Origin of the sequence: Providencia sp. PROV201, from assembly GCF_028479545.1 — a bacterium.
GTDB lineage: Bacteria > Pseudomonadota > Gammaproteobacteria > Enterobacterales > Enterobacteriaceae > Providencia > Providencia huaxiensis.
The window spans coordinates 1-57,671 of sequence record NZ_JAMPNW010000007.1 but is presented as its reverse complement, the minus strand read 5'-3'; the positions used below and the strand labels follow the sequence as shown (position 1 = coordinate 57,671).

The 57,671-nt window shown below is 40.1% G+C and carries 55 protein-coding genes, 1 pseudogene and 1 other annotated feature (1 of these 57 running past the window's edge); of the genes and pseudogenes, 27 read left to right on the top strand and 29 right to left on the bottom strand.

Annotated features, from left to right (window positions below):
- The 7 genes from PR809_RS07940 to oppF form a co-directional block, all read left to right on the top strand.
- On the top strand, positions 1-111 hold the final stretch of the coding sequence (locus tag PR809_RS07940; RefSeq protein ID WP_004254112.1) for a YchE family NAAT transporter. 534 nt of this gene lie to the left of the window's left edge; only the last 111 of its 645 coding nucleotides appear in the window; its start codon lies beyond the left edge, outside the window; its stop codon occupies positions 109-111.
- A gap of 530 nt (positions 112-641) precedes the next feature.
- Entirely contained in the window at positions 642-2,243 is a 1,602-nt protein-coding gene (locus PR809_RS07935; protein ID WP_272524504.1) for an ABC transporter substrate-binding protein, read from the top strand.
- Positions 2,244-2,336: 93 nt separating this feature from the next.
- Complete coding sequence (gene oppA, locus PR809_RS07930) at positions 2,337-3,977, top strand: oligopeptide ABC transporter substrate-binding protein OppA (protein WP_166264883.1); 1,641 nt, start codon at positions 2,337-2,339, stop codon at positions 3,975-3,977.
- Positions 3,978-4,048: 71 nt separating this feature from the next.
- The gene (gene oppB, locus PR809_RS07925; protein ID WP_102138645.1) at positions 4,049-4,969 is read left to right on the top strand and encodes an oligopeptide ABC transporter permease OppB; all 921 of its coding nucleotides are present in this window, start codon (positions 4,049-4,051) and stop codon (positions 4,967-4,969) included.
- Positions 4,970-4,983: 14 nt separating this feature from the next.
- Positions 4,984-5,892: an oligopeptide ABC transporter permease OppC gene (oppC, locus tag PR809_RS07920; protein WP_004911132.1), complete on the top strand. Its 909-nt coding sequence runs from the start codon at positions 4,984-4,986 to the stop codon at positions 5,890-5,892.
- Positions 5,893-5,902: 10 nt separating this feature from the next.
- Positions 5,903-6,892 (top strand): ABC transporter ATP-binding protein, encoded by a 990-nt coding sequence (locus PR809_RS07915; protein ID WP_102138644.1) that lies wholly within the window; start codon positions 5,903-5,905, stop codon positions 6,890-6,892.
- Positions 6,889-7,890: a murein tripeptide/oligopeptide ABC transporter ATP binding protein OppF gene (gene oppF, locus PR809_RS07910; RefSeq protein ID WP_102138643.1), complete on the top strand. Its 1,002-nt coding sequence runs from the start codon at positions 6,889-6,891 to the stop codon at positions 7,888-7,890. The genes PR809_RS07915 and oppF overlap by 4 nt, the downstream gene beginning before the upstream one ends.
- Positions 7,891-7,966: 76 nt before the next feature.
- Here the strand turns inward: oppF and PR809_RS07905 are convergent, their stop codons facing one another.
- Both PR809_RS07905 and cls read right to left on the bottom strand, forming a co-directional pair.
- Positions 7,967-8,299, bottom strand: coding sequence for an HI1450 family dsDNA-mimic protein (locus PR809_RS07905; protein WP_166264889.1), 333 nt, complete (start codon positions 8,297-8,299; stop codon positions 7,967-7,969).
- A 22-nt stretch (positions 8,300-8,321) separates the two neighbouring features.
- On the bottom strand, positions 8,322-9,782 hold the full coding sequence (gene cls, locus PR809_RS07900) for a cardiolipin synthase (RefSeq protein WP_166264892.1): 1,461 nt from the start codon (positions 9,780-9,782) through the stop codon (positions 8,322-8,324).
- 286 nt (positions 9,783-10,068) lie between these two features.
- On the opposite strand from cls, the gene PR809_RS07895 reads away from it, so the two are divergent.
- Both PR809_RS07895 and PR809_RS07890 read left to right on the top strand, forming a co-directional pair.
- Positions 10,069-10,242 (top strand): YciY family protein, encoded by a 174-nt coding sequence (locus tag PR809_RS07895; protein WP_004254127.1) that lies wholly within the window; start codon positions 10,069-10,071, stop codon positions 10,240-10,242.
- A 126-nt stretch (positions 10,243-10,368) separates the two neighbouring features.
- Positions 10,369-11,088 carry a TonB family protein gene (locus PR809_RS07890; protein ID WP_166264895.1) on the top strand — a complete coding sequence of 240 codons (720 nt, stop codon included), beginning with the start codon at positions 10,369-10,371 and terminating at the stop codon, positions 11,086-11,088.
- 82 nt (positions 11,089-11,170) lie between these two features.
- Here PR809_RS07890 and yciA read toward each other — a convergent pair whose 3' ends face one another.
- The gene (yciA, locus tag PR809_RS07885; RefSeq protein WP_102138639.1) at positions 11,171-11,605 is read right to left on the bottom strand and encodes an acyl-CoA thioester hydrolase YciA; all 435 of its coding nucleotides are present in this window, start codon (positions 11,603-11,605) and stop codon (positions 11,171-11,173) included.
- A gap of 289 nt (positions 11,606-11,894) precedes the next feature.
- Between yciA and PR809_RS07880 the strand changes: the two genes are divergently transcribed.
- The gene (locus PR809_RS07880; protein ID WP_004911118.1) at positions 11,895-12,092 is read left to right on the top strand and encodes a YqaE/Pmp3 family membrane protein; all 198 of its coding nucleotides are present in this window, start codon (positions 11,895-11,897) and stop codon (positions 12,090-12,092) included.
- A gap of 58 nt (positions 12,093-12,150) precedes the next feature.
- On the opposite strand, the gene PR809_RS07875 is transcribed toward PR809_RS07880, so the two are convergent.
- The gene (locus PR809_RS07875; protein WP_166264898.1) at positions 12,151-12,708 is read right to left on the bottom strand and encodes a septation protein A; all 558 of its coding nucleotides are present in this window, start codon (positions 12,706-12,708) and stop codon (positions 12,151-12,153) included.
- A gap of 225 nt (positions 12,709-12,933) precedes the next feature.
- On the opposite strand from PR809_RS07875, the gene PR809_RS07870 reads away from it, so the two are divergent.
- On the top strand, positions 12,934-14,736 hold the full coding sequence (locus PR809_RS07870; protein WP_195697162.1) for a SulP family inorganic anion transporter: 1,803 nt from the start codon (positions 12,934-12,936) through the stop codon (positions 14,734-14,736).
- A gap of 55 nt (positions 14,737-14,791) precedes the next feature.
- Here PR809_RS07870 and PR809_RS07865 read toward each other — a convergent pair whose 3' ends face one another.
- The gene (locus PR809_RS07865) at positions 14,792-15,544 is read right to left on the bottom strand and encodes a YciC family protein (protein WP_206277161.1); all 753 of its coding nucleotides are present in this window, start codon (positions 15,542-15,544) and stop codon (positions 14,792-14,794) included.
- A 404-nt stretch (positions 15,545-15,948) separates the two neighbouring features.
- On the opposite strand from PR809_RS07865, the gene ompW reads away from it, so the two are divergent.
- Entirely contained in the window at positions 15,949-16,587 is a 639-nt protein-coding gene (ompW, locus tag PR809_RS07860; protein WP_195697161.1) for an outer membrane protein OmpW, read from the top strand.
- A 344-nt stretch (positions 16,588-16,931) separates the two neighbouring features.
- Here the strand turns inward: ompW and PR809_RS07855 are convergent, their stop codons facing one another.
- The 6 genes and pseudogenes from PR809_RS07855 to PR809_RS07830 form a co-directional block, all read right to left on the bottom strand.
- Positions 16,932-18,743 (bottom strand): ShlB/FhaC/HecB family hemolysin secretion/activation protein, encoded by a 1,812-nt coding sequence (locus tag PR809_RS07855; protein ID WP_166264906.1) that lies wholly within the window; start codon positions 18,741-18,743, stop codon positions 16,932-16,934.
- Positions 18,744-19,173: 430 nt separating this feature from the next.
- Positions 19,174-19,980 carry a tryptophan synthase subunit alpha gene (gene trpA / locus PR809_RS07850; protein ID WP_181489773.1) on the bottom strand — a complete coding sequence of 269 codons (807 nt, stop codon included), beginning with the start codon at positions 19,978-19,980 and terminating at the stop codon, positions 19,174-19,176.
- The gene (trpB, locus tag PR809_RS07845; RefSeq protein ID WP_102138632.1) at positions 19,980-21,170 is read right to left on the bottom strand and encodes a tryptophan synthase subunit beta; all 1,191 of its coding nucleotides are present in this window, start codon (positions 21,168-21,170) and stop codon (positions 19,980-19,982) included. Before trpB ends, trpA begins: the two co-directional genes overlap by 1 nt.
- A 62-nt stretch (positions 21,171-21,232) precedes the next feature.
- Complete coding sequence (gene trpCF, locus PR809_RS07840; RefSeq protein ID WP_206276935.1) at positions 21,233-22,609, bottom strand: bifunctional indole-3-glycerol-phosphate synthase TrpC/phosphoribosylanthranilate isomerase TrpF; 1,377 nt, start codon at positions 22,607-22,609, stop codon at positions 21,233-21,235.
- Position 22,610: 1 nt separating this feature from the next.
- A pseudogene (gene trpD / locus PR809_RS07835) lies at positions 22,611-24,245 on the bottom strand (bifunctional anthranilate synthase glutamate amidotransferase component TrpG/anthranilate phosphoribosyltransferase TrpD).
- Positions 24,245-25,819, bottom strand: coding sequence for an anthranilate synthase component 1 (locus PR809_RS07830; RefSeq protein WP_206276932.1), 1,575 nt, complete (start codon positions 25,817-25,819; stop codon positions 24,245-24,247). Before PR809_RS07830 ends, trpD begins: the two are co-directional and overlap by 1 nt.
- Before the next feature lie 26 nt (positions 25,820-25,845).
- Positions 25,846-25,947: a sequence feature (Trp leader region), on the bottom strand.
- 163 nt (positions 25,948-26,110) lie between these two features.
- On the opposite strand from PR809_RS07830, the gene rnm reads away from it, so the two are divergent.
- The 4 genes from rnm (at position 26,111) to aphA (ending at position 29,984) form a co-directional block, all read left to right on the top strand.
- Entirely contained in the window at positions 26,111-26,983 is an 873-nt protein-coding gene (gene rnm / locus PR809_RS07825) for an RNase RNM (RefSeq protein ID WP_206276937.1), read from the top strand.
- A 149-nt stretch (positions 26,984-27,132) separates the two neighbouring features.
- Positions 27,133-27,753, top strand: a complete 621-nt coding sequence (locus tag PR809_RS07820; RefSeq protein ID WP_206276931.1) for an L-threonylcarbamoyladenylate synthase — start codon at positions 27,133-27,135, stop codon at positions 27,751-27,753.
- Positions 27,754-27,953: 200 nt separating this feature from the next.
- The gene (gene rluB / locus PR809_RS07815) at positions 27,954-28,871 is read left to right on the top strand and encodes a 23S rRNA pseudouridine(2605) synthase RluB (protein WP_168222841.1); all 918 of its coding nucleotides are present in this window, start codon (positions 27,954-27,956) and stop codon (positions 28,869-28,871) included.
- A 399-nt stretch (positions 28,872-29,270) separates the two neighbouring features.
- A complete protein-coding gene (gene aphA / locus PR809_RS07810; RefSeq protein ID WP_206276930.1) occupies positions 29,271-29,984 on the top strand; it encodes an acid phosphatase AphA in 714 nt (237 codons plus the stop codon).
- 60 nt (positions 29,985-30,044) lie between these two features.
- Here the strand turns inward: aphA and PR809_RS07805 are convergent, their stop codons facing one another.
- From PR809_RS07805 to PR809_RS07785, 5 genes are all read right to left on the bottom strand, one after another.
- The gene (locus PR809_RS07805) at positions 30,045-30,476 is read right to left on the bottom strand and encodes a hypothetical protein (protein ID WP_206276929.1); all 432 of its coding nucleotides are present in this window, start codon (positions 30,474-30,476) and stop codon (positions 30,045-30,047) included.
- Positions 30,466-30,759, bottom strand: a complete 294-nt coding sequence (locus PR809_RS07800) for a two-partner secretion domain-containing protein (RefSeq protein WP_272524503.1) — start codon at positions 30,757-30,759, stop codon at positions 30,466-30,468. Before PR809_RS07800 ends, PR809_RS07805 begins: the two co-directional genes overlap by 11 nt.
- A complete protein-coding gene (locus PR809_RS07795) occupies positions 30,756-30,929 on the bottom strand; it encodes a hypothetical protein (RefSeq protein WP_206276928.1) in 174 nt (57 codons plus the stop codon). The genes PR809_RS07800 and PR809_RS07795 overlap by 4 nt, the downstream gene beginning before the upstream one ends.
- A 545-nt stretch (positions 30,930-31,474) precedes the next feature.
- Entirely contained in the window at positions 31,475-32,065 is a 591-nt protein-coding gene (gene cobO / locus PR809_RS07790; RefSeq protein WP_102138625.1) for a cob(I)yrinic acid a,c-diamide adenosyltransferase, read from the bottom strand.
- 5 nt (positions 32,066-32,070) lie between these two features.
- A complete protein-coding gene (locus PR809_RS07785) occupies positions 32,071-32,835 on the bottom strand; it encodes a YciK family oxidoreductase (RefSeq protein WP_195697151.1) in 765 nt (254 codons plus the stop codon).
- Between the two features lie 179 nt (positions 32,836-33,014).
- Here PR809_RS07785 and sohB point away from each other — a divergent pair, with 179 nt between their 5' ends.
- Positions 33,015-34,061, top strand: a complete 1,047-nt coding sequence (gene sohB / locus PR809_RS07780) for a protease SohB (RefSeq protein ID WP_206276070.1) — start codon at positions 33,015-33,017, stop codon at positions 34,059-34,061.
- A 96-nt stretch (positions 34,062-34,157) separates the two neighbouring features.
- Here the strand turns inward: sohB and PR809_RS07775 are convergent, their stop codons facing one another.
- Positions 34,158-34,415, bottom strand: a complete 258-nt coding sequence (locus tag PR809_RS07775) for a DUF2498 family protein (protein ID WP_102138622.1) — start codon at positions 34,413-34,415, stop codon at positions 34,158-34,160.
- A 290-nt stretch (positions 34,416-34,705) separates the two neighbouring features.
- Here PR809_RS07775 and topA point away from each other — a divergent pair, with 290 nt between their 5' ends.
- Positions 34,706-37,312 carry a type I DNA topoisomerase gene (gene topA, locus PR809_RS07770; RefSeq protein ID WP_206276069.1) on the top strand — a complete coding sequence of 869 codons (2,607 nt, stop codon included), beginning with the start codon at positions 34,706-34,708 and terminating at the stop codon, positions 37,310-37,312.
- Between the two features lie 320 nt (positions 37,313-37,632).
- Complete coding sequence (gene sodC / locus PR809_RS07765; RefSeq protein WP_102138620.1) at positions 37,633-38,157, top strand: superoxide dismutase family protein; 525 nt, start codon at positions 37,633-37,635, stop codon at positions 38,155-38,157.
- A gap of 308 nt (positions 38,158-38,465) precedes the next feature.
- Here sodC and PR809_RS07760 read toward each other — a convergent pair whose 3' ends face one another.
- Positions 38,466-40,499 (bottom strand): M13 family metallopeptidase, encoded by a 2,034-nt coding sequence (locus tag PR809_RS07760; protein ID WP_206276068.1) that lies wholly within the window; start codon positions 40,497-40,499, stop codon positions 38,466-38,468.
- A gap of 315 nt (positions 40,500-40,814) precedes the next feature.
- Here PR809_RS07760 and cysB point away from each other — a divergent pair, with 315 nt between their 5' ends.
- The 3 genes from cysB (at position 40,815) to PR809_RS07745 (ending at position 45,480) form a co-directional block, all read left to right on the top strand.
- Positions 40,815-41,789: an HTH-type transcriptional regulator CysB gene (gene cysB / locus PR809_RS07755; RefSeq protein WP_102138618.1), complete on the top strand. Its 975-nt coding sequence runs from the start codon at positions 40,815-40,817 to the stop codon at positions 41,787-41,789.
- Between the two features lie 278 nt (positions 41,790-42,067).
- On the top strand, positions 42,068-44,740 hold the full coding sequence (gene acnA, locus PR809_RS07750) for an aconitate hydratase AcnA (RefSeq protein ID WP_206276067.1): 2,673 nt from the start codon (positions 42,068-42,070) through the stop codon (positions 44,738-44,740).
- Between the two features lie 296 nt (positions 44,741-45,036).
- Positions 45,037-45,480 (top strand): hypothetical protein, encoded by a 444-nt coding sequence (locus tag PR809_RS07745; RefSeq protein WP_166264942.1) that lies wholly within the window; start codon positions 45,037-45,039, stop codon positions 45,478-45,480.
- A gap of 110 nt (positions 45,481-45,590) precedes the next feature.
- On the opposite strand, the gene hemB is transcribed toward PR809_RS07745, so the two are convergent.
- Positions 45,591-46,568: a porphobilinogen synthase gene (gene hemB, locus PR809_RS07740; protein WP_102138615.1), complete on the bottom strand. Its 978-nt coding sequence runs from the start codon at positions 46,566-46,568 to the stop codon at positions 45,591-45,593.
- Positions 46,569-46,757: 189 nt separating this feature from the next.
- Positions 46,758-47,354, bottom strand: coding sequence for a GTP cyclohydrolase II (gene ribA / locus PR809_RS07735; RefSeq protein ID WP_102138729.1), 597 nt, complete (start codon positions 47,352-47,354; stop codon positions 46,758-46,760).
- Between the two features lie 213 nt (positions 47,355-47,567).
- On the opposite strand from ribA, the gene PR809_RS07730 reads away from it, so the two are divergent.
- The 5 genes from PR809_RS07730 to yciH all read left to right on the top strand — a co-directional run bounded on the left by PR809_RS07730 (position 47,568) and on the right by yciH (position 51,026).
- On the top strand, positions 47,568-48,290 hold the full coding sequence (locus tag PR809_RS07730) for a phosphatase PAP2 family protein (protein ID WP_206276066.1): 723 nt from the start codon (positions 47,568-47,570) through the stop codon (positions 48,288-48,290).
- Positions 48,291-48,435: 145 nt separating this feature from the next.
- On the top strand, positions 48,436-48,753 hold the full coding sequence (locus tag PR809_RS07725) for a LapA family protein (RefSeq protein WP_102138613.1): 318 nt from the start codon (positions 48,436-48,438) through the stop codon (positions 48,751-48,753).
- A 6-nt stretch (positions 48,754-48,759) separates the two neighbouring features.
- Positions 48,760-49,932 carry a lipopolysaccharide assembly protein LapB gene (gene lapB, locus PR809_RS07720; protein ID WP_102138612.1) on the top strand — a complete coding sequence of 391 codons (1,173 nt, stop codon included), beginning with the start codon at positions 48,760-48,762 and terminating at the stop codon, positions 49,930-49,932.
- A gap of 45 nt (positions 49,933-49,977) precedes the next feature.
- Positions 49,978-50,703: an orotidine-5'-phosphate decarboxylase gene (gene pyrF / locus PR809_RS07715; RefSeq protein ID WP_102138611.1), complete on the top strand. Its 726-nt coding sequence runs from the start codon at positions 49,978-49,980 to the stop codon at positions 50,701-50,703.
- Entirely contained in the window at positions 50,700-51,026 is a 327-nt protein-coding gene (gene yciH / locus PR809_RS07710; protein ID WP_102138610.1) for a stress response translation initiation inhibitor YciH, read from the top strand. The genes pyrF and yciH overlap by 4 nt, the downstream gene beginning before the upstream one ends.
- A gap of 67 nt (positions 51,027-51,093) precedes the next feature.
- Here the strand turns inward: yciH and nadS are convergent, their stop codons facing one another.
- From nadS to PR809_RS07665, 9 genes are all read right to left on the bottom strand, one after another.
- Positions 51,094-51,378: a NadS family protein gene (gene nadS, locus PR809_RS07705; protein WP_166264948.1), complete on the bottom strand. Its 285-nt coding sequence runs from the start codon at positions 51,376-51,378 to the stop codon at positions 51,094-51,096.
- A gap of 1 nt (position 51,379) precedes the next feature.
- Positions 51,380-51,712, bottom strand: a complete 333-nt coding sequence (locus tag PR809_RS07700) for a type II toxin-antitoxin system RelE/ParE family toxin (protein WP_166264951.1) — start codon at positions 51,710-51,712, stop codon at positions 51,380-51,382.
- Between the two features lie 151 nt (positions 51,713-51,863).
- Entirely contained in the window at positions 51,864-52,082 is a 219-nt protein-coding gene (osmB, locus tag PR809_RS07695) for an osmotically-inducible lipoprotein OsmB (protein ID WP_102138608.1), read from the bottom strand.
- A 202-nt stretch (positions 52,083-52,284) separates the two neighbouring features.
- A complete protein-coding gene (locus PR809_RS07690; RefSeq protein ID WP_102138607.1) occupies positions 52,285-54,228 on the bottom strand; it encodes an exoribonuclease II in 1,944 nt (647 codons plus the stop codon).
- A gap of 138 nt (positions 54,229-54,366) precedes the next feature.
- Complete coding sequence (gene nth / locus PR809_RS07685; RefSeq protein ID WP_102138606.1) at positions 54,367-55,008, bottom strand: endonuclease III; 642 nt, start codon at positions 55,006-55,008, stop codon at positions 54,367-54,369.
- A gap of 19 nt (positions 55,009-55,027) precedes the next feature.
- The gene (locus tag PR809_RS07680; protein WP_102138605.1) at positions 55,028-55,744 is read right to left on the bottom strand and encodes an electron transport complex subunit E; all 717 of its coding nucleotides are present in this window, start codon (positions 55,742-55,744) and stop codon (positions 55,028-55,030) included.
- Entirely contained in the window at positions 55,744-56,373 is a 630-nt protein-coding gene (gene rsxG, locus PR809_RS07675) for an electron transport complex subunit RsxG (RefSeq protein ID WP_102138604.1), read from the bottom strand. Before rsxG ends, PR809_RS07680 begins: the two co-directional genes overlap by 1 nt.
- Positions 56,374-56,383: 10 nt before the next feature.
- Positions 56,384-57,469, bottom strand: coding sequence for an electron transport complex subunit RsxD (gene rsxD / locus PR809_RS07670; RefSeq protein WP_206276065.1), 1,086 nt, complete (start codon positions 57,467-57,469; stop codon positions 56,384-56,386).
- Positions 57,470-57,480: 11 nt separating this feature from the next.
- Positions 57,481-57,671, bottom strand: a 191-nt coding sequence (locus tag PR809_RS07665) for a hypothetical protein (RefSeq protein WP_272524502.1), incomplete at its 5' end; no start/stop codon positions are given.

Here is a 57,671-nt window from a genome sequence, read left to right as displayed (position 1 = left end):
GGTCAAACAGGGATCAACGTGGTGACGCGTATCATGGGCCTATTACTGATGTCGCTGGGGATAGAGTTTATTGTGACCGGGGTTAAAGCCATATTCCCAGGCTTATTATAATCTAATTTCCTCTCTTTTTATGGCTGCAAACTAAACCTATTTGCAGCCATATCTATCGTTAGTTCCTATCGTATTACATACATCAATTTTGCTCTTCAGGTAGTTTTAATTGGCTTATTAAAATTTTAGTCATCAATAATCACGTATGAAAAAAATGTTCCCTGTAATTATATGTGGCATTTTTTGCTAAAACAGGGATAAAAAGTAAGGAATTGTGAGCTACGTAAATTTATTCACTATTCTAATTGGCGTTTGTTAATGATATGTTTGGATTCGAATTTGAGGTCTATCTTGTATTGTATGATTATACTTTTGTAATGCATTGTAATTTAAAGATAAACATAATGTTTGGCTGTTATTTTTAAAAGTTATCAAAAGTTTTTAACTAGCGAATGTTAATTAATTGTTTTGAATGTTGGAGTCATAAAGTGGATTGCCCATAAGGAAATAACAGTCTTAGGGCTTAAATATCAGCGTAAATAAGGTTGCTAATGAGGTTATAGCGCCATCAATGAATCGTGAGGGATAGGATGTTCAAATCAACACTTGGTTATGGTGTGCTCTCGTTATTATTTGTTGCGTTACAAGCAAATGGCACGGAAAAAGTAAAACAGGTAATCACAATTAATAATGGCTCAGAAGTAACATCTCTTGATCCCCATAAAGTGGAAGGGGTGCCAGAAAGCAATGTGATATTAAACTTATTAGAAGGCCTCGTGTATACCGATATAGACGGTAAGGCAGTTCCTGGCGTTGCTAAAAATTGGACCAATGAAAATTACACCTCTTGGGTTTTTACTTTGCGGGAAGATGCAAAGTGGAGTGATGGCTCACCTGTAACCGCTGAAGATTTTGTGTATAGTTGGCAACGTTTATCTGACCCTAATACAGGCTCTCCTTACTCAAGTTATCTACAAAATGCGTATATTTTAAATGCAGATGCGATTTTAGCAGGGAAAATGCCTGCAACAGCGCTGGGGGTGAAGGCACTTGATCCGCAACATCTACAGGTTACGCTAAGCCACCCGGTACCTTATTTTGTCGATATGCTTTCTCATACGTCTATGAAGCCTGTGAATAAGTCTGCAATTCAACGAAATGGTGATAAATGGACTCAACCCCTAAATTTTATTGGAAATGGGGCATACATATTGGATAAGTGGGTGGTAAATGAACGTATTGTTATCAAACGAAACCCATTTTACTGGGATAATCCCAATAGTCGTATTGAGCAAGCGACCTTTCTAGCGATTAGCTCCGAAGTGAGTGATATTAACCGTTACCGTAGTGGTGAAATTGATATTTCAAATTCTGCAATCCCACCTGTTTTATATAAAAAAATGCTGCAAGAAAGGCCCAATGAATTATATGTTCGGCCATATTTGTGTACGTTCTATTATGAAATAAATAATCAAAAAGCGCCGTTTAATGACCCAAGAGTACGTGAAGCAATAAAATTGGGTTTAGATAGAGAAATAATTACCAATAAAATTATCGCTCAAGGGCAAAAAGTCGCTTATGGTTTTACGCCAAGCTTTATCAATAATGGTGACTTTGCATTACCTGAATGGGCTAATTTATCGGCAGAACAACGTTATCAGCGCGCTAAAGATTTACTTTCACAAGCGGGTTATAACAAAGAAAACCCATTGAAATTTGACTTATTGTATAACACTTCAGATCAAAATAAACAGCAAGCTATTGTTGCAGCATCGATGTGGCAGAAAAATATTGGTGCGCAAGTGACGTTGCAAAACCAAGAATGGAAAACATCATTACAAAGTCGTCATGAAGGTCATTACGATGTTGCTAGGGCAACGTGGTGTGCAGATTACAATGAACCAACTGCATTTTTGAATATGATGTTGTCTCAAAATAGTAATAATACCGCTTTTTATAATAATTCGGACTTTGATGCCTTGCTTGAGCAAGCGCTGACAGCTCCAGATCCTTCATCTCGCCATGCAATTTATCAACAAGCGGAAACCTTGCTAGACAAGGATTCGGCTATTGTTCCTGTTTATTATCGCGTTAGTGCTCGAATGATAAAACCGAGTGTTCGCGGATTTAAAGGTAATGACCCCCTTGATTATACGGATATTAAACGGTTATATATAAGTGAACCTAATTAATAATATCTAAATAATTATAAAAAGTGTTCATCTACTGGGTGAACATATATCAACACACAATCATAATAATTATGTATGGGAGTAACCGATAAGATGAGTAAATTAATCAATAAATCGATTATTGCGCTTAGCGTAACGGCTGGGTTAGCAATGGGCTCTATAGCAACAAGTTTTGCAGCAACGGTTCCCGCAGGTGTTGAACTGGCTGAAAAACAGTTAATGGTTCGTAATAATGGCTCAGAACCTCAGTCATTAGATCCACATAAAATTGAAGGGGTGCCGGAATCTGCTTTAGCGAGAGACCTTTTTGAAGGGATCACAATTGTGGGGCCTGATGGTGAAATTTTACCTGGTTCAGCAACAAGCTGGGAAAATAAAGATTTTACAGAATGGACATTTAAAATTCGCGAAGGTGCTAAATGGTCTAATGGTGACCCTGTCACAGCCGAAGATTTTGTGTATAGCTGGCGACGATTGGCTGATCCTGATACTGCATCACCTTATGCGAGTTATTTACAATATGCCCATATCAATAATATTGACGATGTTATCTCTGGAAAGAAAAAACCTGAAGAACTTGGTATTAAAGCTCTCGATGACAAAACCCTAGTTATTACACTGAGTGAAGCTGTTCCTTATATCCCTAAATTATTAGCTCACTCATCTATGTCCCCAGTAAATAAAAAAACTATTGAACAACATGGTGCTAAGTGGACGCAGCCACAGAATTTTGTGGGTAATGGGGCATATAAATTGAAGGATTGGACAGTTAATGAGCGCATTGTATTAGAGCGAAGCCCAAGCTATTGGGATAATGCGAATACCATTATTGACCAAGTGACTTTTTTACCGATTTCCTCAGAAGTTACAGATGTTAACCGCTACCGTAGTGGTGAAATTGATATGACATACAGTAACTTACCTATCGAACAGTTCAAAAGTTTGCAGAAAAATATGCCGAACGAGTTACGGGTAAGTCCATATTTGTGTACTTATTATTATGAGATTAATAATGAAAAACCACCATTTAACGACCCTCGCGTACGTGAAGCGTTAAAGCTATCTATGGATAGAGACACAATTACGTATAAAGTTAAAGCTCAAGGGGATATTCCTGCGTATGGTTTCACTCCACCATTTACCAGCGGAATGAAAACAGAAAAACCAGATTGGTACGCGAATATGACCCAAGAGCAGCGTAATGAAAAAGCGAAACAGTTGCTAGAAGAAGCGGGATATAACAAAGGGAATCCTCTAAAATTCAATTTATTATATAACACCTCAGACTTACATAAGCGTATCGCGATTGCAGCGTCTTCTATGTGGAAGAAAAATATTGGTGCGGAAGTGAAATTAGAAAACCAAGAGTGGAAAACATTCTTAGATAGCCGACATCAAGGCAACTATGATGTTGCACGCGCGGGGTGGTGTGCGGACTATAACGAGCCTTCATCCTTCCTCAATATGTTACTTTCCTACAGCAGTAATAATACCGTTCACTATAAAAATACAGATTTTGATGCGGTGATGAAGAAAACATTGCAAGTCAAAACAGATGAAGAACGAGCAGAACTCTATCAACAAGCTGAAAAATTACTCGATAAAGACTCAGGGGTTGTTCCGCTTTACTACTATGTTAATACGCGTTTAGTGAAACCTTATGTGGGTGGCTATAGTGGCAAAGACCCATTAGATAATCTGCATACTAAAGATTTATATATTATTAAACACTAATATAGTTGCTCTGGCTCCATTTATTGGAGCCAGATATTCGCCTATTTAGGCAATAGAAGTAGGAAAGAGCGATGTTGAAATTTATTTTTCGTCGGTTGTTAGAAGCCATTCCGACTCTTTTGGTTCTGATTACCATTTCATTTTTTATGATGCGATTAGCTCCAGGGAGCCCATTCACTGGCGAGCGGAAATTGCCACCGGAAGTAATGGCAAATATTGAAGCGAAATATCATTTAAATGACCCTATGTATAAGCAGTATTTTAATTATTTAATTCAGCTTTCCAAGGGTGACTTTGGCCCATCATTTAAATACAAGGACTACAGTGTTAATGATTTAGTGGCTAAAGCATTCCCTGTCTCTGCAAAATTAGGGGCTACTGCATTTATTGTTGCTGTGTTATTTGGGGTATCCGCAGGGGTGATAGCCGCACTCAACCAAAATACCAAATGGGACTTTACAGTCATGGGGTTTGCCATGACGGGGGTTGTTATCCCAAGCTTTGTTGTAGCGCCGTTATTGGTGCTAATTTTTGCCATTCACTTGAAATGGTTCCCTGGTGGTGGCTGGGATGGCGGGAACCTAAAACATATGGTTCTGCCCATGGTTGCGCTTTCATTAGCGTATATCGCGAGTATTTCCCGTATTACACGTGGCTCGATGATTGAAATTATGCATTCAAACTTCATTCGTACTGCCCGTGCAAAAGGATTACCACTAAGAACTATCATTTTACGCCATGCCCTTAAACCTGCGTTGCTTCCTGTGCTTTCCTATATGGGGCCTGCTTTTGTAGGGATTATTACTGGGTCAATGGTCATTGAAACCATTTTTGGGTTACCGGGGATCGGTCAACTCTTTGTTAACGGTGCACTTAATCGTGATTATTCGCTGGTATTGAGCTTAACAATTTTAGTTGGGGTACTGACAATTGCATTTAATGCGATTGTCGATGTTTTGTATGCCGTTATTGACCCTAAAATTCGTTACTAAGTCGGAGAAACACGATGCTATCGAACCAAAAAAATAGTGAAGCTCTGGCGAACTTTTCAGAGCAGCTCGATATTGAAGGGCGCAGTTTATGGCAAGATGCTAGGCGCCGTTTTATGCACAACCGTGCAGCAATTTTTAGCTTATGTGTGTTGTTCTTAATTACTTTATTTGTCATTTTTGCGCCCATGTTGTCGCCTTTTTTGTACGACGATACCGATTGGGAAATGATGTCAATGCCACCTGATATGGCAACTGGACATTATTTTGGTACAGATGCTTCAGGCCGAGATCTATTAGTGCGTGTTGCGATCGGTGGGCGAATTTCCTTAATGGTGGGGGTTGCCGCTGCGTTAGTCGCAGTTGTGGTAGGCACACTGTACGGCTCATTAGCTGGTTACGTAGGTGGAAAAGTGGATTCCATCATGATGCGTATATTAGAAATTTTAAACTCCTTTCCATTTATGTTTTTTGTGATCTTGTTAGTCACCTTGTTTGGTACCAATATCTTATTGATTTTTGTGGCGATAGGAATGGTGTCATGGCTGGATATGGCGCGTATTGTTCGCGGGCAAACACTTGGATTAAAACGTAAAGAATTTATTGAAGCAGCGCTTGTTTGTGGTGTGAGTACACGGCAGATTATTCTACGACATATTGTTCCTAACGTTTTAGGTGTAGTAGTCGTTTACGCCTCATTATTAGTTCCAAGTATGATTTTGTTTGAATCATTCTTAAGCTTTTTAGGTTTAGGGACACAAGAACCGTTAAGTAGTTGGGGGGCGTTATTAAGTGATGGGGCGAACTCAATGGAAGTGACGCCTTGGTTACTACTGATCCCAGCTGGTTTCTTAGTCATCACGCTATTTTGTTTTAACTTTATCGGTGACGGGCTGCGTGATGCGCTCGACCCGAAAGATCGCTAGAGGGAATAATATGTTAAATAACCCAATGAAAAGCCCTCTGTTATCCGTGAAAGATCTCAGTGTGACATTCGCGACCCAAGATGGTGATGTTACCGCTGTAAATAAATTGAACTTTGAATTAAGTGCGGGGGAAACGCTTGGAATAGTAGGCGAATCAGGTTCAGGAAAATCACAAACCGCTTTCGCACTAATGGGCTTGCTTGCCAAAAATGGCAAAATTAATGGCTCTGCCATGTTTAATGACCGTGAGATTTTGAATCTAAGAGAAAAAGAATTAAACCGTATGCGGGCGGAAGAGATTTCCATGATTTTCCAAGACCCAATGACATCATTGAATCCTTATTTGAAAATTGGTACTCAATTGTCGGAAGTTCTCATGCTACATAAAGGTATGAGTAAAAGGGAGGCTTTCGAAGAATCCGTTCGGATGTTAGATGCCGTTAAAATGCCGGAAGCACGTAAGCGGATGAATATGTATCCACATGAATTTTCAGGAGGAATGAGACAACGAGTCATGATTGCAATGGCACTGTTATGCCAACCAAAGCTGTTAATTGCTGACGAACCCACAACCGCACTTGATGTGACAGTACAAGCGCAAATTATGACGTTGCTCAATGAGTTAAAACAAGAGTTTGATACTGCAATTATTTTGATCACCCACGACCTTGGGGTCGTCGCAGGGGTATGTGATAAAGTCCTAGTGATGTATGCAGGACGTACGATGGAGTACGGTACTGCGAAGGATATCTTTTATCATCCATCTCACCCATATTCACTTGGCTTATTAGCTGCAGTTCCACGCCTTGATGGTGATGACGAGAGTTTAGCAACCATTCCAGGCAATCCACCTAATTTATTACGTTTACCCAAAGGCTGCCCATTTTCACCTCGTTGCCAATATGCAGTTCAGCAATGTGTTGACCAAGAACCTGCATTAACCACATTTGGTCAAACGCGGTTACGTGCCTGCTTTAAGCCACTGGAGGAATTGGTATGAGTACCCATGAAAATAGGCCAGTTTTACTCGAAGTGAATGACCTTAAAGTCCACTTTGAGATCCGAGATAAAAAACAGTGGTTTTGGCAACCAAACAAAAGTCTTAAAGCGGTAGATGGCGTAACACTGCGTTTATATGAAGGCGAAACATTAGGGGTAGTCGGGGAATCCGGGTGTGGTAAATCCACTTTTGCTCGTGCACTCATTGGGTTAGTCAAAGCGACAGATGGCACAGTAAGTTGGCTTGGGCAGAACTTGTTAGGTAAAACCGACAAAGAATGGCGTAGCATTCGTAGTGATATCCAAATGATTTTCCAAGATCCTTTGGCTTCACTTAACCCGCGAATGACCATCGGCGATATTATTGCCGAGCCATTGAAAACCTATCATCCTAAAATGTCACCATCACAAATCACAGAAAAAGTGAAAAAAATGATGATGCGGGTTGGGTTATTACCAAACTTGATTAACCGCTACCCCCATGAGTTTTCGGGAGGGCAATGCCAGCGCATTGGTATCGCAAGAGCATTGATTTTAGAACCAAAACTTGTGATTTGCGATGAGCCAGTTTCTGCATTAGACGTGTCAATTCAAGCGCAAGTTGTTAATTTACTCCAAGAATTACAACGTGAAATGAAGCTATCACTGATATTTATCGCACATGATTTGGCGGTGGTTAAGCATATTTCTGACCGTGTCTTAGTGATGTATTTGGGGCATGCCGTGGAGCTTGGTACCTATGATGAGGTATACAATAATCCCTTACATCCTTATACGCGTGCATTGATGTCTGCGGTTCCAGTTCCTGATCCCGATAAAGAAAAAAATAAGGTGATAGAGCTTTTAGAAGGTGAATTGCCATCGCCAATTAACCCGCCTTCAGGTTGCGTATTTAGAACCCGTTGCCCATTAGCAGACGAAGAGTGTGCAAAAACAAGGCCATTATTAGAAGGGAGTTTCAAACATGCGGTGTCTTGTTTGAAAATTGATCCACTGTAATGGTTTTCTCATGATGGTCAAAAGGGGGCTCTTACTTTAATTAATCTAAAAGGGACAAAATGTCCCTTTTAATCGATTATTTCTTCCACAAAATATGGTGAAACGGTTTGGAAGGGTGGCGGCTAATCAATACGCGAGCAAAAATATCGTCTAATTCGGCATCCGGGCTTTGAGCTAAGCCGATAACGACTTCACTTAGTTGCTCTAATTCAATGTTATCATTAATAATATCTTGCCAGTTATGACTAAAAGGCACAATTTCTGCGGCGCCTAGCTCTTCAAACTGCAAAGCAAAAATTAATTGGTCAGCGGGCTCTAGATTCTCCATTGCCCCGTCAAGAAAAAGGTCATAAGCCATTTCAATGATGTCGTCTTCATCGATTAAAGATGTATTTTGTATTTTGGTCATGACCTTTCCTAATAAACTTAATTTATAACAATGGACTAAAGAAATAACAAATGCGCTCAACGACACGGTTCCAGAACGGGCGTTGTTCCCACTCTTCGATTTCTAAACGCGTTGAACGTGCAATATAATCATACTGAACTAGCGTGAGATCGCTACCAAAACTTTTATCATCAATGACCACGGTGATTTCAAAATTGAGCCATAAACTTCGCATGTCAAGATTGACTGAACCGACAAGGCTGAGCTCGCCATCCACTAATACGCTCTTGGTGTGCAATAAGCCATCTTCAAATTGGTAAATCTTAACGCCAGCAGCTAATAATTCACTGTAAAATGAACGACTTGCCCAGCGGACAAGGAATGAGTCATTCTGCCTTGGCATAATAATGCTGACATCTACACCCCGCATTGCTGCTGTACAAATTGCATGCAATAGGTCATCGCTAGGCACAAAATAAGGGGTAGTCATGATCAGTTGTTTGCGTGCAGAGAACATCGCGGTCATCAGCGACTGTTGAATCAACTCATCAGGGAAACCCGGGCCTGAGGCGATAATTTGTGTTGTATGCCCATTAGCCTGTTCAAAAGGCATAATATTACTATCAGGCGGTGGTGGAAGTACGCGTTGGCCAGTTTCCATTTCCCAGTCAAAAGCATACACAATGCCTAATGTGGTACTCACAGGGCCTTCCATACGCACTAAAATATCAACCCATTCGCCAACCCCTGAATCTTGCTTAAAATAACGGGGGTCAACCATATTCATACTACCAGTATATGAAATATAGTTATCGATAACGACTATTTTACGGTGTTGACGTAAATCCATACGACGCAAGAAGAAACGCATCAAATTAACTTTTAATGACTCTACAAATTCAATACCGGCAGCACGCATTTTTTCAGGGTAATCGCTACGGAAAAAATGCCAACTTCCCGCAGAGTCCACCATAATTCGGCACTTAACACCGCGTTTAGCGGCATTTAGTAAGGCTTCGGTAACTCCATCGACTAAACCACCAGGCTGCCAAATATAGAATACCATTTCAATTGAGTGCTGAGCATTATTGATATCATTGACAATTGCTTTTAATGAATCTTCACATGTGGTCAGAAGTTGAATTCTGTTACCTTTAACCCCCGCGATACCTTGGCGTTTTTCAATTAACTGAAATAATGGTTCAGCAACAGGGCTGTTATCAGTGGCAAAGATATGTTTTGAATTTCGCAGATTTTCTAACCATGTGGCTACAGATGGCCACATGTCATGAGCTTTATCGACTCGACGTTTACCAAGATGAAGCTCACCGAAGGCGACATATGCAATAATTCCGACCAATGGCAGGATATAAATAATCAGGAGCCATGTCATGGCTGAGGTGACAGGCCTTCTTTTGACTAAAATGCGAACTGTAATTGCTGCAATAATTAGCCAATATAGGAAGAACAGAAGCCAACTCATAAGTGTATAGACGGTTGCCATAACGGGTCAGATGCCTCACTGATAAGAAAAAGGTTCAAAAAAAGATAGTTTAGCTAAAAAACTGTTAGCAAAATATCAACTTAATAGAATTTAGCAAAATTCTGCAGTAAAAGCTTCGTGAAATAGCGTAATTTGTTAGGAAAAATAGTTTTATTAGTTGATCTTATCATCATGAAATTAAAAGTGGTGCACTGAAATGACATAAAAAGTTCCTCTTGGTTCTTTTTTTCAAAGGAATATAATATTTTTTTCTAATAATTTTTAGACGATAAAAGGACACAATTAAATGAGACGTAGTAGGCATGAAGTAGGGCGTTGGCGTATGTTAAGACAATCCCTACGTCGCCGTAGACGCTGGTTAGAAGGGCACTCAAGGCGGAACATGCGCATCTATGCAATGCGTAAAATTGACATTTACCATCGTCGACATTCCCTGCTTTTTACCCAATGGATTGAGTAAGGTTATTACAGCGTACACTCACATTTTTCACTTTGTATGACAAACCTTATTGAATATGATTGCTATTTGCATTTAAACTATCAGTCATATTCTTTTTGGTTGACAGGTGTAGGGTAGAAATTGCATATGCGTTGGATGCGTTGGACTTTAATTATCGTCGTTTCATTATCTATTCATGCGGGTCTTGCAATGGCATGGATTTTTAATCAACCTAACTTGGTCAGAGACCCTGAACCATTGACGATTGCTATGGTTGCTTTTGCCGCCCCTGAGCCTGCTTCTGAGCCCGTTGAGCAGGTTGAAACACCGGTAGAGCCCGAACCAGAGCCCGTTATAGAGCCCGAACCCGAACCGGTAGTTGAACCCGTCATTGCATTACCTAAGAAAAAGCCTGAGGTGAAGAAAAAGCCTAAGCCAAAACAGGAAGAAAAGAAAAAAATTAAAGAAGATGTTAAGCCAGTTGAGAAGCAATTGGCGATGAATAATCTTAAATCAGACGTCATTGCACCGAAAACGAATAATAGCCCAATAAAGACTGCAAACAATACAGGGGCAAGTAATAGTCAATCGACTAAGAAAGGTGGCCCTAGGGCTCTGCATAAACAAGCTCCTGCTTATTCAGAACGTGCGCGTCGTTTAGGTAAAGAAGGGTATGTGAAAGTTCGCTATGATATCAATGATGATGGCCGAGTGACAAATATTGAATTTGTTGAAGCTACACCTAAAGGGCTATTTGAGCGAGACGTAAAACGCGCAATGAACCGTTGGACTTTTGAAAAGCAACCCGCAAAAGGCTACGTGACTGAAATTTATTTCAAATTGGATGGCACTGTTAGTCAAGTCTAATGGATATTATTGGGCTGTACAAAAAAGCACCACAGCGATGATGGTGCTTTTTGTTTTTTACATAATGAGTGGAGTAGAAAACTTATGCTTCGTTAGTTTTTTGATCTGAACTTGCTAACTGAAAATGTTGTTTTTCTTTGGGTAATGAACGTGGGGTGCTATCGTCATTAACGGCAACATAGGTGAATACTGCATCAGTTGCACGATAACGTTGGCCAACAGGCTCCGTTGCGACTTTTTTTACCCAAACCTCAATATTAATGGTAATTGAGCTTTTCCCTGTTTTTAGACAGCGTGCATAACAACAAACAACATCGCCTACGGCAACGGGTTTTTGAAATTTAATGCCGTTTACCGCCACAGTGACCACACGCCCTAGCGCAATTTCTTTTGCTAAGATAGCGCCACCTATATCCATTTGTGACATCAACCAGCCGCCAAAAATATCACCATTTGCATTAGTATCTGCAGGCATGGCTAATGTACGTAAAACTAACTCACCGTTCGGCAATTGCATATCTGACTCGTATTAAAAGGGTTATTACTTTTGATTTTGCATTTATAACAAATTACATATGCAATAGTAAACTGGAACCACTCAGTTATTGATTGATAATAGCTATTTAATTGAATTGCTGCAAAAATAAGATAAATATGATACTCATTATTAATAAACGACGTCTAAATTTGGAAAGAAAATCAATTTTTGCAAAGAAACAGCAAGAAGTGTTTTTCATATTTAGTCAATTGATTGAATTGGCTATACTCAATAGTATGAAATTTATTTATTTACTTAGAGGTATGAAATGAGATTGTTATTGGCAATATTATTACCTTGGTTGCAATTTTTTACGATAGGGCGTCCTTTTGCTGGGATCATTTGCTTAATCTTACAAATTACGCTTATTGGTTGGTTACCTGCCGCTATTTGGTCGGTATATGCGCTATCACAGTACAATACAGATAAAAAGATTGAAAAAGCATTTGGTGACAAACGCTATTAACATATAAAGAAACCTGCTAATGGATATGCAATTAGCAGGTTTTTGACGCTATTTTAAATTATTCTTCGTGATTTTCTGCAGGCTCTTTAACCATATTTTTAAAAATATAGACCACACTCAATACTGTAAATATTAGTGTTCCTGCTGTCAGACCAAAGACTTTGAAATTGACCCAGATATCTTGAGCCATCCAAAAAGCAACGTAAATATTCAGCAATGCGCAGAAAATAAAGAAAATAGCCCATGCACTATTGAGTTTGGTCCAATAACTATCGGCTAATTTTATTTCTTGGTTACTGCCTAACATTCGCTGAATTAAAGGCTTCTCAGTAAACCATTGGCTGAAGAGTAGTGCGCCAGCGAATGCAGCATAGATAATAGTGACTTTCCACTTAATAAATGCATCACTATGGAAAATAAGCGTTAAGGCAGCAAAGCCCATCACGATTGCACAGGTAATTTTTGCAACTTTTTCAACCTTCTTATAGATAAGATAAGTTGCTAATAATGCTAAAGGGGTGGTCACCATTAATGCACCACTCGCATAGAAAATATCGTATCTTTTATAGACAATAAAGAAGATTACCAAAGGAATAAAATCAATAAGTTGTTTCATAACAGTGAATGCAGCGCCTCAACGTAAAGGTAATAGCCTAGTTTAACCGATTTTGGCATCAATTGTTAAAAGTTTGCACCTTTTTACCAATAAACATGCTTTGTTACCAATCATATTTGCACTATTTTACGATAATTTGACTTACTTCTAGATAAACTTTATTAGTTCGGATATATATAGTATAGAAAATAATTTAACTTACTAATTTATAGGTACTTTTCCCCCATGATAAAGGCAAGGCTATTTGTCTGGATGCCAGGTTTAAAAACACTGTTTAACTATCAACGTGCTGACTTAGGCCCTGATGTTAAAGCAGGGTTGTCTGTCGCTGCGGTTGCTTTACCTGTTGCTATTGCCTATGCCGAATTAATGGGGGTGAATGCAATTGTTGGATTGTATTCATGTATTTTACCCATGTTGTTCTATGCGTTATTTGGCACGTCGAAACAATTAATTATTGGGCCTGATGCTGCAACATGCGCGGTGATTGCAGCCGCTGTCGCTCCACTCGCAATGGGGGATGAAACTGTTCGTTGGCAGCTGATTATCGTCATGAGCTTTATGACCGGGGTTTGGTGTTTGATTGCAGCAAGATTTCGTTTGGGGACTTTCGCAGATTTTTTATCTAGACCAATATTGCAAGGCTTACTGAATGGGGTCGCCCTCACGATCATCGTTAGTCAAATTAGTAAAGTATTTGGTATTACGACCTTGCCTTCAGGGTTTATTGAGCGATTAATAGCTTTTCCATTAGCGTTAGTGGAAACACATATTCCGACATTATTAGTTGCTATTGTAACATTGGTAATTACCTTAGTGATTAAGCGAGTGCGCAGTAAGTGGCCATCTTTGTTAATTGCAATGGTTTTGGCAACAGCAGCGAGTATTTTATTTAATCTTGAGCAATATGGTATTAGCACCGTTGGGGATTTAGGTGAAGGGCTCCCGCATATACCACTGCCTGATTTTCCACCAAGTTTACTCCGAGACCTTGTTATTCCATCATTAAACTTAGCCGTGATTAGTTTTGTCAGTTTTATGATGACGGCTCGCAGTTTTGCGAGCAAAAATGGTTATACCGTCGATGCAGATCAAGAATTAAGAGCGTTAGGGATGGCAAATATTGCTTCTGCTTTTGGCCAGGGGTTCGCGGTTAGTGCTGCGAGTAGCCGCACTGCGGTTAATGACATGATGGGGGGGAAAACGCAATTAGTTTCCCTCGTTGCTGCGGTAACTATCTTAGCTGTTTTACTTTTCTCCATAAATTTATTGGAATATATCCCTATGCCTGCTTTAGGGATGGTTTTAATTATATCTACTTATTCCTTACTCAGTTTCCGTAGTATTTTTTCGATGCGTAAACGCAATAGAGAAGCTTTTTTCTTATGTGTTTTCACATTATGTGCAGTGCTGGTGGTTGGCTTGATCAGTGGTGTAGGCTTAGCGGTTCTATTGGGTTTATTGCAGTTTGTCCGGGTCATATTTAGGCCGACAGACCAACTATTAGGCGTAGATGAACACGGTATGTTGCATTCGATGACATCAGAAAATGATATTCAAGAAGTTGATGGAGTCCTTATTTATCGTTTCAATTCTCCACTCACCTATTTCAATGTGAATTACTTTAAAGAGCGGTTAAATAAACATTTAGATAATCAACGGAAGAGGCCGGCTTGGGTGATTGTGGATGCTGCCGTCAGCTTTACGCATAATGATGTGAGCGTATTTTCCACATTGAATGACATTGTGACATCTTTGAAGGCGAAAGGGGTAACTTTGGTATTAGCGGGTCGGAGAACCTCGCTTAATCGTTGGTTAGAACAAAATAAAATTAATCGTTCAGATGATGACCTATTAGTGGTACCTGATATTTATTTTGCAATTCGTTTAATTCAAAGTAAGCAACAGATCCAAATGAAATGTGTTGAAGAAAGAAAAGCACAAGAGAGCCAAAGGGATTCAGGTATATTAGAGCATGATTGTGAGAATCGAATTACACCAACGGATACTTACTCAGATAACTCTTAAAAATAATGTAAATAGAAAGGTATCTTTTGATACCTTTCTATTTTATTTAATTATATTAATTTTTAGTGATCAGCATATATAAACGATAAAAGTAAATTAAAGCGAATGCAGCTACAACATTATTGAGTAAAAAAGAGATACCATTAATAAGGATATGATTCATATTAAGGTTACCCAATAGCACACTGATAAGCATTTGAGCTGCCATCCAAATTAAAATCATCGGTAAGACAACACGCCAGTTTGCATAGGCCAATTTCCAGCTTTTTCCCATCGCACTGAAGGAGTTGGTACTTTCTGTTATTAAAATTGCTGGCGCTAAGGAAAACCCAATGGCGAGAACAATGCCGGGTAGAACCATAATTGTGATGCCTAATTGGATCAGCAGTGAGCACACAACCAACAGAAGAAACATAGAAGGTGCTTTGTTCAGTGATGATGTTATCGCTTGAAGACCTGTCATATCTTCGCCACGTGACATCCTCGAGATATAGGATAATGTGCCACAAATAAGGAGCAAGCTGCCAAGAGTAACGGAAAGAATCAAACCAAAAGAAACACGCAAAATACTGCTTTTATCTTCTTCAGATAGACTTAGGATCCAGTCTTGTAAGCCCGTATTACCAGACTCAATCATCTTACTCTGTGCTTGTGCAAGAACACCTATCATCTGTTCATTGGGGATCATCATCGCATAAATGACAAGGCTTACCACGGTGGCTAAGAGCACAATGGTGAGGAGGCCACTCAATTGATTTTTAAAGAAATTGATACTATCACTAATGAGTGAGTTGGCCGAAATGGACATGACACTGCTCCTATCTACTAACGTGATCAAAATTTTAATCTAATTGTAACTGAGTATCTCGCCTAGAGGTAGAGAAAGATAATAAAAATCGGGAGGTTAAGAAAAATATATTGTTCATGATGCTCGAATTTAATTAACTAAAAAAATGAGCTTATATAAATTGTATTTTTTATGCATGTTTAAATGTTGAAATAAATATTTATATTTAGAAATCAAATTTTTATTTTGTTAGTTACTTTATAAAAATTGATTTAAATCAAAAATAAAAAAACAATAAATGGAATAATAAATCCATATTTATTGGTTTACCTATAAATTAGTAAAAGATGTGATCTTGATTTGAACATCAATTTAAATAATACGGTATATTTTCCTAAAATAAAAACATAGGAATGGGATTGATAATGAAAAAACTCACTGCGCTTGTATTAGCTGCTGCAACTTTAGCTCCAGCAGTTTCTATTGCTCATGAAGCTGGCGACTTTATTTTCCGTACAGGTACTGCAACGGTACGTCCAAATGCGGGTTCTGAAAATGTATTAGGTTTAGGTTCATTTGATGTTAATAACAATACTCAATTAGGTTTAACATTTGGGTATATGATTACTGATAATATCGGTGTGGAATTATTAGCAGCAACTCCGTTTGAACACAAAGTTGGCGTAGGACCGTTAGGTACAATTGCAACTGTTAAACATTTACCACCAACTTTAATGGCGCAGTATTATTTTGGTAGTAAAGAAGATAAATTACGCCCTTATTTAGGTGCCGGTGTTAACTATACCTTCTTCTTTGATGAGAAATTTAACTCAACAGGGAAAGCTAACGGTTTATCAGATCTTGATTTATCAAGCTCTTGGGGCTTTGCAGCACAAGCAGGTATGGACTACATGCTGACTGATAACTGGATGCTGAATGCTTCAGTGTGGTGGATGAATATTGAAACTGATGTGAAGTTTAAGCATGAAACATTGGGTAATCAAAAAATTGATACTCGCCTAGACCCATTTGTATTTATGTTTGGTGCGGGTTACCGTTTCTAAGAATTTGATTGGACGCAATACAGGTACTACCTGAATTCTGAAGGATTAGAGAGAAGTAGGAAATCCGAGAATATTCGTATTCTCGGATTTTTCAATTACTATTAAAATCGAACATATATTTAACAAGTGATAATCATAATAATAACAAATCATGATGATGATATTTATAATATATTAATTAGTGTTATAGAGTGATAATAAAGTAAAGGTACTTATTGGTTTTCACTATTTAGGGCGATTAATAAAAATTAAATAAAATATTGAGACTAATTACCTTGAAATAAAAAAGCCGAATACAGGAGCATATTCAGCTTTAAGATATTATTCAAATTTGCAATATTAAATTACCAAAACCATTGCACGTTTAACCCAGCATTGACACTGCTAGTTTCATATTCATCCGGCTTATAAAGTGGTACACCTAGAAATAAGTCATAACTGAATATATTAGCATTACCTCTCATGCCTATAGCCGTACCTAATAATTGGTCATCAGAATAGAGGCCTAGTGGATAAACACCTCCAAATATTCGGCCATAGTCAAGTGCGTAGTAGGGATAAAAGGAGAAGCCAGGGATATAAAAGTTAAATTCATTTCGTAAATAAAACCCCTTATCTCCGATTAGTGAAAACTCTTCATCAAAACCACGTACAGTCCAACGGTTACCTAACGAGAATTGATCTTGGATGGTTAAACGGTCTCGTGAATATTGTACAAATAATTGTGGGTTATAACTCATCACAAAATCATTGAACGCAAAAGGGAGCATTCCTGAAACATCGAGAGTGAATAGTCGCCCCATGGTGCTGACATCACCGTATTTCATATCCCAGCTTTCGTCGGCTCCAAACCAAGGTACGTTACGTTGATAGTAAATTGAAGCGTCAACAGTTGAGTTATCAATATTCTGTCGGTGGCTAACGCCAAGCTTCAGACTGGTTAAGTCGCGTTGTTGTGAAAGTAAGGTGATATCTTCTAATTTATATTTTGATTTACGCTTAATTAGTTGAATAGATGCGGTATCTTTATAAGTTTGTCCACGTAAAAATACATTACTTGCTGTCGTATTATAATATTTACTATCACCATAGTACTTATAACTAGCAATAGTATCATTAATGGTTTGTTTATATTCACTTTTGCTAGCATAGAGAGAGAAAAGCCAATAGTTATAAGGAACTGAATAATAAATCGCAGCATTACTACTATTGCGTGCTTGGTTCTTTAAATTTTTACCCACTGATACATATATAGTATCATTTAAGCTTGTTAGGTTGTTTCCATAAAGGGTAACGCCAACTTGGTCTTTACCCGTTTGCCGGCTGCCTGAGTTATTATAGTAACCACCAGTGTTAAAGTGAGGTGACTTTTCCCTTTGGATTGAAATATCTGAAGTTGAGAATTCTTTACCTGGCGCTAGCTCGATATTGACTTTGGCTCCAGGTATACGCTCAAGGTTTTCTAAACCTTGTTCAATATCGCGAATGTTTAGGATATCGCCTTCTCTAGCAGGTATGATTGCTCCTAAAGTAATATAGGTATCACTGCCTTCCGTTAATTTCACGTTAGCGACCTTACCAGGGATTATTTGCAAAGTTAACGTACCATCGCTAATGTTTTGTTCAGGAATATTAACCCGAGTTGTTACATAGCCTGACTTAATTATTTTATCCTGTAGGCCTTTAGCGAGTGTTTCTACACCGTTAATACCAATACAAACACCAACGACTTGATTTGCATATGTCTCTAAAGGTCGCATTGATGGGAACTTTGGCTCGGAAAGCAAAATAACTCGTTTCATTTCAAAGCAGTCTTTCTCATCATCAAAAACTAAAATATTGTTTGCTTGTTCTCTGTTTTTACCTAAAACGTCTTTAGTTTCTAATTGTGTTTGTTGCTGACGAGATCTATCTTGTGTTGCTTGATTATTGATCTGTTGATCAATGATTTGTGCAGTATTACCTGATACGTATAATGGAAAAGATAATAAAGTTAGTTGCATCTGCATCAACAAAGTTATTACCAGTAATAACATTAATTTCTTTAGCTGTAATATTTCCACGAATAACTGCCGAACGAGCGATGATATCTGTTGGTGAGTCTGACTGTAGACGGTTGTTAATCGTGATTTGGCCATTTGAAACGTTGTAGCCAAGAATATCACCAGCTGCAACAATAGGAATGCCCGTTGTTAAGGTTGCTCTATCTGTATAAAATAAGAGTAAAGCACCTATATTGCTATATATATAGCTATTTATACGTTTGATTATAAAATAATAAATGATATCAATGGGTAATATTTACTCTGCTATGGTTTTGGTAAGGGTAATTATCAAAGTGGTAATGCGTAGCCACTACTTTGAATAAAGCTTGATTTGGTAAGTTTTTTTTATGATTGAGTGAGCTAGTAATTATAATGAAAAATAAATTACGGCTATTTAGAGTGTATAAATATATGTAAGGGAATTTAAGTTAAGAAGTGATTGTGTGAAAAATGAACTTGTCATTTTATCTCTTTATAAAAATGTTTTGAAGCAATCAAGCCATTAATTTTAAATATGGCTTGATTACTATTTATTCTTTATCTATTTTTGTGTTGCTGCTTTCATTTTTACAACAAACTCAGTTAATAAATTAAGCATGATGTCAGGGCGACTAAGATTATTTTCAATAATTTTAACTACCGCAGAACCTGATATTGCACCAGCTGCACCATTTTTAATCGCCTCTTTTACCTGTTCAGGCTCTGATATTCCAAAGCCTTGTAGGGCGGGAGCTGCGCTATATTGGTTTAATTCACTCAATAAATGGGCCAATGGCGTTTCAGCACGTTTTTCTGTGCCGGTCACACCTGCACGTGATACTAAATATGTATAACCTTGGCTATATTTTCCAATTTGTTGAAGTAGCTCATCACTAGCATTTGGTGGGCAAATAAAAATAGGCGCAATGTTGTGAGCTCGTGCAGCTTCACGAAATGGCTGTGATTCAGACATAGGAACATCTGCAACTAATACCGAGTCAACGCCTGCTTTTTCGCAGCGAATATAAAAATTTTCGATGCCATTGGTAAATACTAGATTTGCATATACTAATAACCCGATAGGAATAGTAGGGTGTTTTTCTCTAATGCGGCTGAGTAATTCGAAACAAATTGTCGGGGTGATTTCACTTTTAAATGCGCGTAAATTCGCATTTTGGATAGTTGGGCCATCTGCCAGTGGATCGGAAAAAGGAATACCAATCTCTAATGCATCAGCACCACCAGCAATCAAGGCATCGACAATTTTTAATGATAATTCAGCATCCGGGTCACCTAAAGTGACAAATGGAACAAATGCGCCTTGGTGGTTCTGAGCTAAACGTTCAAAAAGTTGGGTGTAGCGTTCCATTAGATTTCTCCTTTGCTGGCTAAAATATCATGTACTGTAAAAATATCTTTATCACCACGGCCAGACAAATTGACGATTAATAACTGTTCTTTATTCGGTTCTTTCTCCGCCATTTTTAATGCATAAGCGAGAGCATGAGATGATTCTAGCGCAGGAATAATCCCTTCCTTACGTGATAATAATTTAAACGCATTTAAGGCTTCATCATCGGTTATGGAAACATATTCTGCGCGACCAATACTGTTTAAATGGGCATGCTGAGGCCCAACGGAAGGAAAATCTAATCCTGCAGAGATGGAATACGACTCTTCAATTTGACCCTCACTGGTTTGCATCATCGGTGATTTCATACCAAAATAAATCCCTACACGACCATGTTTTAATGGAGCGCCATGTTGCCCTGATTCAATCCCTAATCCTGCAGGTTCAACACCAATTAATTTCACATTTTCTTCTGGAATAAAAGAGGCAAATAAGCCTATTGCGTTTGAACCGCCACCGATGCATGCAACTACCGCATCGGGTAAACGGCCTTCTTTTTCGAGAATCTGTTGTTTTGCTTCGTCACCAATCATGCGTTGGAATTCACGTACAATTGTTGGATATGGGTGAGGACCCGCCGCTGTCCCTAATAAATAGTGTGCTTTATCATAGCTGCCAGACCAGTCCCTCAATGCTTCATTACAGGCATCTTTCAAGGTTGCTGAGCCACTGTGAACAGGAATGACTTCAGCGCCCATCAATTTCATACGAAATACGTTGGGAGATTGGCGTTCAACATCTTTTGCGCCCATATAGATACGGCATTTCATGTTCAATAATGCACAAGCAAGCGCTGTTGCAACCCCATGTTGCCCAGCGCCAGTTTCTGCAATAATTTCGCTTTTCCCCATTCGCTTAGCCAGTAGTGCTTGGCCTAATACTTGGTTTGTCTTATGGGCGCCGCCATGTAATAAATCTTCACGTTTTAAATAGAGTTTTGTTTTTGTACCTGCCGTTAAATTTTGGCACAACGTGAGTGCAGTCGGGCGACCTGCATAGTTTTTTAGCAAGTCGTGAAACTCACGAATAAATTCAGCATCATTTTGTGCGTCGATAAACGCATCTTCTAATTGGTTTAATGCGGGAATAAGAATTTCTGGGACATATTGTCCACCAAACTCGCCAAAATACGGATCTAATTTGCTCATTATCGATTGTCCATTTTATCAGTTACATTAATTGGTGTTGGAGTTTTATCTTTCGTTGTGTATTAGTGAGCCGTTGATTCGGCTAACAACGCTGACAACACCAAATTTATTTTTTGTTCGCTTTTTATGCCAGGTTCAATTTCAACCCCTGAATTAAAGTCTAATCCGTTGCACAGTAACTTTGCCGCGTCTAGGCAATTATCAGGGGTAAGCCCGCCCGCTATCATTAATTTCTGTGTTGTGGACGAGGGGGCTGCTGACCAATCGAAGGTTTTGCCAGTTCCACCGGAGCCATTATCCAGCAGTAACACATCAATACCTTGTGTGTCGTAGTCATTTAAAGTCGTTCGTGACATATCGAGTGCTTTCCAAACTTCACAGTAGTTTGGTAGAAATGTTCTTAACGTATTGATATAAGAAGCATCTTCTTCACCATGTAATTGCACAGCAGATAAAGCAAGCTGTTTGGCGATATGGGCAACAAAATCGGCAGATTGATTGCGAAAAACACCGACATATTTTAACGGTGCGGCATGGATGATATTTTGCGCCTGTGACAACGTCACTTTGCGGGGGGAGGTTTCAGCAAAAATCAACCCGCCGTAGTGTGCTCCTGCTTCAAATGCGGCTTTTGCGTCTTGTTCGCGGGTTAAACCACAGACTTTATGTTCTCCTACTAACAAGCTTCGAATGGCTTTATCTAGGTCAGCTTGCTCCATTAATGCACTACCAATTAAAAAACCATTCGCAAATTGTCTTAGCGACTGAATATGTTGATGCTGATGAATACCTGACTCACTGATCACAATGGTACCCTCCGCTAAGCGGGGGGCGAGTTTACGAGTTCGATTTAAATCAATAGAAAGATCACGTAAATCGCGGTTATTGATGCCAACAACCTTAGCTTTTAACCGAATAGCTCTCTCTAATTCTTCCTCATTACTGACTTCCGTTAATATTCCCATACTAAGTTGATGAGCAACTTCAGCTAATGCTATATATTCATCATCATTTAAGACAGATAACATCAGTAAGATAGCATCCGCTTGGTAGTAACGTGCAAGGTAGATTTGGTATGGGTCAATGATAAAATCTTTGCATAACACAGGTTGCTTTACGGTATTACTGACAATCGTTAAGTAATCCATTTTCCCTTGAAAATATTTTTCATCAGTAAGAACAGAAATCGCAGATGCGTAGGGCGCATAAGTTTTAGCTATCATTGCAGGGTCGAAGTCAGCACGAATCAACCCTTTTGAAGGAGAGGCTTTTTTGCACTCTAAAATAAAAACAGGGCGTTTTGCGCTTAGTGCGTGATAGAAACTACGCTGACTAGGCTGAATATCAGCAATAAAGCTCTCTAACGGTTGTTTGCCTTTGCGTTCGATTAAATAGTCAACTTTATCATCAACAATTTTTTGTAAGACTGTCGCTTTCATTTTATTGTTTCCTTGCCGCGAGTGCTGTAACGCGATCAAATGCTTTACCGCTACGAATAATTGCGAGTGCGTGTTCGCTGTTCTGTTTTAAGTCTTCATGGCCATTAATACGCATCAACATGGCAACATTGGCCGCTACAGCCGCTTCGTGAGCGGCTTGCCCATGGCCTTGAAGTAAATGACTAAGCAATACGCGGTTTTCATCTGGTGTACCACCTTCTAAGTCACGTAATTGATACGGTTTTAACCCAAAATCATCTGCAGTTAATTGGTAATGTTGTACTTTACCATCTTTTAGTTCAGAGACTTGAGTGACTGCATGTAATGAAACCTCATCCATTCCTCCACTGTGTACCACAGCTGCACGGGTGAAACCAAGCATCTGTAATGTTTCAGACACCGGTTTTACCAATGACGCTTGGTAAACACCGATAAGCGCAATTGGCGGACGAGCAGGGTTAATTAATGGGCCCAATACATTGAATAACGTTCGGGTTTTCAACTGAGTGCGTACAGGTGCAGCATGGCGAAACCCACTGTGATATTGCGGTGCAAATAAAAAGCAAACTCCAAGATCATCTAATGCGTCACGAGCACTTTGTGCACTGAGATCTAGAGCGATACCAAAAGCCGCAAGTAAATCTGAAGATCCTGAACGGCTCGAAACACTACGATTACCGTGTTTGGCAACTTTAATACCACATTCAGCAGCAACGAATGCGCTCGCTGTTGAAATATTGATACTATTTGCACCATCTCCACCCGTGCCAACAATATCACTGAATGAGTAGTCAGGACGAGGAAAGGGTTGTGCATTTTCTAAACAAGCCAGAGCGGCTCCAGCAATTTCTTGTGGTTGTTCACCACGCATTTTCATGCTGATTAATACAGCAGCTAACTGAGGCTCTGTCAATTCACCTTGAATGATGGCATTAAACAAGAACTGGCTTTCTTGTTGAGTCAGCGGTTGCGCTTTAAATAATTTATCATAAATATTTTGCATAATTGGCTCTTTAGTATTCCGTTAGTGCGAATGAGAGGATTCGATTGCATTGGGAGTAGAAAGAGCCCATGCCACGGTATTTTCTAACAACTGTTTGCCTTGCGTTGTTAAAATGGATTCAGGATGAAACTGGAATCCACAAACTCTATCGCTATCATTACGTACAGCCATGACCATGCCATTTGACTGGGCACAAATGGTCAAGCTTTCAGGAATTTGGCTACCAACAAGAGAGTGGTAACGAGCCACTGATATTGGGTTTTCAAGATGATTAAACATGGCTAAACCATCATGTGTGGCTATTGATGACTTACCATGCAAAATTTCACCTGCGGCAGAGACGGTCCCACCATAGGCTTCTACGATAGCTTGGTGGCCTAAACAAATACCGATAACAGGAATTTTGCCTTTTACTCGCATTAAAACTTCTGGCATTGAACCTGCTTCGCTAGGTTTTCCTGGACCAGGCGATAAGACTAAAATTGGTGAAACCATTTGTTCTAATACAGATAAAATATGTTCTACATTGACGGTGTTGCGGTAAATAACCACGTTATGGCCACCTGCACGCAGTTGGTCTACTAGGTTATAAGTAAAGGAGTCAACGTTATCGAGCAGTAAAATATTCGCCATTAGAATAACTCCTTAACTTGGTGTGCTTGGGCAATTGCGCGGATCACAGCACGTGCTTTATTTCGGGTCTCATCGGCTTCGGCTTGAGGGGCGGAGTCTAGAACGACGCCTCCTCCCGCTTGTACAGTGGCAATGCCATTTTCTACGTACGCGGAGCGAATAACGATGCAGGTATCAAAATCACCATTTCCTTGAAAATATCCTACGGCTCCGCCGTATGATCCGCGGCGCTCTTGTTCATATTGCGCAATCAGCTGCATTGCTTTTACCTTTGGTGCCCCCGTTAAAGTTCCCATATTCATACAGGCTTGATATGCATGAAAAACATCTAAATCTTGGCGTAATGTTCCCACGACATGAGAAACTAAATGCATTACGAAAGAGTAGCGATCAACTTTAGTTAGGTTGGCAACATAGCGGCTACCCGCTTCACAGATACGTGCTAAATCGTTGCGCGCTAGGTCAACTAACATAATGTGTTCAGCAAGCTCTTTTTCATCTGAACGCATGGAAAGCTCAATTCGGCTATCTAAATCAAGGTCTAATTCACCTTGTGCGTTACGGCCTCGAGGGCGAGTTCCAGCGATTGGGTAAATTTCGACCTTGCGATTTTCTGTCGCATATTTGAGTGCGCTTTCAGGCGAAGCGCCAAAAAGTGTGAATGCGTCATCTTGCATGTAGAACATATAAGGGCTTGGGTTTTGTGCTTTGAGCTTTTGGTATGCAATCAACGGATGCGAGCACGGCATCGTAAATTTACGTGAAGGCACAACCTGAAAAATATCACCACGGTATATGGCTTCTTTTAATGAAGTAACAACATCCCCATATTCTTGGTCATTTTTGTTTATCGATACGGCAAAATCGGGCGCAGTTGCTAAAGGAAGCGCAGGTAAGAATGGCCGACACGAAGCAATAATTTGTGCGTGACGCTGCTTAACAGTTTCGACATCTTGCTCATTTTGGCTAAATAAGCTGCTTTTTAGCCGAGCAGCCTGATTTTGATGGTCAATCACTAAATAATGCTCAGCAACAAAAAAACAATAGTCAGGGCAGTGATTAACGGTATTAACGTTGGGTAAATCTTCAAAACTTGCGACTAAATCATAAGCAAATAACCCACCAACAAACAGATTTTCAGGCTTTGTCGAATAAGTTTGCGCGAGAGCGGGTAGCGCACGTAAAACGTCCAAACAAGATGCCGCCTTTAGACGGCTGTCTTCGTCTAAATCTTGTGCAGGCAGGCTGAACGTCACCGTTAAACTATTTTCTTGCAGGTTATGATGTGCGATTAAATCTGTTAATTGCGCTAATAGTTTGGGTAATAAAGCCTGGCCATTTGGCGTTAACGCTTCGATTTCAACTTTTTGACCAAAAGCACGAATACGTAGTGCGCTGTTGACAACAAGCAAGCTTTGTAAGTTAGCTTTATTATTAATTTCAGCGGATTCCAACAGCATTGTTGATGGAACTTGATGACACAGATGATTAAATAATAATGTTGGATCAGGCTGATAATTAATTGGGCTATCCAGATACGTAAAATGTGCTAATGTGGTGCTTTGTTCGTTCATTTTGTTGCCTTACATTAATTTTTGACATTAAAAAACCCGCCGAGGAAGGGCGGGTTTGGCACTGAAACATACAATAACTATGCGCGTGCGGCTTCCGCCCAATTTGGGAAGTCACGCCACCAACGATTTGATAAGTTAAATAAAGTCATTGTATGCCTCACTGGATAAACTGATTATTTTTGGTCTTGGTTGTCTTGCGTACTAGTTAACTAGATCGCATTGTTTGTGTCAAGGGCTTTGTTAATTTATTAGGAAAAATAGTTTTTCATGGAAATTGGAGAAGATATCAATATGTCGACAGCCTCGACGCCATTAGTGACTCGCTATGATTTGCATAGCCATACGACTGCCTCGGATGGTGAACTCACTCCTGCCGCGTTAATCGAACGTGCGATAGAAAAAGGGGTTAATATTTTAGCAATTACCGATCACGACACTTGTGAGGGGGTACTTGAGGCTCGCCGCTATCTTACTGAAAACGAAAGGCCAATTGAGCTAGTCAATGGTGTTGAAATTTCGACACTTTGGGAAAATATTGAAATACATATTGTGGGGTTAAATTTTTCTCCGTCACACCCTGCTATGGTTGAATTGTTAGAAGAGCAATCTGAGCGTCGTTTCGAACGCGGTATTGAGATGGGCAGGCGATTACAAAAAGCAGGCATTGATGATGCGTGGGAGAACGCACAGCGCATTTCTGGTGGTGGGCAGGTAACGCGGGCACATTTTGCACAATATATAGTGCAAATAGGTAAAGAAAAAACGATTAATAACGTGTTTAAGCGCTATTTATCAAAAGGGAAAACAGGATATGTCCCTGCGAAGTGGTGCTCAATTCAAGCCTCCATTGACGCAATCCATGCGGCAGGCGGTGTTGCGGTATTGGCTCATCCTGCTAAATATCAACTATCCAATAAATGGTTAAAACGGTTGGTTGCGCATTTTAAACAGTGTGAAGGGGATGCCATGGAAGTTTCTCATTGCCAGCAACCACCAAATGAAAAGCAATATTTAGCTGAATTAGCCAACAATGCTAATTTACATACATCTGTTGGTTCAGATTTTCATCGACCATGTTCTTGGATAGAACTTGGCCGAAACTTATGGCTACCTAATGATGATAATGCAGTTTGGACGCTTTGGAATGCAGTAAAAAGCAGCTAATCAATTGATGTATTAATAATGCGGTGTAAAATAATTATTATAAGTGATGATTTATTCTGAGTAGGTCATCTCATGGAATTAAGAGATAGTAGCATTTATAGGTATTTTTGCCGGGTGATGCTGTCGATACCCAAAAATTAGAGGTATGTATGAGCCAGTTTTTTTATATCCATCCGGACAACCCTCAGGCAAGACTTATTAGCCAGAGTGTTGAAATTTTAAATAAAGGTGGTGTGATTGTTTACCCTACCGACTCAGGGTACGCCATTGGATGTCGTTTAGAAGAAAAAGATGCTCTACAGCGCATCTGTCGTATCCGTCAGCTGGATGCTAACCATAATTTCACATTAATGTGTCGGGATCTCTCTGAGCTATCGAATTACGCGCATGTTGATAATACCGTTTTTCGTTTAATTAAAAATAATACGCCGGGTAATTACACCTTTATTTTACGGGCAACGAAAGAGGTTCCGCGGCGTTTAATGAATGAAAAACGTAAAACTATAGGCTTGCGTGTGCCGTCGAACCCGATTGCGCGAGATTTACTCGAAGCGGTTGGTGAACCGTTGATGTCAACGAGTTTGATTATGCCCGGTGATGATTTCACGCAATCAGACCCTGAAGAAATTCGCGATTTACTTGATAAACAAGTCGATTTAGTGATCCACGGTGGCTATATTGGGCAAAAACCCACAACGGTGATTGACTTTACTGATGATATACCGGTTGTAGCACGAGTCGGAACTGGCGATCCAACGCCTTTTGAGTAAATATCACTATTGTAAAGTCTAAGGTTCAGTACTGAATTAAATAAAATAGTATTGAAAGTGCGATATACAGATAAGTAATAGGGGTTCAGGACAAACCTGTGTATAATGCGCGGGTTTTCAAATTCATTGCTTTTTGGTGCGGCAAAAATAACGTGCCAAAAAGGTATTTGACGCCTGTGAAGGCGACAGCAGAGGGTTACATGAGCGTAAAACCGCAAAAAACTGAAAAATTACAGAAAATCCTTGCTCGTTCTGGGCATGGTTCTCGTCGAGAAATCGAAACATTCCTGCAAGCGGGTCGTATTAGTGTTGATGGCAAAATTGCTACACTAGGAGACCGTGTTGAAGTCACACCCGCAACAAAAATTCGTTTAGATGGCCGTTTATTAGCGATCAAAGAAGCTGAAAAGGAAATCTGCCGTGTAATGGCTTACTACAAGCCAGAGGGCGAATTATGCACACGTCATGATCCTGAAGGGCGCCCAACCGTTTTTAACCGTTTACCACGGTTAACGGGAGCACGCTGGATTGCTGTTGGCCGTTTAGATGTTAACACAAGCGGCTTATTGCTATTCACGACAGATGGTGAGTTAGCTAATCGTTTAATGCACCCTAGTCGTGAAGTTGAACGTGAATATGCAGTACGCGTATTTGGCGAAATTAATGATGCAAAAATTCGCCAGTTAATCAATGGTGTACAACTGGAAGATGGTCCAGCTTCTTTTAAAACGGTTTCTTATCGTGGCGGAGAAGGAATGAACCAGTGGTTTAACGTCACCTTGACTGAAGGGCGTAACCGCGAAGTCCGTCGCCTTTGGGAATCTGTTGGTGTCCAAGTCAGCCGTTTAATCCGTGTGCGTTATGGTGATATCGATTTACCAAAAGGCTTGCCTCGTGGAGGATGGACGGAGCTTGGTTTAGAGCAAACTAACTATCTTCGTGAGCTGGTGGAATTGCCAGTAGAAACGGAAAGTAAGGTTGCTGTTGAGCGTGACCAACGTCGTATTAAAGCGAACCAAATTCGCCGTGCGGTAAAACGCCATACACAAGTCGCATCACGTCCTGCATCAAAACGTCAATCATCAAGACCAACAGCGAAACGTCGTACTCGCATCTAGACTGATTGCATATCGAATATTAAACACGCTGGGGCCATCCCCTCAGCGTGTTTTTGTCTAATTTATTGTCTATTAAAATATATTAGCTTTTATATGAGAGAAATTACCTATCTTAGGGTAATGATTGAATTGAACATAACCTTATTAATAATAAGAAAATTAATGGTCTAGTTCACATTATTATGAAACCTATCAATAATAGATAATATTTATGAGACATTTGTCTCATTTTAATGTAACTAAAAGTCTTAGTATGACCTCTCTTGTGAGATATGACTCACAAACATTGGTTTATTAACTGATAATAAAGGCAAAATTACAGATAAACCTATTACTTACCCAGTTTATCCAGATAAATAAAGAATGGTTTAAGTGGATAAACCTGAATAAGGACGAAACATGAAAAAAATAACACTGACTTTGAGTGCGATTGCATTGGCATTAAGTTTTACCGCGACGTCTCAAGCAAAAATTCCAATGCCAGAAACCGTAAGCCCTGGCGTTACCGTTGTTGAACTTGCTCAACAACAGCCTGTCCATTGGGTTTCCATCGAGCAAATTAAACAAAGCCTAGAAGGAAAATCTCCGATGGCTGTTGGGTTTGATATCGATGATACGGTGTTATTTTCGAGCCCAGGTTTTTACCGTGGTAAATTAGAGTTCTCACCTAACGATTTCAGCTATCTCAAAAATCAGCAATTTTGGGAAAAAATGAATAATGAGTGGGACAAATTCAGTATGCCAAAACAAGTGGGTATTGATTTAGTCAAAATGCACTTAGAGCGCGGTGACACTGTTTATTTCATTACTGGTCGTACGAAAACCAAAACAGAAACAGTAACTAAATACGTTCAGGAAGGTTTAGCAATACCGGCAGATAAAATGCAACCTGTCATTTTTGCGGGTGATGAGCCAGGCCAAAATAATAAAGTAAGCTGGATGCGTGATCACAAACTTACCATATATTATGGTGATGCTGATGCCGATATCGCAGCAGCGCATGAGTTAGGTATTCGCGGTGTGCGTATTTTACGCGCAGCAAACTCATCTTACCAACCATTGCCAAAAGCAGGGCGCTTTGGTGAAGAGGTTGTGATTAATTCAGAATATTAGTTCTGTTATGAGTAGAATGAAGAGGAGGTCAAATGACCTCCCTTTTAAGCGTGAACTATTTTAGTTAGTTAATACAGAATCAATGATCACTCGATTACCTGAAATATTTCCTGTTGTTCCATTCGTGACGATAGGGCTGGTAACTTTAGTGGTATTAGTAGAACGTAAAGTTCCATATTGGTTATTAATGCGGTTTTTTGAATCAATAGTTAGGTTTTTACCGGCTATCACTTCTCCAGAGTAGTTTTCTAATGAACCTATATTAAGCTTTTGGTTATTAGGCGCTGTAATTTTCCCATAATTATTATTGAGTGCTGCTTTGAGATTAATATCAACATCAACATCATTGCGTACTGCAGAATTATTTTTTACATTTGCAACAATAGAACCATTGATATTATGTAACGTATCACCTTTAACTTTAATGATACCATTATTGGTTTGTAAGCCGCCATTTTGGTCTGTTAGCCCAAATTTGGTATTAAATGCCATTAATGGCCACCGAGCGTGCAATTAAATCTGTCGGAGAATTGGTATCTAATCTCCCATTGATGGCAATTTTACCTTGCTGCACATTATAGTTAGCAATAGAACCATCATTTGCTAGCTCTACTTTACCCGTTGTCAGTGTTGTACGGTTCGTATTGATAAAGCCACAGTTGTTACATGTAATACCCGATGCATTAGCAACGATAACTTGTGCTTTTCCACCTGCAACTTCAATCATGCCATTTAAGGTGGTTGCCGAATTCGAATTTATTTCGTTTAAAATCACTTTAGCTCGCCAGTTGGCCCATTACCTTGATTTAATATACCAGCACCATTAGTTGGTGTAATTGCCGCTTGGGCAACAGTAGAGGTTCCAACGATTATTGAAATGCATAAAAAGAGTGGGTTAAATTTCAATTTAGTGAAATTTAAATGAGAGCTTGAAGCGTTTTTCATATATATTCCTTAAAATAAAATAGAAAAATCTAAGATAACTAACAATCCATTATTGCAGATTAATTATGCTTAAATAGAAAACTAAATAAAATTAATAATGTTAACATGGGTAAATATATCGTTATTAATTGATAAATAACCAAAGCTGATTAAAAGCGGATGAATATCAGTTATTTTAAAATAATTTCTTTTTTATCATATGGTTGTGTTTGGGTGCTTTTGGTCTAATAAGGGAGTTTTACTGATGTGGTTATACGTATCCAGTTTAATGAAAATGATAAATAACAATGAATATCATTAATTATTTTTATGTTTTGTTTTTATTGCTATAAATTAATTGTGATATTTTATTTTCTAAATTTATTGAAAGTAATTTAAATCATCTGAAAAATTCATTCATTTAAAACTTACACCAAATTGGCGTTATAAATGAATAAGAATAAATAATTTTTTATAGATTGATTGATGGAGCAGTTAAATAACTTTAGATTAAAAGTGCAATAACTGTAAAAAACATCGTATTATTGCACTTTATTATCGGATTATTACCAATCAATCCCTTTTTGAGCTTTAATTCCAACATCAAACGCATGTTTCACAGGGCGCATTTCTGTTACTGTATCGGCTAACTCAATTAAGTCTCGGTGGCAACCTCTACCAGTGATCACGACAGATTGATTGGCAGGACGGCTTTGCAATGCCTGGATCACTTCTGCTAATGGGAGGTAATGATAACTCACCATGTAGGTTAGCTCATCTAAAATAACTAAATCGTACTGTGGATCGCTTAACAATTGCTTGGCGTACTGCCATGTTTCCATACAGGCAAGGGTGTCTGTCTCTTTGTTTTGAGTTTCCCATGTGAACCCGGTTGACATAACATAGAAGGGAACCCCTTGAGGCTCTAGTAATTCACGTTCACCATTATCCCAGCCGCCTTTAATAAACTGAACAACGGCCGCTTTTTTACCATGACCTACCGCACGGCAGACAGTACCAAAAGCAGCAGTTGTTTTGCCTTTCCCATTTCCAGTAAAGACAATCACGATACCCCGTTCAATTTGTGCAGCTTCGATTCGGGCATCCACTTTTTCTTTTAAACGTTGTTGGCGTTCTTCGTGTCGGCTTTGAGACATTGTTTTTACTCCGCAGCACCCGGTTTTCGCCCTGGTTGAGCATCATAGCTTCCCCCTGTTTTACGCAGGCTATCATCACCCATCAAATAGATATAAATAGGCATGATATCGGTAGGGGTTTTTAATTTAAGTGGATCTTCGTCAGGGAATGCACTTGCTCGCATTGCGGTTCGAGTACCGCCTGGATTAATACAGTTTACTCGAAGATTGCTCTGCTTATATTCTTCGGATAACACTTGCATCAAACCTTCAGTTGCAAATTTGGAGACAGCGTAGGCTCCCCAACCCGCGCGACCCTGTTTACCTACACTTGAACTGGTAAAAATCAATGAGGCATTAGGTGCTTTGAGCAATAGAGGGAGCAAAGCTTGGGTTAGCATAAATGTGGCATTAACATTTATTTGCATAACATCATGCCAGAGGTCGCTTGGTTGCTCAGTGATAGGGGCAACCACACCAAGTATTCCAGCATTGTGTAAAACGCCATCTAAATAAGGTGCAATGGAGGCAACTTGCGAGGCGAGTGAATGGCAGTCATCAATCGTTGCTGTTAATAAATCTAACGTAAAGCACGGCGAATTCTTTCCACCTAATGCCGCTATTTCATCACTAACGGCTTGTAATTTATTCTGCGTTCGACCAACAAGGATAAGGGATGCACCATAGCGAGCATAAGTGAGTGCCGCTTCACGGCCAATGCCATCACCGGCACCAGTCACAAGGATTGTTTTACCTTTCAATAGGTCTTGTCTAGGCTGATATTGGAGCATATTCTTTCCTACTATAGTGATTAGCATGTATGGTTATCATCGCACTGATTGCGATAATTGGCTAATCTAACATAGTTATTAACGAAGTTTGTCGTGCTAACTCTGTTTTTTTCTGGTTGTTTGCGCGTAATCGTGAGATTATTTTTTGTATTGAAGATAAACATCAAAAGGATCAGATTGTGGAGTATTTCTCATTATATGGGCTATTTTTAGCAAAAATCGTCACAATTTTGGTGGCGGTGGTTTTGCTAGCTGTTTTTGTGTTTGGCGTAGGCATGCGTCGACAAGAGGCAAAAGGTGCTTTGAAAATCACAGATTTAGGTGAGAGTTATCGTGAGCGTCAGCGCCAAATGCAACAGATAAAAATGAATGAATCAGAACATAAAGCGTGGCTAAAAGCATTTAAAAAACAGCAGAAAGCAAAATCAAAAAGTGAGAAAACAGGGGCTAAGTTAGGCCAAACAGGGGTTAAAAAGCCTTGTTTATATGTATTAGACTTCAAGGGTAGCATGGATGCCCGTGAAGTCGCTTCTTTACGTGAAGAGATCAGTGCTATTCTTGCAGTTGCTGATCAACAAGACGAGGTTTTACTAAGACTTGAAAGCCCTGGAGGGATGGTTCATGGTTATGGTTTAGCAGCCTCGCAATTATTAAGGATCAAAGAAAAAAATATCCCGCTGACTATTGCGGTTGATAAAGTTGCGGCGAGTGGCGGATACATGATGGCTTGCATTGCAGATAAAATCATTGCAGCGCCATTTGCCATTATTGGTTCGATCGGTGTTGTCGCTCAAATTCCGAATATCCATCGGTTACTAAAAAAACATGATGTTGATGTAGAACTTCATACTGCGGGTGAATACAAACGCACATTGACCATGTTAGGTGAGAATACGGAGCAAGGCCGTAAGAAGTTTGTCGAAGATTTAAATTCAACACATGAATTATTTAAACAATTTGTGCATCAAAATCGCCCATCTTTAGATATTTCCGCTGTTGCAACGGGGGAGTATTGGTATGGTTCACAGGCGCTTGATAAAGGGTTAGTGGATAATATCGGTGTTAGTGATGATTTTATTATTAATGCAATTGATACTAAGGAAATAGTTAGTATTCGTTATGTATTAAGTAAAAAAATGATGGATAAGTTTATGGGAAGCGCGGCAAAGAGCGTGGATAACTTATTATTGCGCTGGTGGCAACGCGGACAAAAACCACTCTTGTAATTTTGAATTTCGCCTAGCGAATAAGCGTTTTTAAATCTACTATTAATTTACCGGCTTGTTAGCCGGTAAATTTTATACAAAGAGCAAACGTGTTAACTAGTTATTATCACTCAATTGGTATTGTTCTGATAGTACATGAGCGAGGTGCTTGTACATATTAAAAGCAGCTGTACTCTTTAAAGTAGGAATATTGTTCTCATCCAAGAAGAACTCCCCTTTAAATACCAGAGTACCTCGATGTTGCTCAACGGTATCAACAAACATACCATGAATGTAATCATCATGTTTCTTTATGATATCATTAGCTTTTTCAAGTAACTCTTTCTTTGTGATGAATGGTAAACTGTCTTGCATAAGTTGGCTTCCTTGAAAAAATAATTGGTTGCTTCTAGCATTTTATCAGGTAGAGTGTGTGGTTTTCAATTATGGCTAAACATCTTTATATGGTTAAAATCAGTCGACTAGAAGACACTTTGTGCTTTTTAGAATAACGTGATTGAATTTATAAGTTTTGTTTCAACACAAATAATTGTTTAAAAATATATTGATATATTGTGATTGTGTCGCAATATAAAAAAGAGATCCTCATTTTGCGCATTTTAATGTAGAAATGCGCCATTATTGATATTTAGGTAAAGGTAAATATGGGTAAAGCTCTTGTTATAGTGGAGTCCCCGGCAAAGGCCAAAACGATTAATAAGTATCTTGGCAGTGGCTACGTTGTAAAAAGCAGCGTTGGCCACATTCGTGATCTGCCGAAAAGCGGCTCTGGTTCACAAACCGGCTCACAAAAGAGTACAGGCTCATCTACCGACAAAACAAAGAAAGTAAAAAAAGATCCGCGTGACGCATTAGTTAAGCGTATGGGGATTGACCCTTACCAGGGTTGGAAAGCGAATTATCAAATTCTACCTGGTAAAGAAAAAGTAGTTTCTGAACTTAAATCACTGGCGGAGGATGCTGATCACATCTACCTCGCAACGGACTTGGACCGCGAAGGGGAAGCCATTGCGTGGCATTTACGCGAAGTGATAGGTGGAGATGATACTCGTTTTAGTCGAGTTGTATTTAATGAAATTACGAAGAATGCGATCACTCAGGCATTTGATAGTCCTGGGGAATTAAACATAGATAGAGTTAACGCACAACAAGCGCGTCGTTTTATGGACCGAGTTGTGGGTTACATGGTTTCTCCACTGTTGTGGAAAAAAGTGGCTCGAGGCTTATCTGCTGGTCGTGTCCAATCCGTTGCAGTGAAACTCATTGTTGAACGTGAAAGGGAAATTAAAGCCTTCGTTCCTGAAGAATATTGGGAACTGCATGCCGATTTAGCGGATAAAGATGTCGCTAACTTGCGTATGGAAGTTACTTCACAAGGTGGTAAGGCATTTAAACCGGTCAATAAAGCGCAAACAGAAGCAGCGGTTAAGCTCCTTGAGAAAGCGCGTTTTTCGGTTGTTGACCGTGAAGATAGGCCGACGTCAAGCAAGCCGAGCGCACCGTATATCACGTCAACGCTACAACAAGCCGCCAGTACCCGTTTAGGTTTTGGCGTGAAAAAAACCATGATGATGGCTCAGCGCCTTTATGAAGCTGGGTACATCACCTATATGCGTACTGACTCAACAAACTTGAGCCAAGATGCACTCGACATGGTTCGTGGTTATATTAATGATAATTTTGGCGCGAAATACCTGCCAAAAGAGGCGAATGTTTATAGTAGTAAAGATAATTCGCAAGAGGCGCACGAAGCCATTCGTCCTTCGAGTGTCGATGTTTTACCTGAATCACTAAAAGACATGGAGAACGACGCGAAAAGGTTGTATCAATTGATTTGGAATCAATTTGTGGCGTGTCAAATGACACCTGCGAAATATGATTCAACAACCTTAACGGTCAAAGCAGGGGATTTTGAACTAAAAGCCAAAGGGCGTACTCTGCGCTTTGATGGTTGGACGAAAGTCATGCCTGCATTGCGTAAAAATGATGAAGATAAAACATTACCGCCAATACAAGTTGGTGTGGAATTGTCATTAACTGAGTTATTGCCTAGCCAGCACTTTACCAAGCCGCCAGCACGTTTTAGTGAAGCATCTTTGGTTAAAGAGCTAGAAAAACGCGGTATTGGTCGTCCTTCAACGTATGCAGCGATTATTTCGACGATCCAAGACAGAGGTTATGTCAAAGTTGAAAATCGTCGTTTCTATGCAGAGAAAATGGGTGAAATCGTAACCGATCGATTAGAGGAAAACTTTAACGACCTGATGAACTACGATTTTACTGCGCGTATGGAAGACCAACTTGACCACGTTGCTAATCATGATGCCGAATGGAAAGCGGTGTTAGATGAATTCTTCTCTGACTTCAGTAAGCAGCTAAACGTTGCTGAAAAAGAACCGGAAGAAGGTGGAATGCGCACCAATCCAATGGTGATCACTTCAATCATTTGCCCTGATTGTGAACGCCATATGGGTATTCGTACCGCGTCAACCGGGGTATTTTTAGGTTGTTCTGGTTACGCTTTACCACCAAAAGAACGTTGTAAAAAAACAATCAACCTTATCCCTGAAGATGAAGTCTTAAATGTGCTTGAAGGGGATGATGCGGAAACTAATGCGTTAAGAGCAAAACGTCGTTGTCCAAAATGTGGCACCGCGATGGACAGCTATTTGATTGATAATGGCCGTAAATTACATGTCTGTGGTAATAACCCGGCATGTGAAGGCTATGAAATCGAAGAAGGCGAATTCCGTATTAAGGGTTACGATGGCCCAGTCATTGAATGTGACAAGTGCGGTTCGGAAATGCACCTGAAAATGGGGCGTTTTGGTAAGTACATGGGGTGTATCAACGAAGAGTGTAAAAATACGCGTAAAATTTTACGAAGTGGTGAAGTCGCACCACCGAAAGAAGATCCGGTTCCATTCCCGGAACTTCCATGTGAAAAGTCCGATGCGTATTTTGTGTTACGTGATGGCGCAGCTGGGGTTTTCCTTGCGGCAAATACATTCCCTAAATCACGGGAAACACGTGCACCATTAGTTGCAGAATTACAACGCTTTAAAGACCGTTTACCTGAAAAACTTGCTTATTTGGCGGAAGCACCAGCTGAAGATGGCGAAGGTAACCCAACGGTCGTCCGTTTTAGCCGTAAAACGAAGCAACAATATGTTTCTTCAGAAAAAAATGGCAAAGCAACGGGTTGGAGTGCATTCTACGTTGACGGTAAGTGGGAAGTGAAAGAGAAATAATTGTTCTCTTTTGTTTTCAAGAAAAAAAAAGCCAATCATTTAATTTGATTGGCTTTTTTGTTAACTTGTCTATTTCATATCAATACCTGCCGGTGAGTAACTCACTGTTATACCATCATTTCTTTCATTTCTTATCGTTCATTGTGATATAGCCTCCAATTTTTAACTAAACTCAAATGTAGCACCAAAGTGATAACTAATTTGTGTTAACTTAAGATAAAGTCGTTGTGGTTATCAATTGACAGTAATAGTTCTTACCTTGTTAAGGTGTTTAGGTAAGTCGATGGAATGATAGATAAAAGTTATACACCGGAGGCAAAATGAAGTTAAAAATGTGTTTACTGGCTGCATTATTGACAGCGGGGACAGCATACGCTGCTCAATCTACTGTTGTATTAAAAGAAGCGACCCCAACAGGTGATGGTAAAGCAATAGGTGAGGTTGTTATCTCAGAAACGGAATATGGATTACTGTTCACGCCCAAATTAACGGGCCTGCAAGCTGGCATTCATGGGTTTCATATTCATGAAAACCCAAGCTGTGAACCCGGAGAAAAAGACGGTAAATCAGTTCCAGCATTAAAAGCAGGTGGTCATTTAGACACAGCTAAAACAGGTGTCCATAAAGGTCCTTATGATAATACAGGGCATTTAGGCGATTTACCTGGCCTAGTTGCCGATAGCCAAGGTAATGCTGATTATGCGGTATTAGCACCACGTTTAAAATCACTCAAAGATGTTCAAGATCGTGCATTGATGGTGCATGTGGGTGGTGATAACTATTCTGATAATCCAGAAGCGTTAGGCGGTGGTGGGGCTAGAATGGCCTGCGGCGTCATCAAATAATACGCGTCATATTTCAAGCTGTGGCGTTGTTAGCTGCGCTTGCTAACCCTAGTCACATACTTATGTATGCTCCTAGGGCTTAGCGCCGCTTGCTGCCTAGCCACAACTTGAACTATTTAGCGTATTGTATTGATTATAAAGTAATTTAAACGACAGTATTGCATTAATTAGAAAGTGATTTAAACAACAGAGTTGTTATTTAAGCTTCTGATTTTAGTTACATACTGATGTATGCTCCTAGGGCTTAGCGCCTAGCTATAAAAAGAAGGCTCAAGTTAAATCTCGAGCCTTCTTTTTTCATTGATAAATTACCAAATACGAATACGTTGCTCTGGCGCCAAATACAGTGTGTTATTTTTATCAACACCGAATGTTTGGTACCAGTCATCAATATTGCGTACTACACCATTAGCACGGAATTGGTTAGGACTATGAGGGTCAGTCATAATCTTATTACGTTCAGATTCTTTATTTGACAGTTCTTGCCATGTACGAGCCCAAGCGATGAAGAAACGTTGTAACCCAGTTGTTCCGTCAATAATTGGGGCCTCACCATTTGGATAGTTTTCTTTGGCGAATTGTTTATAAGCACTCAAGGCAATATTTAACCCACCGAGGTCACCGATATTTTCCCCTAATGTAAGCTCGCCATTTACATTTAAACCATCAACAGTAAATGCGTTATATTGATCAACAAGCTTAGCGGTCTTTTCTTTAAAGTGAGTTTTGGCGCTCTCACTCCACCAGTTACGTAATTGCCCAGTACCGTCATATAGACTACCTTGGTCGTCAAAACCATGGCCCATTTCGTGGCCGATTACGGCACCTATTGCACCATAGTTATAGGCAGGGTCAACATTAGGGTCAAAGAAAGGGGCCTGCAAAATAGCTGCAGGGAATACAATTTCGTTTTGAACTGGGTTGAAATAGGCATTGACTGTTTGTGGCGTCATTCCCCATTCCCATTGACGAACAGGTTGGCCAATTTTGCCAATCATATCATCATATGACCAAGCTAGAACTTGCTTATAATTCTCTAATAATGAATCGGGCTTGAGGTTAATCGAACTAAAGTCATTCCATTGATCGGGATAACCCACTTTAACCGTAAATTGTTCCAATTTTTTAAGGGCTTCTTGGCGAGTGGGCTCATCCATCCAGTCATTGACTTTTAAGCGTGAATTAAATGTTCCTCTCACATAACTGACCAAATCTTTAATTTTTTCTTTTGCTTGTGGGTCGAAATATTGTTCGACGTAAATTTGCCCTAAAGGCTCACCTTGGAGTGAGTTAACGGTTTGCAACGCACGTTCTTGGCGGGTGCGTTGCTTTTCAATACCATTAAGTTTCTTCGAGTAAAAATCAAACTGCGCATCTGCGATGGTTTGGTTTAAATAACGTGCATGTTCACTAATGTACTGAAAGGTTAAGTAATCTTTTAATGTTGAAACTGGGGTATCTGCAAAAATTTTTGCGGTTTGTTCCACTGCGCTGTCGGTTTCAACGATCACTTTCTCAAGTTGTTTATCAGTTAATTTTCGGCTAGTAATAAAGCTATCCCAATCAAAACCTTGTGTATGGTTTTTCATTTCAGTCAAGCTCATCGCGTGGTAGTTTTTGATCGTGTCACGGCGGGCCTCAGGGCTCCAATGTACAGTTGCAATTGCTTTTTCCAAATCAAAAATTTTCTGTGCTTTTTGTGTGACATCTTTTTCACCGGCTAGCTCTAGCATGGTAGCGATATAAGCGATATAACTTTTTCGAATATCTTCCATTTGCGGTGTGTTATCGAGGTAATAAGTACGGTTAGGTAGCCCTAAACCGCCTTGGCCGATATAAAGTACATAGGTATCAGGTGCTTTGGCATCTAAGTCTACCCAGTAGGAAATCAGCGATTTATAGTCGGGTTGTGTCATTAATTTGCTAATATCATTATGGTTTTTAGCTTTAGAAATGGCATCTAAATCGGATTTTATTGGGGTAATTCCAGCTTGCTCAATAGCTTTTTCATTCAGGTAACTGAGGTATAAATTTCGAATATTTCGTTGATTATGCGTGAGCTTGTTTTCAGGGATCTGCTGTAGTTGGTCAATAATCGATTGAATTTGTTTTTCTGTGTTTAAATATAATTCCACAAAAGAGTTAATGCGTGGCATACCAGTAGGGATTTGTGCTTTATTTATCCAATCGTCATTAACATAACGATAAAAATCATTTCCGGGTTCAATTGCATCAGACAAAACAATTTTTTGTTGTCCATAACTGACTTCTTTCGCCAATAGCGTAGGGGCAAAAGAAATAGTTGACATACCAATTAATAAAGCCAAAACATTCAAACGCATGTAACCACCTCTCTTCGTTGAGAATTACGATATCCACTCCAATACGTTAAACCTTGCAGTAAGGGCCTTGCAAAATTCATTTCACTTATTGAAGCACATAATGAAATAAAGTTAATCCGTCTTTGCAGAATCTTACTGCTTTTCATCGTTGTGGATAGCACTTAGATGAAATTTTATCATCATACTGTTTATTCTTATGATAATGATGTTATATTTGTTATATCAAATTAGTCCATTATAACTTTTGATTATATCTAATATTCTTTAGCTATAGATAGCAAAAGCACACTATCCATGTATGAGGTAGACTGAAATATGAAATTGCAGCAATTACGTTATATTGTTGAAGTGGTTAACCATGACTTGAATGTCTCCTCAACTGCTGAGGGGCTTTTTACATCGCAGCCCGGTATCAGTAAACAAGTGCGGATGCTTGAGGATGAGCTGGGGATCCAAATTTTTGCACGTAGCGGTAAGCACTTAACGCATGTTACCCCTGCAGGGGAAGAAGTCGTGCGGATCTCTCGCGAAGTGTTATCAAAAATAGAAGCGATCCGCTCGGTTGCTGGGGAACATACTTATCCAGATAGAGGCAGCTTGAGTATTGCCACGACACATACACAAGCTCGCTATGCTTTGCCTCCAACCATCAAAGGTTTTATTGAGCGTTATCCACATGTTTCATTGCACATGCAGCAAGGCTCACCAACGCAAATCGCTGAGGAAGTTTGCAAAGGTAACAGTGATTTTGCGATAGCAACCGAAGCATTACACCTTTATAACGATTTGATTATGTTGCCATGCTACCATTGGAATCGCTGTGTGGTTGTGCAAAAAGACCATCCACTTGCGGAGAAAAAAAATGTCACTATTGAGGATATTGCTGAATATCAAATTGTAACCTATACCCATGGGTTTACTGGTCGTTCAGAATTAGATGTGGCATTTCAGAAAATTGGTCTTGAGCCTAAAATTATTTTTACCGCAACCGATGCAGACGTGATCAAAACCTACGTTAGATTAGGCCTAGGGATTGGTATTATTGCGAGTATGGCGGTTGATCCTGTTAGTGATAGCGATTTAGTTGTAATTGATATGCGTGATAAGTTCAGCTATAGCACAACTAAGATCGGTTTTAAGCGTACCAGTTTCTTACGTAGTTATATGTATGATTTTATGTGGCGCTTCGCACCGCATCTAACGCGTGATGTGGTCGATAAAGCGGTTGCTATTCGTAACAATGACGAAATTGAAGAATTTTTTAAAGATATGAAACTGCCTATTATTTAATTTCTTTATATTTTTGCATTGTCTTAATTTGTAAGAAGGAACCCTAGTGATCGTATTTCTAGGGTTTTTATTATTAATACCTAGCTGGTGTTCTCGGTTTTTTTCTGACTTATTTCCCTTCTTATCTTAAATTTCCTATTATTAATAGAGATAAATTCAATATTTGGCACAAAATCTATAAATCAAATCTCTAGAGCAACTATGATTACAATTGGTTAACAAAAAATAATAGTGGTAAATACACATATTGCCATAGCCATAAAAACCAAGGAGGAGTTATGTCGTTGAGTCTAAAAACAACGAGTGCCTCGACACTCAATGTTGGAAACAAGCAGTATAATTACTTCAGTTTAGCGCTTGCTGAAAAAAAGCTCGGTGAGGGGACTAAGTTACCTAAGTCATTAAAAGTCTTACTCGAAAACCTATTACGTCATATTGATGGGAGCTCAGTTGTAGAACAAGATTTACAAGCTATCATTGACTGGCAAAAAAACGCGCATGCAGATAGGGAAATTGCTTATCGCCCCGCGCGTGTTCTCATGCAAGATTTTACCGGAGTCCCGGCGGTTGTTGACCTTGCTGCGATGCGTGAAGCGGTTAAATCACTGGGCGGTAATGTTGAGCAAGTGAACCCGTTGTCTCCCGTTGATTTAGTGATTGACCACTCTGTTATGGTGGATGAGTTTGCCACGCAATCTGCTTTTGATGATAACGTTGAAATTGAAATGGCGCGTAACCATGAACGTTATTTATTTCTACGTTGGGGGCAAAAAGCATTTAACCGTTTTCAAGTGGTGCCACCGGGTACCGGTATTTGTCACCAAGTTAATTTAGAATACCTAGGTAAGGCGGTATGGCATGAAGAAATTGACGGTAAATTATATGCTTACCCGGATACCTTAGTCGGGACAGACTCCCATACAACCATGATCAACGGGCTCGGTGTACTAGGATGGGGTGTCGGTGGTATCGAAGCTGAAGCCGCGATGTTAGGCCAACCGGTTTCAATGCTGATCCCTGATGTTGTTGGTTTTAAATTAACAGGGAAATTATCCGAAGGGATAACGGCAACCGACCTTGTATTAACCGTGACACAAATGCTACGTCAACATGGTGTAGTGGGTAAATTTGTTGAATTTTATGGTGACGGCTTGGCCGATTTGCCATTAGCAGACCGAGCAACAATTGCGAATATGTCTCCTGAATATGGCGCAACGTGTGGCTTTTTCCCTGTTGATGAAGTAACACTGGCTTATATGCGTTTAACTGGGCGCAGTGATGATGAAATTGCGCTGGTGGAAGCTTATAGTAAAGAGCAGGGTTTATGGCGTTATGCAGGTGATGAACCGATTTTTACCAGTACACTTGAGTTAGACATGTCAACGGTGGAGTCCAGCTTAGCAGGGCCTAAACGTCCACAAGACAGAGTTGAACTCAGCCAAGTACCAAAAGCATTTCGCGGTGCAGTCGAGTTAGAAGTTAACAAGAAAACCCCATCAAGCTATCCTTCCGTTAAATATCAAAATAAAACCTTTGAGTTAACCGATGGCGCAGTCGTTATTGCAGCAATTACATCTTGTACAAATACGTCGAACCCAAGTGTATTAATGGCAGCGGGGCTATTAGCAAAAAAAGCTGTTGAAAAAGGGTTAGTTCGCCAGCCATGGGTTAAATCTTCATTGGCACCGGGCTCTAAAGTGGTTACTGATTATCTTGCCGTTGCGGGCTTAACGCCGTATTTAGATAAGCTTGGATTTAACCTTGTTGGGTATGGATGTACAACCTGTATAGGTAACTCAGGGCCATTACCAGAACCAATAGAAGAAGCGATTAAACAAGTAGATCTTACTGTTGGTGCCGTGCTGTCAGGTAACCGTAACTTTGAGGGGCGAATTCACCCACTGGTGAAAACCAACTGGTTAGCATCACCGCCACTTGTGGTTGCCTATGCGCTGGCAGGTAATATGAATATCAACTTGAAAACCGATCCTATCGGTGTCGATAAATCAGGTAACGATGTTTACTTGAAAGATATTTGGCCATCGAGTGCTGAAATTGCGCAAGCTGTACAGCAAGTTAAAACAGATATGTTCCGTAAGGAATATAATGCGGTTTTTGAAGGTGATGACGCTTGGAGAGCATTAAAAGTTGAAAGTTCTTCCACTTATTCTTGGCAAGAAGACTCAACCTATATTCGCCATCCACCTTTCTTCGAGGGGATGAAAGTCCAGCCAGCACCGGTCAACGATATTCATGGTGCAAATATTTTAGCGATCCTCGGCGACTCGGTAACTACTGACCATATTTCTCCTGCGGGGAATATCAAAAAAGAGAGCCCAGCTGGGCGATATCTGCAAGAGCACGGTGTTGCTGTCGCAGATTTCAACTCTTATGGTTCGCGTCGTGGTAACCATGAAGTGATGATGCGGGGGACATTTGCAAACATTCGTATTCGTAATGAAATGGTGCCCGGTGTTGAAGGGGGCTATACCTTACATATACCGACTGGCAAACAAATGGCGATTTATGATGCGGCAATGTTGTATCAACAAGAAAATCGCCCACTGGCCATAATCGCAGGTAAAGAATACGGTTCAGGTTCTAGCCGAGATTGGGCTGCGAAAGGCACGAATTTATTAGGTGTGAGAGTCGTTATTACTGAATCATATGAGCGTATCCACCGTTCTAATTTGATTGGCATGGGGGTTATACCTCTAGAATTCAAAGATGGGGTATCTCGCAAAACGCTCGGGTTAAAAGGTGATGAACGCATTGATGTCACAGGGTTACAATCAATTACCCCAGGGCAGGATATCACAGTGAGGATCACTTATGGCAATGGTGATATAAAGGAAGTTATAACTCGCTGTCGTATTGATACGTCAACTGAGATGGATTATTACCGTCATGGTGGTATTTTGCATTATGTGATAAGGCAGATGCTACATTAATCATTAAACCGTAATAGCTAAACGCCTGTATGATTGTATCCTACGGGCGTTTTTGTTTTTTAATATTTAATCTTATTTATCAATCTTGTTTTTTCTCAATATTTTTGATGGCAATCTACGTTATGGTGTTAAATAGACGGTAAATTAAAGGAGAAAATAGTCGCAACTAGGCTAAATGAAAATAGGGTGAAGTTCGCCATAAATAAGTTTCTTTGTGCAAAATAATTGAATGTAATAGCTTTAGTACAGGTCACCATGTGACTGAGCTTATCGAAAACACTATAAAGGAAATGAGTATGGCAGATATCAATGAAACCGATTTCTATAAAGGGGCATTGTGGGCAGCAGATATCTTATTAACCACATCCCATTTTGATGGTGCGAACGAAGAGGTTCGTGACATTTTGGAGCACATACCTAACTTATATTCTATTGTGATGAGAACACCTGAAACGGAAGTTCATGATTTGCGTCTATATGCAGATAAAGAATTTCCATTGGGCTTAAATGCAGATTACACCGCCATTACTATTGCACCATTACAAGACTACTTTGATATTTTGCCAATGCCAGATCAAAACCCTGAAAGTATTACAGTTGAAGTTGATTACTGGGGAGTGGTTGCAACGACATCTGCGGGTAAACAAGATTTATTAATTGCCGGTTTGGCAACGGCAGAACAGGCGAAGCATTATGCCCAAACTTTAACTCAACAACTTGAATTGCAAAGAGTAAAATAGCCATTTGGTTATAAGTAAGGCAGTTTAAGTATTATTATTCACCAAAAATGGCAAAAAACCGCACTACTGTAATTATGTACAGTGGTGCGGTTTTCTTTAACGGAAAGAGGTTATAACGCGTTGGCTTCGGCTAATTGTAAAGCAAAATAAGTGAAAATGAGGTCAGCCCCTGCGCGTTTGATTGACCCGAGTGTTTCAAGAGCCACACGCGTTTCATCAATTGCACCCGCTTGAGCAGCAAATTTAATTTGCGCATATTCGCCACTGACTTGATAAGCACCGATAGGTAATTGAGTATGTTCGCGTAAATCACGAATAATATCCAAATAGGCTCCCGCAGGTTTTATCATCAATGCGTCAGCACCTTCACGTTCATCAATTAATGACTCATGGAGTGCTTCACGGCGGTTCATTGGGTTCATCTGATACGTTTTTCTATCCCCTTTAAGACATGAACCCGCTGCATCTCGGAATGGGCCATACAGCGCTGAAGCAAATTTTGTGGAGTAAGACATAATTGCGGTGTCTGTAAAACCAGCTTCATCAAGTGCATGGCGAATTGCCGCTACCTGACCATCCATTGCGGCAGAAGGGGCAATAAAATCAGCACCTGCGCGTGCAGCGGCAACCGCTTGTAAACCTAGGTTATGGATGGTTGCATCGTTATCAACGAGATGGCCGTGCATGACTCCACAGTGGCCATGGGAGGTGTATTCACAAAAACAGGTGTCAGACATCACTATCATTTCAGGAACGGTTTCTTTACAGATACGTGACATACGTGCCACTAAACCATTTTCTTGCCATGCATCACTACCATTATCATCAAGATGATGGGAGACTCCAAAGGTCATCACTGATTTTATTCCTGCATTTGCGATACGCTCAATTTCATAAGCAAGACGTTTTTCTGGAATACGCATAACACCCGGCATACTATTGATTGGCATATAGTCGTCGAGTTCCTCTTCAACAAAAATTGGCAAGCAAAGGTCATTAACGGAAAGATGTGTTTCTTGGAATAAAGTGCGGAGTTTTTCAGTTTTACGCAATCTTCTCATGCGTTGAATGGAATGCAGGTTGTTCACAGTATCTCCTGGTAGTATGCGGAATAAGCCTCAATAATTCAGTTTATTCGTCAGGGTAATCAGATGGCTAACAGTATAAACCTTATGGAAAGAAAGTGAATATAGTAGCCAATAAATGACACACTTTGAGAGGTTATTATGAAATAGGAGAAACAAAGGGAAGAGCAGAACACTCTTCCTTTGGTGAGATCACTGGTGCTTAAATAGCATGTGCCCCATTTTTTCTGCTTTAACGTCAAGGTAATGTTCATTACTTGGGTTGCGGCCGACAATCAGTGGAACACGCTCTACAACGTTAATTCCTGCTTCACGCATGATGTCGATTTTTTTCGGGTTATTCGTCAATAAGCGAACTTCATTAATCCCCAATAACTTATACATATCAGAGCATAAGGTAAAATCACGCTCATCGGCTTTAAATCCGAGTTTGATGTTGGCTTCAACCGTATCGAGGCCTTGATCTTGTAATGCATAAGCGCGAATTTTATTCAGCAAGCCAATGTTTCGGCCTTCTTGACGATGATAAAGTAATACTCCTCGGCCTTCTTTACTAATCTGAGAGAGCGCGGCTTCTAATTGAAAACCACAATCGCAGCGTAGACTAAATAACGCATCTCCGGTTAAACATTCGGAGTGGATCCGGCTGAGAACCGGTGTATTTCCAGAGATATCGCCAAAAATTAACGCTACATGATCACGACCGGTTGCGATTTCTTCAAAACCCACCATTAAAAATTCACCAAAAGGTGTTGGGAGCTTTGCTTCAGCAACGCGTTTTAGCTGCATATTTTCTTTCATTAGTTAAAGTAACTCTTGCTTAATTAATAACGTTTATCGATATAAAGTAGCTTAACTATATTACATCGATGCTATATGACGTTTAGCATATAGAGGTTGGTATTCTTTGCACACGACCAACACTGTATTACTATAACAGAGTTAATAATGTGTGAATGTAATATTTGTATATTTAATAGAACTTTACTTGGAATACATTGAATGAAAAAAACTGTTTTGGTCGTTTGTGCTTTTGCATTGTTATTAATGACACCGCCCATGTTGATGATAATCACAGGCTGGCATTGGTCACCAGAAACCCAGTTTAACTCAATGAAATGGCTTCTTTGGCTGACAGACACTGCGGGAGCGCCTTACAGTGTTTTAACGGCTCTGTTATTTCTAGGGGCGGTTGCATTTGTTTTTCGTTCAAAAAAGAAACAGCGACTAAAAATTCTGTTTGTTCTTATCTGCGTTGTATTACTGCAACAAGGTTTGAAGAGCGCATTGAAAAGCACATTTAAAGAGCCGCGCCCTTATGTAGAATGGCTGGCAACCGAATATCAAATTCCTTCATCAGATTTTTATGAGTTAAAACGTAGTATACGAGCGAAATTAATTAAAGACACAGTTAAACAAGATGAAAATGTACCTAAATGGCAGCGTAAGCATTGGCAAGCAGAAACAGGGTATTCTTTTCCTTCTGGTCATATGCTATTTGCAGCTGGCTGGGCATTGTTTTTAATCGCGCTCTTTTGGCAACAACGTTTATATGTGTTATCGATAGGGCTTGCTATTTGGGCTGAGGGTATTGCATTTAGCCGTATGCTGTTGGGCATGCATTGGCCTATTGATATAATTACTTCCGTGATCATCAGTGCCTGTTTTACCATATTTGGTTATTATATTTTGCGGACATGGGGGGTATTTAACAAAGCCGATTAATCTTTCATCAAGTTAACCATTATTAGAGGGGATATAGCTTAAATCTCTCATTGTATAAAATAAATTGCTTTGTCTGAATGCGCTGGAAATGCTACCTTAACAGGTAGATATTATTGGATGAATAGAACTGATAACGGGAATAAATGTGAAATATTTTCTGATTTTATTACTAGCGGTCGCTTTTTTTATTATTTCGATTACGCTAGGTTCAAGCAATGATCAGGTTATTACATTTAACTACCTGATTGCAAAAGGGGATTTTTCATTATCAACCCTTCTTGCATCACTTTTTGGTGTCGGTTTTGTGCTAGGTTGGCTAGTCTGTGCTGCGTTTTATTTACGGGTCATTGTTAGCCTGAAAAATGCACGTCGTAAAATTAGACGTTTAGAATCACAATTAGGTGCTGGAGAAAATAATATTTCCGAATCAACCTCATTAGTGACGACTCAGAACAAGGAATAATCCTGTATGTTCGAGTTGCTGTTTCTGCTGCTACCGGTTGCTGCTGCTTACGGTTGGTATATGGGGCGCAGAAGTGCTCAACAAGATAAGCAACAACATGCGAATCGCTTGTCACGTGATTATGTGACAGGCGTTAACTTTCTATTATCTAATCAACAAGATAAAGCTGTCGATTTGTTCCTCGACATGCTAAAAAATGAAGACAGCTCCGCCTTTGAGGCTCATCTCACTTTGGGAAATCTATTTCGCTCTCGAGGTGAAGTTGAACGTGCCATCCGTATTCACCAATCGCTGGTGGAAAGTGCCGCTTTATCATTTGAACAACGTTTATTAGCAACTCAACAACTTGGCCGAGATTATATGGCTGCAGGCGTTTATGACCGTGCAGAAAATATGTTCCAGCAATTAACGGATGAAGTTGATTTCAAACAAAGTGCTTTACAATCCCTATTAAATATTTACCAACTAACCAGTGACTGGACTAAAGCCATTGAAACAGCAGGTAAACTGGTTAAATCAGGGCATCCAGAACTACGAGAGCAAATTGCCCATTTTTATTGCGAATTAGCGACCCAACAACTCGCGAGTGATGATCTTGAAGATGCTCTGACATTGTTAAATAAAGCAGAACAAGCCGATAACCACTGTGCTCGGGTTTCAATTATGAAGGGGCGGTTATTTATCGAACAAGGTAATTACGATAAAGCGATTCATGTTCTAAAACAAGTCTATGAACAAGATAGAGAGCTAGTCGCTGAAACATTACCTTTACTGTTTGATTGCTACCAACATACCGGCCAAGCAGATGAATGGGAAGATTACCTACGTCAGTGTGTTGCAGGTAATTCAGGGGCTATCGCAGAACTTTATTTAGCTGATATTATTGTTGAAAAACAAAACCATGAAGCTGCTGCAAATTATATTAATGACCAAATTCAACGCCATCCTACCATGCGTTTATTCTATCGTTTAATGGACTACCATCTTGAAGAAGCCGAAGATGGAAGGGCAAAAGAAAGTTTGATTTTGCTTCGTAAAATGGTAGGAGAACAAATTCGTACAAAACCCGATTATCGTTGCCATAAATGTGGGTTTACATCGCGTGCATTATATTGGCATTGCCCATCTTGTCGCTCTTGGGACACAATTAAGCCTATTCGCGGGCTGGATGGACAGTGACAGCGTCACCTTCTTAAATAATAACGACTCTTTAAAGGCTAAGAAATGATTTCCTCAACTGAGAACCACACACATTCGCCAATTATTGTGGCACTTGATTATGAAGATGCTAATGAGGCTTTGGCTTTTGTGGATCGCATTGACCCACGTGATTGTCGCTTAAAAGTAGGCAAAGAAATGTTTACTTTTAATGGTCCTCAATTTGTTAAGTCACTCCATGAGCGTGGTTTCGATATTTTCTTAGATTTGAAATTCCATGATATTCCTAATACTGTCGCCCGTGCGGTTGCGGCTGCGGCTGAAATGGGGGTTTGGATGGTTAATGTTCACGCTGGTGGAGGTGCTCGCATGATGGAAGCTGCACGTCAATCACTTGAACATTATGGCAAAGATGCACCATTACTTACCGCAGTAACCGTATTAACGAGTATGGATGAGTCTGATCTTATCGGTATTGGGATTAACGCTTCACCGGCAGATCATGCCGAGCGTTTAGCCTTATTAACTAAGCAATGTGGGTTAGACGGTGTTGTTTGCTCAGCCCATGAAGCACAACGCTTAAAGCAGCTATGTGGTGCTGATTTCAAATTAGTTACCCCAGGCATTCGCCCTACGGGGAGTGATGTTGGGGATCAACGACGTATCATGACACCACAAGATGCAGTAAAAGCGGGTGTCGATTATATGGTGATTGGTCGTCCGATTACGCGCAGTGAAAACCCAACAGTCACATTACAACAAATCAATCAATCTATTGAAGGTTTGCTATGAGTGATTCAAATAGTCGTCTTGTTTACAGTACTGAGACAGGGCGTATTGCTGAAGATAAGCCCAAAGTTGAAAGACCTAAAGGCGATGGTATTGTGCGAATTCGCCGTGAGACTTCAGGCCGTAAAGGAAAAGGGGTTTGTGTTGTAACTGGTCTTGACCTTGAAGACAGCGAATTGTCTAAACTAGCGGCTGATCTTAAAAAAAAATGTGGTTGTGGCGGTGCAGTCAAAGACGGTAATGTTGAAATTCAAGGTGATAAACGTGATGTTATCAAACAGTACCTTGAGGCGAAAGGTTTTCAAGTTAAGCTAGCTGGTGGCTGATTGACTTGAGAGTTTTTTATCATGAGTGGCTATTAGAGAGCCACTCATTTGATAAAGATTGAAATGATTAAATTTCTGCTAATTCAGCAAACAAAGCCGGATTACGCTTAATGGCGATGAGTATTTTAGCCGCTAATCCTGTTGGGTTTCGTCGTTTAAGCTCCCAACTTTTAATGGTATCGATGCTCGTGCCTAGTGCATGGGCTAATTCGCTTTGTGAGACATTCAGTTGTTCTCGAATAGCTTTGACATCAGTAATTTCGTAACGAGTAACATTAGCGGCTTTTTGATGACCATGTTTTATTTCAACAGCTTCTTCTAAAGAGGCTTTTAATTCGTTGAATATACTCATTTTACACCTCATTTTTTAGTAATTTCGTTAGTTTCTTTAATTCTGCTTTTTCTAAGTCACTTAGCGTGTCTTTGACATTTTTTTGGTAAGCCATTATAAAATAAATAATTTCTGCTGTAGCTAGGAAGTAAATAACGCGTACACTTGCACTTTTCCCTTTATTACCTGTTGCCATCCTAATTTTACGTAGCCCACCTGTTCCTTGGATGATATCGCCTTTATCTGGCCATGCGATAAGTTCATTTTGTAATATCCTAAGTTCTTCTTGTGTGGCGATAGATTGGATTTGTTTGGTAAAAAAGCTGGTTTCAATAAATTCAATTGCGTGACTCACAGGGTTCCCTCCCTTTGTATTAATCATAAGTGTACTTTGTACACTTTTTGGCGTCAATAGTTTAATCGATTATCGGATATGAAAAATAGAATAGCGTTCATGAGGAACGCTATTCTAGATTAAGGGGAGCAGCTATAGGAGATGATGAGATTTATTTGCCTACTTGGTGGCCAATTATTCCGCCAATAGCAGCACCGCCAACGGTACCTATAGAGCTCCCGCCAGTCAGTACCGCGCCACCAACAGCACCTACACCGGCACCAATCGCTGTGTTTTTATCGCGCTTAGACATATTTGAACAGGCACTGACACTGATAGCGACAGTGGCTACCACCACAAATGATAAAATACGTTTGTTTACTGTGTTCATTTTATTGACCCTTAGTGCAGATTTAACAGTTAATAAAATATCACGATAGGTAAATTTACGAATAAGAATAATCAGGAAAAAATATGGGAAAACGCCTGCAGTTTAACGCTTAACCGAATTTGAGGTTGAAAAATAACAGACAGAGGAATAAAAGACCATAGGTATCAAAAACTATGGTCTTTTAAGAGTAGCACAAAAGTTATTATTCGGCAGGTCTAGCGACGATATTACGTGTTTCCATGCGAACTTCATTAATGGTGACATTGATAATATCATTAAGCTGATAAGCGATTTCACCTTTCACAAGAACATTACCTGTTTCTTGGCTACATTGGATTTCATCACGAACGCTATGAATGAAGGGGGCGGGAACAAATGCGACAGCTCCATTGTCGACTAAACGGACTCGTACTCCACCACGGGTGATATCAATAATTTCAGCTGGGAATTTTGTATCCGTACCTTCAAAAGGTTTTAAGTAACGAGAGTAGAGCCAATCACCAACATCGCGTTCAGCCATACGGTTTGCACGGCGGCGTTCTGCTAATTTGATTGATAACTCTTCGGAGGGTTTATCCGCGGAAGGTTTACCCGCAATAATCGACTTGATTAAACGGTGATTGACGATATCTGTGTATTTACGGATTGGTGAAGTCCATGTCGCATAAGCATCAAACCCTAAACCAAAATGCGGGCCAGGATCAGCTTTGACTTCTGCAAACGTTTGGTAGCGACGAATACGGCTATCAAGGAATTGAGTTGGCTGAGCATCTAATTGGCGACGTAGTTGACGGAAGCCTTCTAGTGTTAATAGCGATTCTGCCGTTGTTTCAATGCCATTGTCTTTTAGTGTTTGAACAACTTGGTCAATTTGCAGAGGTTCAAACCCCATATGTACATTAAATACGCCAAACCCTAGCTTTTCTTTTAGTACCGCTGCAGCACAGAGGTTAGAAGTAATCATCGCTTCTTCAACAATGCGATTAGAACTGCGGCGACGTTCGGTCACGATATCAACCACATTTCCGCTATCATCTAATACAAAGCGGTAATCAGGGCGATCTTTGAACACGAGTGCATTGTTTTCACGCCATTGCAAACGCCTGTCAGCCATTTCTTTAAGCAGTAAAATTTGTTGCTTATCAATATCATTTTCTGGCTGCCAACTACCTGTATTTTCAAGCCAATCAGAGACTTCGTCATAAACTAATTTAGTTTTTGATTCAACCCAAGCACTGAAAAATTCAATGTTATCATCAATGCGTCCATCTTCTTTGATGAGTGCAATGCAGACTAAAGCAGGGCGACGTTCATTTGGGCGCAAAGAGCATAGGTCATCTGACAATTTGCGCGGTAACATTGGAATATTAAAACCAGGCAAATAGTTGGTATATCCACGGGCTAAAGCCAGTTTATCTAGCTCGCTTCCTTCTGGGATATAGCTTGTTGGGTCAGCAATAGCGATATACAGTTTTAAGTCACCGTTATCGATTCTTTCGACATAGAGTGCGTCATCCATATCTTCAGTGCTAGCGCTGTCAATCGTCGTAAAGTGTAAGTGAGTTAAATCAACGCGTTCAATGCCTTGGTCATCTCGTTCGCTATCAACCATTTGAGGCTCATCACGGTCTAATTGGTGACGGCGTAACGTTACCCACCATGGGGCAAAATGGTCGTCACCATCGGTGATAAACTCAGTAATTTCAGCGTAGAAAGTTTTATCACCTTTTAATGGGTGGCGACGCATTTGTGCAACCACCCAATCATCTTGCTTAAATTCATGAGTAATGCCATTGACTGGGCGGCAAGAAATCATGTCCTTAAGTAAGGGATGGTCAGGGATCACAAATAAGCGGTTATCATTTTCTTTTTTTTGTATTTTCCCAACAAACCTGTCTAAGAAAGGTTCTACCAGTTCTTCTGGCTCTGCGAATTCACGGTCTTTATCTGTATGAACAGCAGCGACAACACGGTCACCGTGCATGACTTTTTTCATTTGAGGCGGTGGAATAAAATAACTTTTTTGGCCATCAACTTCGAGAAAGCCAAAGCCTTTTTCAGTGCTTTTCACCAGCCCTTCGACGCGTGGAGTCTGGGCATGTAATGTTTGTTTTAGTTGCGCGAGCAGTGGGTTGTCTTGGAACATACTTACCGTTTTATTGATGTTGGGTTTGGCTCTATTGTTACGTAAGACAAAGTCTTAGAGCAAGGAAAAAATGCGTTACAGACTAGATTCTTTATTAAAAATATCGATTATCTGTAACCTATAAAAATAGTACCGTGGTTAATCTTCTGGATAAATTTTTTCTTTAAATTCGCATAAATCTTCGATAATACAAGAGCCACAGCGAGGTTTGCGGGCAATACAAGTATAACGTCCATGCAAAATAAACCAATGGTGACAATCGACTTTAAACTCTGCTGGTACAACTTTAAGGAGTTTTTCTTCAACTTCAACGACATTCTTACCAGGGGCAAAGTTAGTGCGGTTACAGACACGGAAAATATGCGTGTCAACCGCGATAGTCGGCCAGCCAAATGCGGTATTAAGAACCACATTTGCCGTCTTGCGACCGACACCCGGTAAAGCCTCTAAGGCCTCTCGGTTTTCAGGAACTTGGCTGTTGTGTTTTTCAATCAAAATTTGGCAGGTTTTATAGACACTTTCAGCCTTGGTATTAAATAAGCCAATGGTTTTAATGTACTCTTTTATCCCATCTACACCGAGCGCCATAATAGTTTCAGGCGTATTAGCAACTGGGTAGAGCTTTGCTGTCGCTTTATTGACGCTCACATCAGTGGCTTGAGCTGATAATAAAACGGCGATTAACAGCTCAAAGGGGGAGTTAAACTCTAACTCCGTTGTAGGGTGTGGGTTGTTATCCCGTAGACGAGTTAGAATTTCAATGCGTTTTGATTTATTCATTGCTCACAAAATATCACTGTTAAGAAATATGGCTGCCGCAACCTTGCTGTTTTTCATATTCACGTTCGGGTTGGATACCGGATTGTCGTGCGGCTCTTTTTTTCATTTTTTCATCAATTAAATACTTCGCTGCTAAGAGTAGCGCGAGGCCAATAAAGGCACCAGGTGGTAGCATAGCGAGTAAAAATGGCGAATCAAGGTGTAACACTTCAATACGAAGAGAGGTGGCCCAAGACCCTAGAAGTAAGTCAGCACCATCAAATAAGGTCCCATTTCCTAAAATCTCACGAATTGAACCTAAAACAAGCAAGGTCGCCGTTGCACCTAAGCCCATGGCAAACCCATCAAGGGCTGATAGCCCAACAGGATTACGAGAAGCGTAGGCTTCTGCGCGTCCAATAACAATACAGTTGGTGACGATTAGCGGAATAAAGATCCCAAGAGATTCATATAAACCAAAAGCATATGCATTGATTAACATTTGTACTGCGCTGACAACAGACGCAATAATCATCACATAAATAGGGATTCGAATTTCCGAAGGAACCCACCTGCGTAAAGCAGAAACGGTAACATTAGTACAAACTAAGACTAATGTTGTCGCTAAGCCTAGCCCTAATGCGTTTGTTGCTGTCGATGAAACAGCAAGAAGAGGGCAAAGCCCTAATAATTGGACTAATGCAGAGTTGTTTTTCCACAAGCCTTGCATTAATAAGTCTTTAGATGAATCGCTCATTATTCGTCCCCACAGCGTGGATAATTCGATAATTGTTGTGGAATTTGTTGCATAAATACAGCGGTACGCTTAGTCGCGTTGACGACTGCTCTGGGTGTAATTGTTGCGCCAGTAAACTGATCAAATTCACCTCCATCTTTTTTAACGGCCCATTTAGGGTCATTGTCAGAGGTTATTTTTTTACCACTAAAATAGGTGATCCAATCAGATATTCGAGTCTCAATCTTGTCACCAAGCCCAGGGGTTTCATGATGTTCTGTTACGCGAGTACCTAGTACGGTACCGTGAAAATCGGTTCCAACTAATAGATGTATAGCCCCAGAGTAGCCGTCTAGTGCTGTTGTTTCTAATGCGGCAGCAACAGGTTCGCCATTTTTACGGGCGAGATACAAACGTCTAGGTTGTTTATTACCCAGTATGGCCTCATTAGTGACCAAATAACACTCTTTTGCGAGGTCGTTATCGTATAAATCACTTGGTATTACTTGGTCGAGTAGTTTTTTCTGAACAATAGCTGCTTGCTCAGCAATAGTCCCTTTCGTTAACGTGTATACAGCAGCACTAAGCGCAGTGGTTCCTGCTGCAAAGATGGCTAACGTTACCCCATGGCGTCTCATCGTGTTCAACATACGGTTATCCTTACTTATGTCCATGACCGTACGCACGAGGCTGCGTATAGTAATCAATTAATGGGACGGTAATATTGGCGAGTAACACGGCAAAGGCGACAGCGTCAGGGTAACCACCGTATACACGGATCACCCAAACAAGGAAACCGATAATCACACCAAAAATAATCCGCCCCTTAGGCGTCGTCGATGCAGTGACAGGATCAGTAGCAATAAAAAACGCCCCTAGCATAGTGGCGCCAGACAACAGATGAACCCATGGTGATGCATGTTGGCTATCATCAACTAAGTAGCTAACAATAGTTAAGACCGCTAATGTACCTAAGAATGATACAGGAATATGCCAACTAATAATTCGGCGCTGTAATAATAATAAACCACCGATTAAATAGCCAATATTCACCCATTGCCAACCAATACCCGCTAAGGAACCTTGTAAAATAGGTTGCTGTAAAACCTCAGAAATAGAGTGAGTCAGTAGCCCTGTTTTAAAACTGTCAAGCGGGGTCGCTTGGCTCATGCCATCAATTCCCGTTCGTAGCTGTTCGAGGGTGATCCCTGTTGGCGTATGGCCACTGAGTATGATTGATAGGCTATCAAGTGCTGAAATCGACATACTCTGTAATTCATGCGGGGGTAGCCAGTTTGTCATATGAACTGGGAATGATATTAGCAAAACAACATAACCCACCATCGCGGGGTTAAAAGGGTTTTGCCCTAATCCACCATAACATTGCTTAGCAATGGTAATAGCAAAAAATGTCCCTAATACGATCATCCACCAAGGTGAGAGCGGAGGTAGGCTGATAGCTAATAATAGTGCGGTCACAATGGCTGAATTATCTTTTAGCACAGGAACTACAGGTTGCCGGCGTAAACGAATAGAAACCGCTTCTGTGATAACAGCTGTTAGCATCGCTAAAATAATTTGGTATAAGGTTCCAACGCCAAAGAAATAAACTTGAGCAGCAATACCGGGTATTGCGGCTAAAAGTACCCAAAGCATGACTAAACTGGTGCTTTGTTTGTTATGAGTAAATGGCGCGCTAGCAATTTTTAAACGGCGATTTTTCGCATCAATTGGCCTAAATTTCATCTCGTTATCACTTACTCTGTAGTCGTTTGTTCATGTTGTTTTTGTGCTTGTTTGGCTTTTACCCGCGCTATTGCTGCGGCAACGGCAATTTTCCGAGGATCGGTTTCCTCTTCAATGGGTTGTTCAGCTGCTGGGGTGAGCTCTTCTTGTGCAAGTTGTTCCGCTTGCGCCGCTTTTTTGGCTTTCGCACGGGCAATGGCAG

Excerpts from the sequence above, each read along its gene's own strand:
- PR809_RS07935 (WP_272524504.1), top strand. The coding sequence starts at position 642 with ATGTTCAAATCAACACTTGGTTATGGTGTGCTCTCGTTATTATTTGTT.
- oppA (WP_166264883.1), top strand. The coding sequence starts at position 2,337 with ATGAGTAAATTAATCAATAAATCGATTATTGCGCTTAGCGTAACGGCT.
- oppB (WP_102138645.1), top strand. The coding sequence starts at position 4,049 with ATGTTGAAATTTATTTTTCGTCGGTTGTTAGAAGCCATTCCGACTCTT.
- oppC (WP_004911132.1), top strand. The coding sequence starts at position 4,984 with ATGCTATCGAACCAAAAAAATAGTGAAGCTCTGGCGAACTTTTCAGAG.
- PR809_RS07915 (WP_102138644.1), top strand. The coding sequence starts at position 5,903 with ATGTTAAATAACCCAATGAAAAGCCCTCTGTTATCCGTGAAAGATCTC.
- oppF (WP_102138643.1), top strand. The coding sequence starts at position 6,889 with ATGAGTACCCATGAAAATAGGCCAGTTTTACTCGAAGTGAATGACCTT.
- PR809_RS07905 (WP_166264889.1), bottom strand. The coding sequence starts at position 8,299 with ATGACCAAAATACAAAATACATCTTTAATCGATGAAGACGACATCATT.
- cls (WP_166264892.1), bottom strand. The coding sequence starts at position 9,782 with ATGGCAACCGTCTATACACTTATGAGTTGGCTTCTGTTCTTCCTATAT.
- PR809_RS07895 (WP_004254127.1), top strand. The coding sequence starts at position 10,069 with ATGAGACGTAGTAGGCATGAAGTAGGGCGTTGGCGTATGTTAAGACAA.
- PR809_RS07890 (WP_166264895.1), top strand. The coding sequence starts at position 10,369 with ATGCGTTGGATGCGTTGGACTTTAATTATCGTCGTTTCATTATCTATT.
- yciA (WP_102138639.1), bottom strand. The coding sequence starts at position 11,605 with ATGCAATTGCCGAACGGTGAGTTAGTTTTACGTACATTAGCCATGCCT.
- PR809_RS07880 (WP_004911118.1), top strand. The coding sequence starts at position 11,895 with ATGAGATTGTTATTGGCAATATTATTACCTTGGTTGCAATTTTTTACG.
- PR809_RS07875 (WP_166264898.1), bottom strand. The coding sequence starts at position 12,708 with ATGAAACAACTTATTGATTTTATTCCTTTGGTAATCTTCTTTATTGTC.
- PR809_RS07870 (WP_195697162.1), top strand. The coding sequence starts at position 12,934 with ATGATAAAGGCAAGGCTATTTGTCTGGATGCCAGGTTTAAAAACACTG.
- PR809_RS07865 (WP_206277161.1), bottom strand. The coding sequence starts at position 15,544 with ATGTCCATTTCGGCCAACTCACTCATTAGTGATAGTATCAATTTCTTT.
- ompW (WP_195697161.1), top strand. The coding sequence starts at position 15,949 with ATGAAAAAACTCACTGCGCTTGTATTAGCTGCTGCAACTTTAGCTCCA.
- trpA (WP_181489773.1), bottom strand. The coding sequence starts at position 19,980 with ATGGAACGCTACACCCAACTTTTTGAACGTTTAGCTCAGAACCACCAA.
- trpB (WP_102138632.1), bottom strand. The coding sequence starts at position 21,170 with ATGAGCAAATTAGATCCGTATTTTGGCGAGTTTGGTGGACAATATGTC.
- trpCF (WP_206276935.1), bottom strand. The coding sequence starts at position 22,609 with ATGAAAGCGACAGTCTTACAAAAAATTGTTGATGATAAAGTTGACTAT.
- PR809_RS07830 (WP_206276932.1), bottom strand. The coding sequence starts at position 25,819 with ATGAACGAACAAAGCACCACATTAGCACATTTTACGTATCTGGATAGC.
- rnm (WP_206276937.1), top strand. The coding sequence starts at position 26,111 with ATGTCGACAGCCTCGACGCCATTAGTGACTCGCTATGATTTGCATAGC.
- PR809_RS07820 (WP_206276931.1), top strand. The coding sequence starts at position 27,133 with ATGAGCCAGTTTTTTTATATCCATCCGGACAACCCTCAGGCAAGACTT.
- rluB (WP_168222841.1), top strand. The coding sequence starts at position 27,954 with ATGAGCGTAAAACCGCAAAAAACTGAAAAATTACAGAAAATCCTTGCT.
- aphA (WP_206276930.1), top strand. The coding sequence starts at position 29,271 with ATGAAAAAAATAACACTGACTTTGAGTGCGATTGCATTGGCATTAAGT.
- PR809_RS07805 (WP_206276929.1), bottom strand. The coding sequence starts at position 30,476 with ATGGCATTTAATACCAAATTTGGGCTAACAGACCAAAATGGCGGCTTA.
- PR809_RS07795 (WP_206276928.1), bottom strand. The coding sequence starts at position 30,929 with ATGAAAAACGCTTCAAGCTCTCATTTAAATTTCACTAAATTGAAATTT.
- cobO (WP_102138625.1), bottom strand. The coding sequence starts at position 32,065 with ATGTCTCAAAGCCGACACGAAGAACGCCAACAACGTTTAAAAGAAAAA.
- PR809_RS07785 (WP_195697151.1), bottom strand. The coding sequence starts at position 32,835 with ATGCTCCAATATCAGCCTAGACAAGACCTATTGAAAGGTAAAACAATC.
- PR809_RS07775 (WP_102138622.1), bottom strand. The coding sequence starts at position 34,415 with ATGCAAGACAGTTTACCATTCATCACAAAGAAAGAGTTACTTGAAAAA.
- topA (WP_206276069.1), top strand. The coding sequence starts at position 34,706 with ATGGGTAAAGCTCTTGTTATAGTGGAGTCCCCGGCAAAGGCCAAAACG.
- sodC (WP_102138620.1), top strand. The coding sequence starts at position 37,633 with ATGAAGTTAAAAATGTGTTTACTGGCTGCATTATTGACAGCGGGGACA.
- PR809_RS07760 (WP_206276068.1), bottom strand. The coding sequence starts at position 40,499 with ATGCGTTTGAATGTTTTGGCTTTATTAATTGGTATGTCAACTATTTCT.
- cysB (WP_102138618.1), top strand. The coding sequence starts at position 40,815 with ATGAAATTGCAGCAATTACGTTATATTGTTGAAGTGGTTAACCATGAC.
- acnA (WP_206276067.1), top strand. The coding sequence starts at position 42,068 with ATGTCGTTGAGTCTAAAAACAACGAGTGCCTCGACACTCAATGTTGGA.
- PR809_RS07745 (WP_166264942.1), top strand. The coding sequence starts at position 45,037 with ATGGCAGATATCAATGAAACCGATTTCTATAAAGGGGCATTGTGGGCA.
- ribA (WP_102138729.1), bottom strand. The coding sequence starts at position 47,354 with ATGCAGCTAAAACGCGTTGCTGAAGCAAAGCTCCCAACACCTTTTGGT.
- PR809_RS07730 (WP_206276066.1), top strand. The coding sequence starts at position 47,568 with ATGAAAAAAACTGTTTTGGTCGTTTGTGCTTTTGCATTGTTATTAATG.
- lapB (WP_102138612.1), top strand. The coding sequence starts at position 48,760 with ATGTTCGAGTTGCTGTTTCTGCTGCTACCGGTTGCTGCTGCTTACGGT.
- pyrF (WP_102138611.1), top strand. The coding sequence starts at position 49,978 with ATGATTTCCTCAACTGAGAACCACACACATTCGCCAATTATTGTGGCA.
- yciH (WP_102138610.1), top strand. The coding sequence starts at position 50,700 with ATGAGTGATTCAAATAGTCGTCTTGTTTACAGTACTGAGACAGGGCGT.
- nadS (WP_166264948.1), bottom strand. The coding sequence starts at position 51,378 with ATGAGTATATTCAACGAATTAAAAGCCTCTTTAGAAGAAGCTGTTGAA.
- osmB (WP_102138608.1), bottom strand. The coding sequence starts at position 52,082 with ATGAACACAGTAAACAAACGTATTTTATCATTTGTGGTGGTAGCCACT.
- PR809_RS07690 (WP_102138607.1), bottom strand. The coding sequence starts at position 54,228 with ATGTTCCAAGACAACCCACTGCTCGCGCAACTAAAACAAACATTACAT.
- nth (WP_102138606.1), bottom strand. The coding sequence starts at position 55,008 with ATGAATAAATCAAAACGCATTGAAATTCTAACTCGTCTACGGGATAAC.
- PR809_RS07680 (WP_102138605.1), bottom strand. The coding sequence starts at position 55,744 with ATGAGCGATTCATCTAAAGACTTATTAATGCAAGGCTTGTGGAAAAAC.
- rsxG (WP_102138604.1), bottom strand. The coding sequence starts at position 56,373 with ATGTTGAACACGATGAGACGCCATGGGGTAACGTTAGCCATCTTTGCA.
- rsxD (WP_206276065.1), bottom strand. The coding sequence starts at position 57,469 with ATGAAATTTAGGCCAATTGATGCGAAAAATCGCCGTTTAAAAATTGCT.